At 65.9% G+C, this 56,068-nt stretch carries 50 protein-coding genes (1 of these 50 cut by a window edge); 26 read left to right on the top strand and 24 right to left on the bottom strand.

Annotated elements, in window-relative coordinates; genetic code table 11:
- Positions 1–475, bottom strand: the start of a protein-coding gene (locus E3U47_RS15400) for a diguanylate cyclase (protein ID WP_134692512.1). Its footprint begins 1,142 nt before the window's first position; the window shows 475 of its 1,617 coding nt (coding positions 1–475); it begins with the start codon at positions 473–475; the stop codon falls past the left edge of the window.
- 249 nt (positions 476–724) lie between these two features.
- Between E3U47_RS15400 and E3U47_RS15395 the strand changes: the two genes are divergently transcribed.
- From E3U47_RS15395 to E3U47_RS15375, 5 genes are all read left to right on the top strand, one after another.
- Positions 725–1,792: a DUF2333 family protein gene (locus E3U47_RS15395; protein WP_134692510.1), complete on the top strand. Its 1,068-nt coding sequence runs from the start codon at positions 725–727 to the stop codon at positions 1,790–1,792.
- A 1-nt stretch (position 1,793) separates the two neighbouring features.
- Positions 1,794–2,330, top strand: coding sequence for an NUDIX hydrolase (locus E3U47_RS15390; protein WP_134692508.1), 537 nt, complete (start codon positions 1,794–1,796; stop codon positions 2,328–2,330).
- A 272-nt stretch (positions 2,331–2,602) separates the two neighbouring features.
- Positions 2,603–2,974 (top strand): translation initiation factor Sui1, encoded by a 372-nt coding sequence (locus E3U47_RS15385; protein ID WP_023631654.1) that lies wholly within the window; start codon positions 2,603–2,605, stop codon positions 2,972–2,974.
- 152 nt (positions 2,975–3,126) lie between these two features.
- Positions 3,127–5,040, top strand: coding sequence for an arginine decarboxylase (gene speA / locus E3U47_RS15380; RefSeq protein WP_134692506.1), 1,914 nt, complete (start codon positions 3,127–3,129; stop codon positions 5,038–5,040).
- A gap of 184 nt (positions 5,041–5,224) precedes the next feature.
- A complete protein-coding gene (locus E3U47_RS15375) occupies positions 5,225–5,680 on the top strand; it encodes a transposase (RefSeq protein ID WP_134692504.1) in 456 nt (151 codons plus the stop codon).
- A gap of 116 nt (positions 5,681–5,796) precedes the next feature.
- On the opposite strand, the gene E3U47_RS15370 is transcribed toward E3U47_RS15375, so the two are convergent.
- The gene (locus E3U47_RS15370; RefSeq protein ID WP_134692502.1) at positions 5,797–7,134 is read right to left on the bottom strand and encodes an MATE family efflux transporter; all 1,338 of its coding nucleotides are present in this window, start codon (positions 7,132–7,134) and stop codon (positions 5,797–5,799) included.
- A 190-nt stretch (positions 7,135–7,324) separates the two neighbouring features.
- Between E3U47_RS15370 and E3U47_RS15365 the strand changes: the two genes are divergently transcribed.
- Complete coding sequence (locus E3U47_RS15365) at positions 7,325–12,229, top strand: alpha-2-macroglobulin (RefSeq protein WP_134692500.1); 4,905 nt, start codon at positions 7,325–7,327, stop codon at positions 12,227–12,229.
- A 137-nt stretch (positions 12,230–12,366) separates the two neighbouring features.
- Here E3U47_RS15365 and E3U47_RS15360 read toward each other — a convergent pair whose 3' ends face one another.
- Entirely contained in the window at positions 12,367–12,660 is a 294-nt protein-coding gene (locus E3U47_RS15360) for a hypothetical protein (RefSeq protein WP_134692498.1), read from the bottom strand.
- A gap of 68 nt (positions 12,661–12,728) precedes the next feature.
- On the opposite strand from E3U47_RS15360, the gene pbpC reads away from it, so the two are divergent.
- The 3 genes from pbpC to E3U47_RS15345 all read left to right on the top strand — a co-directional run bounded on the left by pbpC (position 12,729) and on the right by E3U47_RS15345 (position 18,648).
- Positions 12,729–15,062 (top strand): peptidoglycan glycosyltransferase PbpC, encoded by a 2,334-nt coding sequence (gene pbpC / locus E3U47_RS15355; protein ID WP_134692496.1) that lies wholly within the window; start codon positions 12,729–12,731, stop codon positions 15,060–15,062.
- A gap of 282 nt (positions 15,063–15,344) precedes the next feature.
- Entirely contained in the window at positions 15,345–16,892 is a 1,548-nt protein-coding gene (locus E3U47_RS15350) for a collagen-like triple helix repeat-containing protein (protein WP_134692494.1), read from the top strand.
- Between the two features lie 85 nt (positions 16,893–16,977).
- The gene (locus E3U47_RS15345; RefSeq protein WP_134692492.1) at positions 16,978–18,648 is read left to right on the top strand and encodes a ShlB/FhaC/HecB family hemolysin secretion/activation protein; all 1,671 of its coding nucleotides are present in this window, start codon (positions 16,978–16,980) and stop codon (positions 18,646–18,648) included.
- A gap of 44 nt (positions 18,649–18,692) precedes the next feature.
- Here E3U47_RS15345 and E3U47_RS15340 read toward each other — a convergent pair whose 3' ends face one another.
- Together E3U47_RS15340 and E3U47_RS15335 are read right to left on the bottom strand one after the other, a co-directional pair.
- The gene (locus tag E3U47_RS15340) at positions 18,693–19,100 is read right to left on the bottom strand and encodes a response regulator (protein ID WP_134692490.1); all 408 of its coding nucleotides are present in this window, start codon (positions 19,098–19,100) and stop codon (positions 18,693–18,695) included.
- Positions 19,101–19,147: 47 nt separating this feature from the next.
- Positions 19,148–19,333: a Flp family type IVb pilin gene (locus E3U47_RS15335; protein ID WP_134692488.1), complete on the bottom strand. Its 186-nt coding sequence runs from the start codon at positions 19,331–19,333 to the stop codon at positions 19,148–19,150.
- Between the two features lie 290 nt (positions 19,334–19,623).
- Between E3U47_RS15335 and cpaB the strand changes: the two genes are divergently transcribed.
- The 8 genes from cpaB (at position 19,624) to E3U47_RS15295 (ending at position 27,094) form a co-directional block, all read left to right on the top strand.
- Positions 19,624–20,571: a Flp pilus assembly protein CpaB gene (gene cpaB / locus E3U47_RS15330; RefSeq protein WP_134692486.1), complete on the top strand. Its 948-nt coding sequence runs from the start codon at positions 19,624–19,626 to the stop codon at positions 20,569–20,571.
- A gap of 18 nt (positions 20,572–20,589) precedes the next feature.
- The gene (locus tag E3U47_RS15325; RefSeq protein ID WP_134692484.1) at positions 20,590–21,813 is read left to right on the top strand and encodes a type II and III secretion system protein family protein; all 1,224 of its coding nucleotides are present in this window, start codon (positions 20,590–20,592) and stop codon (positions 21,811–21,813) included.
- Positions 21,810–23,000: a pilus assembly protein gene (locus tag E3U47_RS15320; RefSeq protein WP_134692482.1), complete on the top strand. Its 1,191-nt coding sequence runs from the start codon at positions 21,810–21,812 to the stop codon at positions 22,998–23,000. The genes E3U47_RS15325 and E3U47_RS15320 overlap by 4 nt, the downstream gene beginning before the upstream one ends.
- The gene (locus E3U47_RS15315; protein WP_134692480.1) at positions 22,997–24,253 is read left to right on the top strand and encodes a CpaF family protein; all 1,257 of its coding nucleotides are present in this window, start codon (positions 22,997–22,999) and stop codon (positions 24,251–24,253) included. The genes E3U47_RS15320 and E3U47_RS15315 overlap by 4 nt, the downstream gene beginning before the upstream one ends.
- Entirely contained in the window at positions 24,250–25,131 is an 882-nt protein-coding gene (locus E3U47_RS15310) for a type II secretion system F family protein (protein WP_134692478.1), read from the top strand. Before E3U47_RS15315 ends, E3U47_RS15310 begins: the two co-directional genes overlap by 4 nt.
- 2 nt (positions 25,132–25,133) lie before the next feature.
- Positions 25,134–26,021: a type II secretion system F family protein gene (locus E3U47_RS15305; protein WP_134692476.1), complete on the top strand. Its 888-nt coding sequence runs from the start codon at positions 25,134–25,136 to the stop codon at positions 26,019–26,021.
- 89 nt (positions 26,022–26,110) lie between these two features.
- Complete coding sequence (locus E3U47_RS15300; protein WP_134692474.1) at positions 26,111–26,815, top strand: tetratricopeptide repeat protein; 705 nt, start codon at positions 26,111–26,113, stop codon at positions 26,813–26,815.
- Between the two features lie 12 nt (positions 26,816–26,827).
- A complete protein-coding gene (locus tag E3U47_RS15295; RefSeq protein WP_134692472.1) occupies positions 26,828–27,094 on the top strand; it encodes a DUF3613 domain-containing protein in 267 nt (88 codons plus the stop codon).
- A 53-nt stretch (positions 27,095–27,147) separates the two neighbouring features.
- Here E3U47_RS15295 and E3U47_RS15290 read toward each other — a convergent pair whose 3' ends face one another.
- Together E3U47_RS15290 and E3U47_RS15285 are read right to left on the bottom strand one after the other, a co-directional pair.
- Positions 27,148–27,930, bottom strand: coding sequence for a response regulator transcription factor (locus tag E3U47_RS15290; protein WP_372239511.1), 783 nt, complete (start codon positions 27,928–27,930; stop codon positions 27,148–27,150).
- Positions 27,931–28,042: 112 nt separating this feature from the next.
- Entirely contained in the window at positions 28,043–28,513 is a 471-nt protein-coding gene (locus tag E3U47_RS15285; RefSeq protein ID WP_134692468.1) for a prepilin peptidase, read from the bottom strand.
- Between the two features lie 75 nt (positions 28,514–28,588).
- Here E3U47_RS15285 and E3U47_RS15280 point away from each other — a divergent pair, with 75 nt between their 5' ends.
- Both E3U47_RS15280 and E3U47_RS15275 read left to right on the top strand, forming a co-directional pair.
- Positions 28,589–29,032, top strand: coding sequence for a TadE/TadG family type IV pilus assembly protein (locus E3U47_RS15280; RefSeq protein WP_134692466.1), 444 nt, complete (start codon positions 28,589–28,591; stop codon positions 29,030–29,032).
- A gap of 8 nt (positions 29,033–29,040) precedes the next feature.
- Positions 29,041–31,665 (top strand): PAS domain-containing sensor histidine kinase, encoded by a 2,625-nt coding sequence (locus E3U47_RS15275; protein WP_256660289.1) that lies wholly within the window; start codon positions 29,041–29,043, stop codon positions 31,663–31,665.
- Here E3U47_RS15275 and E3U47_RS15270 read toward each other — a convergent pair.
- The 7 genes from E3U47_RS15270 to E3U47_RS15240 all read right to left on the bottom strand — a co-directional run bounded on the left by E3U47_RS15270 (position 31,650) and on the right by E3U47_RS15240 (position 38,341).
- Positions 31,650–33,689, bottom strand: a complete 2,040-nt coding sequence (locus tag E3U47_RS15270) for a pilus assembly protein TadG-related protein (RefSeq protein ID WP_256660288.1) — start codon at positions 33,687–33,689, stop codon at positions 31,650–31,652. The two genes, E3U47_RS15275 and E3U47_RS15270, sit on opposite strands and share 16 nt — an antisense overlap.
- A 63-nt stretch (positions 33,690–33,752) precedes the next feature.
- Entirely contained in the window at positions 33,753–34,313 is a 561-nt protein-coding gene (locus E3U47_RS15265) for a DUF4136 domain-containing protein (protein ID WP_134692462.1), read from the bottom strand.
- Between the two features lie 20 nt (positions 34,314–34,333).
- Positions 34,334–34,960 (bottom strand): DUF4136 domain-containing protein, encoded by a 627-nt coding sequence (locus E3U47_RS15260; protein ID WP_134692460.1) that lies wholly within the window; start codon positions 34,958–34,960, stop codon positions 34,334–34,336.
- Positions 34,961–34,980: 20 nt separating this feature from the next.
- A complete protein-coding gene (locus E3U47_RS15255) occupies positions 34,981–35,730 on the bottom strand; it encodes a methyltransferase domain-containing protein (protein WP_134692458.1) in 750 nt (249 codons plus the stop codon).
- Entirely contained in the window at positions 35,727–36,032 is a 306-nt protein-coding gene (locus E3U47_RS15250; RefSeq protein WP_134692456.1) for a MazG-like family protein, read from the bottom strand. Before E3U47_RS15250 ends, E3U47_RS15255 begins: the two co-directional genes overlap by 4 nt.
- A gap of 102 nt (positions 36,033–36,134) precedes the next feature.
- Positions 36,135–36,986, bottom strand: a complete 852-nt coding sequence (locus E3U47_RS15245) for a MaoC/PaaZ C-terminal domain-containing protein (protein ID WP_134692454.1) — start codon at positions 36,984–36,986, stop codon at positions 36,135–36,137.
- Positions 36,987–36,988: 2 nt separating this feature from the next.
- The gene (locus tag E3U47_RS15240; RefSeq protein ID WP_134692452.1) at positions 36,989–38,341 is read right to left on the bottom strand and encodes a 3-oxoacyl-ACP reductase; all 1,353 of its coding nucleotides are present in this window, start codon (positions 38,339–38,341) and stop codon (positions 36,989–36,991) included.
- Between the two features lie 115 nt (positions 38,342–38,456).
- On the opposite strand from E3U47_RS15240, the gene E3U47_RS15235 reads away from it, so the two are divergent.
- Positions 38,457–39,734, top strand: coding sequence for an acetyl-CoA C-acetyltransferase (locus E3U47_RS15235; protein ID WP_134692450.1), 1,278 nt, complete (start codon positions 38,457–38,459; stop codon positions 39,732–39,734).
- Between the two features lie 108 nt (positions 39,735–39,842).
- Positions 39,843–40,619: a helix-turn-helix transcriptional regulator gene (locus tag E3U47_RS15230; protein WP_134692448.1), complete on the top strand. Its 777-nt coding sequence runs from the start codon at positions 39,843–39,845 to the stop codon at positions 40,617–40,619.
- 25 nt (positions 40,620–40,644) lie between these two features.
- Here the strand turns inward: E3U47_RS15230 and cueR are convergent, their stop codons facing one another.
- Genes cueR through E3U47_RS15215 form a run of 3 tightly spaced genes read right to left on the bottom strand, consistent with a single transcriptional unit; the run spans position 40,645 to position 43,886 of the window.
- Entirely contained in the window at positions 40,645–41,049 is a 405-nt protein-coding gene (gene cueR, locus E3U47_RS15225) for a Cu(I)-responsive transcriptional regulator (protein ID WP_134692446.1), read from the bottom strand.
- The gene (locus E3U47_RS15220; protein ID WP_134692444.1) at positions 41,046–43,445 is read right to left on the bottom strand and encodes a heavy metal translocating P-type ATPase; all 2,400 of its coding nucleotides are present in this window, start codon (positions 43,443–43,445) and stop codon (positions 41,046–41,048) included. The genes cueR and E3U47_RS15220 overlap by 4 nt, the downstream gene beginning before the upstream one ends.
- A gap of 54 nt (positions 43,446–43,499) precedes the next feature.
- Positions 43,500–43,886, bottom strand: a complete 387-nt coding sequence (locus E3U47_RS15215; RefSeq protein ID WP_134692442.1) for a hypothetical protein — start codon at positions 43,884–43,886, stop codon at positions 43,500–43,502.
- A gap of 146 nt (positions 43,887–44,032) precedes the next feature.
- Here E3U47_RS15215 and E3U47_RS15210 point away from each other — a divergent pair, with 146 nt between their 5' ends.
- Together E3U47_RS15210 and E3U47_RS15205 are read left to right on the top strand one after the other, a co-directional pair.
- Positions 44,033–44,230, top strand: a complete 198-nt coding sequence (locus E3U47_RS15210) for a heavy-metal-associated domain-containing protein (protein WP_134692440.1) — start codon at positions 44,033–44,035, stop codon at positions 44,228–44,230.
- A 210-nt stretch (positions 44,231–44,440) separates the two neighbouring features.
- A complete protein-coding gene (locus tag E3U47_RS15205) occupies positions 44,441–45,622 on the top strand; it encodes a multidrug effflux MFS transporter (protein WP_134692438.1) in 1,182 nt (393 codons plus the stop codon).
- Here E3U47_RS15205 and E3U47_RS25240 read toward each other — a convergent pair.
- Positions 45,573–45,770, bottom strand: coding sequence for a hypothetical protein (locus E3U47_RS25240; protein ID WP_134692435.1), 198 nt, complete (start codon positions 45,768–45,770; stop codon positions 45,573–45,575). The two genes, E3U47_RS15205 and E3U47_RS25240, sit on opposite strands and share 50 nt — an antisense overlap.
- Before the next feature lie 376 nt (positions 45,771–46,146).
- Between E3U47_RS25240 and E3U47_RS15195 the strand changes: the two genes are divergently transcribed.
- On the top strand, positions 46,147–46,857 hold the full coding sequence (locus E3U47_RS15195) for a helix-turn-helix transcriptional regulator (RefSeq protein WP_134692433.1): 711 nt from the start codon (positions 46,147–46,149) through the stop codon (positions 46,855–46,857).
- On the opposite strand, the gene E3U47_RS15190 is transcribed toward E3U47_RS15195, so the two are convergent.
- From E3U47_RS15190 to E3U47_RS15165, 6 genes are all read right to left on the bottom strand, one after another.
- The gene (locus E3U47_RS15190) at positions 46,854–47,804 is read right to left on the bottom strand and encodes an adenosine deaminase (protein WP_134692431.1); all 951 of its coding nucleotides are present in this window, start codon (positions 47,802–47,804) and stop codon (positions 46,854–46,856) included. The genes E3U47_RS15195 and E3U47_RS15190 overlap by 4 nt on opposite strands.
- 81 nt (positions 47,805–47,885) lie before the next feature.
- Positions 47,886–49,241 carry an 8-oxoguanine deaminase gene (locus tag E3U47_RS15185; RefSeq protein ID WP_134692429.1) on the bottom strand — a complete coding sequence of 452 codons (1,356 nt, stop codon included), beginning with the start codon at positions 49,239–49,241 and terminating at the stop codon, positions 47,886–47,888.
- A 120-nt stretch (positions 49,242–49,361) separates the two neighbouring features.
- On the bottom strand, positions 49,362–50,048 hold the full coding sequence (locus E3U47_RS15180) for an SDR family oxidoreductase (protein ID WP_134692427.1): 687 nt from the start codon (positions 50,046–50,048) through the stop codon (positions 49,362–49,364).
- Between the two features lie 372 nt (positions 50,049–50,420).
- Entirely contained in the window at positions 50,421–51,005 is a 585-nt protein-coding gene (locus E3U47_RS15175; RefSeq protein WP_134692425.1) for a YigZ family protein, read from the bottom strand.
- A 9-nt stretch (positions 51,006–51,014) separates the two neighbouring features.
- Entirely contained in the window at positions 51,015–51,677 is a 663-nt protein-coding gene (locus E3U47_RS15170; RefSeq protein WP_134692423.1) for a TetR/AcrR family transcriptional regulator, read from the bottom strand.
- An 85-nt stretch (positions 51,678–51,762) separates the two neighbouring features.
- Complete coding sequence (locus E3U47_RS15165) at positions 51,763–52,680, bottom strand: LysR family transcriptional regulator (protein WP_134692421.1); 918 nt, start codon at positions 52,678–52,680, stop codon at positions 51,763–51,765.
- A gap of 119 nt (positions 52,681–52,799) precedes the next feature.
- On the opposite strand from E3U47_RS15165, the gene E3U47_RS15160 reads away from it, so the two are divergent.
- Both E3U47_RS15160 and E3U47_RS15155 read left to right on the top strand, forming a co-directional pair.
- Positions 52,800–54,146, top strand: coding sequence for an aspartate aminotransferase family protein (locus tag E3U47_RS15160; protein ID WP_134692419.1), 1,347 nt, complete (start codon positions 52,800–52,802; stop codon positions 54,144–54,146).
- Positions 54,147–54,215: 69 nt separating this feature from the next.
- On the top strand, positions 54,216–55,709 hold the full coding sequence (locus tag E3U47_RS15155) for a CoA-acylating methylmalonate-semialdehyde dehydrogenase (protein ID WP_134692417.1): 1,494 nt from the start codon (positions 54,216–54,218) through the stop codon (positions 55,707–55,709).
- The last annotated feature ends 359 nt before the right edge of the window (positions 55,710–56,068 follow it).

Below are 56,068 nucleotides of genomic sequence, written 5' to 3'. Positions count from 1 at the left end.
GGAACGCCTCGGCGCTGCACAGCGCCTGCACGCTCAGGCCAAAGAACTCCAGCTGCTGGGCCAGGCGCTCGGCGCGCTCGTGGTCCTGCAGGACGATATACACCGGCTTGCGCAGCGGTGGCAGGGGCACGTTGTCGAGCTGGTCGCCCTTGCGCAGGCCGGTGCGCGACAGGCGCTGCATCAGGCGGTTGAGTTCGCTGATCAGCTCCGAGTTGAGCCGCGCGCTGTTGGCTTCGATGGCGCGCAGGGTCTGGCCGATGGCCAGCGACAGGCTGCCGTGCTCGGGCTGTTCGAAGCGTTCGGCGTAGCGTTGCAGGCGCAGGTTGGCCTCGCACAGCTCGCCCAGGCCGCCGCTGGACCACTCGCCACGTTGCAGGCGCTGCCAGATTTCCAGGATCTGCCGGGCCTGGTGGATCACCCGCTGGGCAAAATGCTGCTTGAGGCGTTCGTGGCTGGGCTCGGCTGGCTGGGTCATGTCCTGACTACTTATAGGGGGGAGGGTGCAGGTTCGATGATGGCTCTATGCTAGCACTGCTTTCTGGCAAGCGAGTGCCTGGGGTCAACAAAGTGTTTACGGAATTATTATTCAGTTGCTGACCTGATGGTCGCTTATACGAATGGCGACGTCTGCTTTATAGTGCTTCCACGCGGGCTTGCCGTGGCACCCTGGCGTACGCCTGTGGTCCAAGCCCCTAACCGTCGTGATTGATCAAGGACAATTGCCATGCTGGATTGGAAAAACCGCGAGGCCAAGGCCGAACCCCGTGAGCGGGTCGACACCCGTGGCGCCGCCACCCGCAGCTATCTGGGCGGCCTGTGGAGCCGTGCCCTGGGTACGTTGATCGGCCTGTACCTGCTGGTGTGCATCGGCCTGGGTTGGTACTGGAGCCAGGAGCCGGCGCTGTTCCCGGTGCAGAACAACGCCCAGGCCGCCGCCGAACGCAACGGCCAGCAGATGGTGATTGGCTATACCACCGTCGAGACCCTCAAGACCGTGGCCAGCACCCTGCTCGACAAGCCTGGTGGCTATATTTCCAACGACCGTTTCCCGCCGGGCCTGTGGATGGACAACATGCCGAGCTGGGAGTATGGCGTGCTGGTCCAGGTGCGCGACCTGTCTCGTGCCCTGCGCAAGGACTTCGCCCGTTCGCAGTCGCAGTCCACCGAGGACGCCGACCTGGCCAAGGCCGAGCCGCGCTTCAACTTCGACAACAAGAGCTGGATCCTGCCCTCGAGCGAGTCGGAGTTCGAAGAAGGCATCAAATCGCTGACCCGCTACCAGACTCGCCTGGCCAAGGGCGACCAGGGCGCGATCTTCTATACTCGCGCCGACAACCTGAACAACTGGCTGGGTGACGTCGCCACTCGCCTGGGCTCGCTGTCGCAGCGCCTGTCGGCCAGCGTCGGCCGGGTCAAGCTGAACAACACCCTCAAGACCGAGTCCGTGGCCCCGGGCCAGGCGCCGCAGGTCGACGAGGAAGTGGTCGAGACTCCATGGCTGCAGATCGACAACGTGTTCTACGAGGCCCGTGGCCAGGCCTGGGCGCTGTCGCATCTGCTGCGCGCCATCGAGGTGGACTTCGCCGACGTGCTGGCGAAGAAGAACGCCACGGTCAGCGTGCGGCAGATCATCCGCGAGCTGGAAGCCTCGCAGGAAGCGCTGTGGAGCCCGATGGTGCTCAATGGCAGCGGCTTCGGCATGTGGGCCAACCACTCGCTGGTGATGGCCAACTACATCTCCCGGGCCAACGCCGCGGTCATCGACCTGCGCCAGCTGCTGTCCCAGGGCTGATATGCCGGTCAGTCCCGCCGAGGTCGCGCACCGCGCGGCCTCCGACGCCGAGCTGGTGGCCTGGGTCGATGAGCATGACCAACCACTCGGCGCCCTGCCACGGGCCGAATTGCGCGAGCGCGGCCTGATCGGGCGCTGCACCTTCATCCTGCTGTTCAACAGCGCGGGCGACTTGTGCGTGCACCGGCGCACCCTGAGCAAGGCGCTGTATCCCGGTTACTGGGATGTGGCAGCGGGGGGGATGGTCGGGGTTGGTGAAGGCTATGCCGCCTCCGCCGCCCGCGAGCTCGAGGAGGAGCTGGGCGTGAGCGGCGTCGAGCTGCGTTTCCACGAGACCTTCTACTTCGAGCAACCCGACAACCGGCTGTGGTGCGCGGTGTTCTCGGCCGTGTGGGACGGGCCGTTGTGCTTGCAGCCGGAAGAGGTCAGCGAGGCCAGGTTCATCAGCATGGAGCAGGCCGAGCAGGAGAGCGCGAAGCTTGCGTACTGCCCGGATTCGTTGGCGGCGTTGCAGCGCTACAAGGCCAGCCATGGGTGATGGTGCCCGGCCTGTTCGCCGGCAAGCCGGCTCCTACGGCGCATGATGACCCCGTAGGAGCCGGCTTGCCGGCGAACAATGGCCGCGAGGTCGCAAAACATTGGTAAATTGGCGCATTCCTGTACTTAGCAAGCGCCGGTTTTATCGTTACACTGCGCGCCCTTTTCGGGATGTCGCACAACCTTGCGGCAGTAGCGCCGCCCCTGCCAGAGTGGGGCTTCGCGGTCGGCTCCCGCCGACCAGTTTTTTGTCCTCGGCACAGAGGAACAAAAGTGGCCAAGAAAGCTTCTTCCTTTTCCGCCCTGGGCGGTCTCGTCTTTTCCACCGATGCCGGTCGGCACTGTCCCGACTGCAGCAAACCGGTGGACGACTGTATCTGCAAGCAGCAGGTCATCCCCGAGGGGGATGGCATTGCCCGCGTGCGCCGTGAAAGCAAAGGCCGTGGCGGCAAGACCGTGACCACCATCACGGGCGTCCCCCTGGCCCTGGAACCGCTCAAGGAGCTCGCCAGCACGCTCAAGCGTCGTTGCGGCACCGGCGGCGCGCTCAAGGATGGGGTCATTGAAATCCAGGGCGATCACGTCGAGCTGCTGCTCGCCGAGCTGATCAAGCAGGGTTTCAAGGCGAAGAAATCCGGCGGCTGAGTGTAGCTGCGCGATTTTTTGCCCAGCGCTTTCTAAACTCGTTCCCGTGGGCAGGGTCTATGCCTGACACGGAAGAATCGTCATTTTCAGTATTTACACTGCCAGCGCCCCGAGGTGGGGCAGTGTTTCGACTTTTCATACAGGGGACTTGAATGTCCGTACGACGCACACGCAAAGACGATGGTAGCCAATGGACCGTGGCCGATAGCCGCAGTGTTTACGGCATCCGCCATTGGGGCGCGGGTTATTTCGCCATCAATGAAGCCGGGCGCGTCGAAGTGCGCCCCAACGGACCGGCCAGCGCGCCGATCGACCTCTTCGAGCAGGTCCAGGAGTTGCGCCAGAGCGGCCTGTCGCTGCCGCTGCTGGTGCGTTTTCCGGACATCCTGCAGGACCGCGTGCGCCAGCTGACCGGTGCCTTCGACGCCAACATCGCGCGCCTTGAATACCAGAGCCAGTACACCGCGCTGTACCCGATCAAGGTCAACCAGCAAGAGGCGGTGGTGGAGAACATCATCGCCACCCAGAACGTCTCCATCGGCCTGGAAGCCGGCTCCAAGCCCGAGCTGCTGGCGGTGCTGGCGCTGGCGCCGAAAGGCGGCACCATCGTCTGCAACGGCTACAAGGACCGTGAGTTCATTCGCCTGGCGCTGATGGGCCAGAAGCTCGGCCACAATGTGTTCATCGTCATCGAGAAGGAATCCGAAGTCGCCCTGGTGATCGAGGAAGCCGCTGACCTCAAGGTCAAGCCGCAGGTGGGCCTGCGCGTGCGCCTGTCGTCGCTGGCCTCGAGCAAATGGGCCGACACCGGGGGCGAGAAGTCCAAGTTCGGCTTGTCCGCCGCCCAGCTGATCTCGGTGGTGCAGCGCTTCCGTGACGCGGGCCTGGACCAGGGCATCCGCCTGCTGCACTTCCACATGGGCTCGCAGATCGCCAACCTGGCCGACTACCAGCACGGGTTCAAGGAAGCCATCCGTTACTACGGCGAGCTGCGCGCCCTGGGCCTGCCGGTCGACCATATTGACGTCGGCGGCGGCCTGGGCGTGGACTACGACGGTACCCACTCGCGCAATGCCAGCTCGATCAACTACGACATGGACGACTACGCCGGTGTGGTGGTTGGGATGCTCAAGGAGTTCTGCGATGCGCAGGGCCTGCCGCACCCGCACATCTTCTCCGAGAGTGGCCGCTCGTTGACCGCGCACCATGCCATGCTGGTGATCCAGGTGACCGACGTCGAGAGCCACAACGACGAAGTGCCGACCATCGAAAACAAGGAAAGCCTGCCCGAGACCGTGCAGTGGCTGGCCGACCTGCTCGGCCCGACCGATATCGAGATGGTCACCGAGACCTACTGGCGCGCCACCCACTACATGGGCGACGTGGCCGCGCAGTATGCCGACGGCAAGCTGACCCTGGCCGAGAAGGCCCTGGCCGAGCAGTGCTACTTCGCCGTGTGCCGGCGCCTGCATAACTCGCTGAAGGCCCGCCAGCGCTCGCACCGCCAGGTGCTGGACGAGCTCAACGACAAGCTGGCCGACAAGTACATCTGCAACTTCTCGGTGTTCCAGAGCCTGCCGGACACCTGGGCCATCGGCCAGGTGCTGCCGATCATCCCGCTGCACCGCCTGGACGAAGAACCGATGCGTCGGGCAGTGCTGCAGGACCTGACCTGCGACTCCGACGGCAAGATCAACCAGTACGTCGACGAGCAGAGCATCGAGACCAGCATGCCGGTGCATGCGGTCAAGGAAGGCGAGGACTACCTGCTGGGTGTGTTCCTGGTCGGCGCCTACCAGGAAATCCTCGGCGACATGCACAACCTGTTCGGCGACACCGACTCGGTGAACATCTACCAGAACGCCGATGGCAGCGTGTACCACGCCGGTATCGAGACCCACGACACCATCGAGGACATGCTGCGTTACGTGCACCTGTCGCCGGAGGAGTTGATGACCCACTATCGCGACAAGGTCGCCAGCGCCAAGATCAGCGCGCGCGAGCGTACGCAGTTCCTTGATGCGTTGCGCCTTGGGTTGACTCGGTCTTCGTACCTGTCTTCGTAATCCCCGGGGCCGCTTTGCGGCCCTTTCGCGGCACAAGGCCGCTCCTACAGGGAGAATGCATACCCCTGTAGGAGCGGCCTTGTGCCGCGAAAGGGCCTTAGCAAACTCACAATCTGAAACGCTTTCTTCTAAAGCTGCCCCCCCATGCGGCTACCTTTGAATGCAAGGTTCAAAGGAGTGACGCATGGAGCATCAAGGCAACCACCGCCTGCGCATTGGACGCTTTTCAGAGGCTGGTCGTTCATACCTGCTTACGACCACTACCCGCAATCGCGCGCCACTGTTCGCTCACCTGCGCTTTGCCAGGGCAGTTATCCAGCAACTGCGCTTGAGCGAGCAGGAGGGCACTTGCCAGTCCTTGGCTTGGGTACTCATGCCTGATCACCTGCACTGGCTGGTCGAACTCAGACAAGGCAGTTTGAGCAGTCTGATGCGTGCGTTCAAATCCAGAAGCAGTTGCGCACTCTTTCGTGCCGGAACGGATCGTCAACGTGTCTGGCAGCCCGGTTATCATGATCGGGCTTTGCGTCGAGATGAAGACGTCAAGGCCGCTGCCCGCTACATCATCGCCAATCCTATTCGTGCCGGGCTGGTACGGCGTGCTGGCGAGTATTCACATTGGGATTGTGTTTGGCTGTGAGTCAGCTGGTGAGGGCTGCGCCCTCATTTCGCGACACAAGGCCGCTCCTACAGACGACCGCGATCTCCTGTGGGTACGGTCTTGTGTCGCGAAAGGGCCGCAACGCGCCCCCTGCTTCACCGAACCCAACGATCTCGCTGCTGCAACCGCCACCCGACCCATCCCAGCGTCCCCGCCCGCAACGCCATGAACCCCAGAAACGCCAACCACAACCCATGGTTGCCGAACCCACGCATGACAACCGCCACAGGCAACGCGATCACCACCGACACCAGCATCGCATTGCGCATCTCCCGCGCCCGCGTCGCGCCGATGAACAGCCCATCGAGCAGGTAGCTCCATACCGCCACCAACGGCAGCAGCGCCAGGTAAGGCAGGAAGGGATACGCCGCCGCGCGCACGCTGGCGATGTCGGTCTGCATATCGATGAATACGTGCCCGCCCAGCACGAACAGCACCGCGAACCCCAGGCTTACGATCAGCGACCAGCCACAGGCCACCACTAATGTACGCCGCAACGACTGGCGATCGCGGGCGCCGATGGCATGGCCGCACAGGGCCTCGACCGCATGGGCCAGGCCGTCGAGGGCATAGGCGGTGAGCAGCAGGCCATTGAGCAGCAGGGCGTTGGCCGCCACCGTGGCCTCGCCCAGGCGCGCGCCTTGCACGGTCAGCAGCAGGAACACCAGTTGCAGCGCCAGGCTGCGCAGGAAGATATCGCGGTTGACCGCCAGCAGCGGGCGCCAGGCCTGCCAGCGCTTGAGCGCGGCCCAGGCGGCATGCCCGGGGTAGGCGCGCAGCGCCGGACGGGTGAGGGCCAGGCCGAGCAGCGCGGCGCTCCATTCGGCGATCACCGAGGCCCGCGCCGAACCGACCACGCCCCAATCCAGACCGAGCACGAACCACAGGTTCAAGGCAATGTTCAACAGGTTGGTGGTCAACAGGATGGCCAGCGGCGCCCGGGCGTTCTGGGTGCCGAGGAACCAGCCGACCAGGGCATAGCTGGCCAGCGCCGCCGGCAGGCCGAGCAGGCGGGTGTGGAAAAAGGCTTCGGTCGATGCCTGCAGCGCCTCGCTCGGCTGCATGGCGTGCAGGGCGAGCTGGCTGAAGGGCAGGGCGAGCAGGCCGATCAGCACGGCCAGGCCGAACGCCAGTAGCAGCCCCTGGGCCAGCACCTGGCGCAGCGCGGCGCCATCGGCGCGGCCGGCGGCCTGGGCGGCAAAGCCGGTGGAACCCATACGCAGGAAACCCAGCAGCCCGACCATGAAGGTGAACAGCGTGGCGCCCACCGCCACCGCGCCCAGTTGGTGGGCATGGGGCAAGTGGCCGATCACCGTGCTGTCGACCAGCGCCACCAGTGGCACCGAGATGTTGGACAGGATCATCGGCGCAGCCAGGGCCCAGACCTTGCGGTGGGTGAGGCGGTCGCGCCAGGCGGTGGACAGTGACGACATGCAGGCTCCAGCAGGGTAATCGTGGGGCGTGGGAGCGGGCTTGCCCCGCGATTGCAAAACGATTGTACCGACCCGGCAACCAATCCGCGCGAACAGGGTCTCACTTGCCGCGCATCGCCAGGTAAGCCAGCAGCCGTTGCGCTATAGTTGCCCCTCCTCATGTACACGCTGCCGAAGAGTTCCCACTCAAATGCTCAACAAAGGATTGTTGCTGGCCTGCGCGCTGGCCTTGCTCAGTGCCTGTGATTCCTCCACGCCGGACAAGCCAGCGGCGCCGGCCGACGCCGCCACTGCCGTCGCGCCCGCCGAAACCAAGACCGCCAAGCGCGAAGACCCCGCCGTACTCGCCAAGCGCTACGCCGGTCGCGAGCTGACCGTGCTGGATGTCTCGGAAGTCCAGCTCGACGGAGCCAGCACCCTGTCGGTCAGCGTCTCCGCGCCGCTGGATGCCAACCAGGACTTCGCCGCCAGGCTGCACCTGGTCGATACCGTCAAGGGCAAGGTCGATGGCGCCTGGGAACTCTCCGACAACCAGATGGAACTGCGCCTGCGCCACCTCGAACCGCAGCGCAAGATGGTCCTGACCATCGACAAGGGCCTGCTGTCGGTCAACGGCAACACGCTCGCGGCCGAATCGGTCAGCCGCTTCGAAACCCGTGACATGCAACCTACCGTGGGCTTTGCCAGCCGCGGCTCGTTGCTACCCACGCGCCTGGCCGAAGGCCTGCCGGTGATCGCCCTGAACGTCGATAAGGTCGATGTCGAGTTCTTCCGGGTCAAGCCCGAGATGCTCTCGACCTTCCTGGTCAACTGGGGCCGCAACGCCAGCCTGTACTACTACCAGTCCAGGGAAACCCTGGACATGGCCGAGCTGGTCTACAGCGGCCGCTTCGACCTCAACCCGGCGCGCAACACCCGCGAGACCGTGCTGCTGCCGATCGCCGGGATCAAGCCTTTGCAAGAGCCGGGTGTCTACCTGGCGGTGATGCGTGCATCCGGCACCTATGACTACTCGCAGCCGGCGACCCTGTTCACCCTCAGCGATATCGGCGTGTCCGCCCACCGATACCGCGACCGCCTCGATGTGTTCACGCAGGCCCTCGAGGGCGGCAAGGCGCTCAACGGTGTCAACCTCGAGCTGCATGACGACAAGGGCAAGCTGCTGGCCCAGGCCAAGACCGACGGCGACGGCCACGCGCAGTTGCCGATCACCGCCAAGGCCGACACCCTGATCGCCACCCAGGGCGTGCACACCACCCTGCTGCGCCTGAACACCGCGGCCCTGGACCTGGCCGAGTTCGACATCACCGGGCCGCAGGCCAACCCTTTGCAGTTCTTCATCTTCGGCCCGCGTGACCTGTATCGCCCGGGCGAGACGGTGCTGCTCAACGGCCTGCTGCGCGACCAGGACGGCAAGCCGGTCAAGGCCCAGCCGGTGACCGTGGAAGTACGCCGCCCGGACGAGCAGGTCAGCCGCAAGTTCGTCTGGGAAGCCGACCAGAACGGCCTGTTCCAATACCAGTTGCAACTGGCCACTGAGGCCCCGACCGGCCGCTGGCAACTGCTGCTCGACTTGGGCGGGGGTCGCAAACAGGTCTACGAATTCCTCGTCGAGGACTTCCTCCCCGAGCGCCTGGCGCTGGAGCTCAAGGGCAGCGCCGCGCCGCTGACGCCGGAACAGACCGCCAGCATCCAGGTCAATGGCCGCTACCTCTATGGCGCGCCGGCCGCCGGCAATCGCCTCAGCGGCCAGGCTTACCTGCGTCCGCTGCGCGAAGCGGTGCCGGCGCTGCCGGGTTACCAGTTCGGCGCGGTCACCGAGACCGAGCTGAACCAGGACCTGGAACTCGACGAAATCACCCTCGACCAGAACGGCAAGGCGCGCATCGATATCGAGAGCCGCTGGAGCGAAGCCCGTTCGCCTTTGCAACTGACCGTGCAGGCCAGCCTGCAAGAGTCCGGTGGCCGGCCAATCACCCGCCGCCTGGAACAGCCGATCTGGCCTGCCGACCGTCTGCCAGGCCTGCGCGGCCTGTTCGACGGCGAGGAAACCGACAGTGACGCTCCGGTGCAGTTCGAGTTCCTGGTCGCCGACCGCAACGGCAAGAAGCTCGCCGCCGACAACCTGAAGGTACGGCTGATCCGCGAGCGCCGCGACTACTACTGGAACTACTCGCAGGGCGACGGCTGGAGCTACAACTACAACGAGAAGTTTCTCACCCAGGCTGAAGAAACCATCAGCGTGAAGGCCGGCTCCACCGCCAAGCTGAGCTTCCAGGTCGAGTGGGGCCCGTACCGCGTCGAGGTGGAAGATCCGCAGACCGGACTGGTTTCCAGCGCGCGCTTCTGGGCCGGCTACCGCGCCCAGGACAACGCCGAGGGCGGCGCCGTGCGCCCCGACCAGGTGAAGATCGCCCTGGACAAACCGGCCTACGCCGACGGTGCCACCGCCAAGGTCACCGTCACCCCGCCGGCCGCCGGCACGGGCTACCTGATGGTCGAGTCCGCCGATGGCCCGCTGTGGTGGCAGGAGATCGAGGTGCCCGCCGAGGGCAAGACCTTCGAGGTCGAACTGGACAAGAAGTGGACACGTCACGACCTGTACATCAGCGCCCTGGTGATTCGCCCGGGCGAGCGCAAGGCCAATGCCACGCCCAAGCGCGCCGTGGGCGTGCTGCACCTGCCGCTGAACCGCGCCGAGCGCAAGCTCGCCGTGACCTTGCAGGCGCCGGAGAAGATGCGTCCCAAGCAGCCGCTGACGGTGAAGTTCAAGGCCGCCAACGCCGATGGCAGCGTGCCCAAGCAGATCCACGTGCTGCTGTCCGCCGTGGACGTGGGCATCCTCAATATCACCGACTTCAAGACCCCCGACCCGTTCGCCAGCCTGTTCGGGCGCAAGGCCTATGGCGCTGACCAACTGGACATCTACGGGCAACTGATCGAAGCCGGGCAGGGGCGCCTGGCCAGCCTGGCGTTCGGCGGCGATGCCGCCATGGCCAAGGGTGGCAAGCGCCCCAACACCACGGTGACCATCGTCGCCCAGCAGAGCGTGCCGGTGACCCTGGATGACCAGGGCCAAGGGCAAGCCACAGTCGAGATCCCCGATTTCAACGGCGAACTGCGGCTGATGGCCCAGGCCTGGACCGAGGAACACTTCGGCATGGCCGAGGGCAAGACGGTGGTTGCCGCGCCGTTGATCGCCGAGCTGTCGGCGCCGCGCTTCCTTGCCGGTGGCGACCGCACCAACCTGGCGCTGGACCTGGCCAACCTGTCCGGGCGCGCCCAGCAACTGAGCGTGCAACTGGCTGGCGAAGGCCAGCTGAGCCTGGTCGGTGGCGCGCAGCAGAATGTCACCCTGGCCGAGGGTCAGCGCAGCACCTTGCTGATCCCGGTGCTGGCCCAGGGCGGCCTGGGCCAGGGCAAGGTGCGGGTACGGGTCGATGGCTTGCAACTGCCGGGCGAGCCGGGCACTGCCTTCGAACGTGAATGGACCTTGGGCGTGCGCCCGGCCTATCCGGCCATGCTCAAGCACTATCGCGTGGCCCTGAAGGACCAGCCCTGGAGCCTGCCGGACAGCGACCTGGCCGAGTTCGAGCCGGCCGGCCTCGAGGCCAGCCTGGCGCTGTCGAGCCGCCCGCCACTGAACCTCGCCGAGCAAATTCGTGCCCTCGAGGCCTATCCCTACGGCTGCCTGGAACAGACCACCAGCGGTTTGTACCCATCGCTGTACGCCGATGCCGACAGCCTCAAACGCCTGGGCATCAAGGGCGAACCGGCCGAGGTGCGCAAGCGCAAGATCGAGATGGGCATCGAGCACCTGCTGGGCATGCAGCGCTACAACGGCAGCTTCGGCCTGTGGAGCTCGGACAGCGAGGAAGAGTACTGGCTGAGCGCCTATGTCACCGACTTCCTGCTGCGTGCCCGTGAGCAGGGCTACGGTGTACCGGCCGAAGTCGTGAAGAAGGCCAGCGAGCGCTTGCTGCGCTACGTGCAGGAACGCAACCTGATCGAGGTCGACTACAGCGACAACGCCGAGCATACCCGCTTCGCCGTGCAGGCCTATGCCGGGCTGGTGCTGGCGCGCAGCCAACAGGCGCCGCTGGGTGCCCTGCGCAGCCTGTTCGAACGCCGCGCCGACGCCCGCTCCGGCCTACCGCTGGTGCAACTGGCGGTAGCGCTGGACAAGATGGGCGACAAGACCCGCTCGCAGCAGGCCCTGCAGGCAGGCCTCGCGGTCAGCCGCGGCAAGGGCTGGATGGCCGACTACGGCAGCGCGCTACGCGACCAGGCGCTGATCCTGGCGCTGTTGCAGGAGAACAACCTGGCCGGCAACCAGGTCGATCAGCGCCTGTTCGCCTTGTCCGATGAACTGGCGGCCAACCGCTGGCTGTCGACCCAGGAACGCAACGCGCTGTTCCTCGCCGGCCGTGGCCTGCTGGGCAAGCCGGAAGGCAACTGGAAGGCGCGCCTGGACAGCGCCGGCGAAGTGCGTGAATTCAACAACGGCGATACCGGCATGAAGCTCGAAGGCCCACTGTTGGCCGCGCCGTTGACCGTGCAGAACGAAAGCAGCGAGACCCTGTACCAGCAGCTAACCTTGTCCGGCTACCCGCGCCAGGCCCCGGCCGCCGCTGGCAACGGCATGGAGATCCGCCGCGAGTACCTGGGCATGAACGGCCAGGCCCTGGATGTGCGCAACCTGCGCAGTGGCGACCTGGTGCTGGTGCACCTGGCGCTCAAGGCCCAGGCCCCTGTGCCGGACGCCCTGGTGGTGGACCTGCTGCCGGCGGGCCTGGAGCTGGAGAACCAGAATCTGGCGCAGAGCGCGGCCAGCCTGGACAACGCCAGCAGCGCGGTGAAGCAGTGGCGCGAGTCGATGCAGAACGCCAGCGTGGTGCACCAGGAGTACCGCGACGACCGCTATGTGGCCGCACTCAAGCTCGACAGCTACGGCACTACCCACCTGCTGTACCTGGCACGCGCGGTGACCCCGGGCAGCTATCGCATTCCGCCGCCGCAGGTGGAGTCGATGTACCGGCCCAACCTGCAGGCGATTGGCGAAAGCCAAGGTGAAATGGTGGTGCGCGCTCGCTGAGTTCATGTGCCTTTTGTAGGAGCGGCCTTGTGTCGCGATAGGGCTGCAAAGCAGCCCCGGGGTATCAGCGTCGACGCAGAAATTTGCGGGGCCGCTGCGCGGCCCTATCGCGACGCAAGGCCGCTCCTACAGAGCTTTCAATGCACCACCCAGCTCAACACCCACAAGCCCAGCAGCGCCCAGATGATCCCGAGGATGATCGATGCCCGCATGAACGCGCGGACCGCCGAGTACAGCAGCATCAGGCCAACGATGAGCGCAAGGATGCTGACCAGCGAGGTGTCCATGCCCAGCGTGCGCGCCAGGCCGTCGATGAAATTGCCACCGGCGTTGGCCAGCAGGTTGAACAACCCGCTCAAGCCATCGACGATGAAACGGATCACCGCCCCCAGCGCCTGTCCCAGCCACTCGAAAAAACCTTCTACATGCATAGTCGCTTCCTGATGAACGAATCGGTGATATCCAGCCTTTGGCCATCACCTGGCCCGCTCGGTTCCCGATGCCAAGCTTAGCGCGCCCGCTGCGCCGTGTGGCGATTGCGCTGTTGGCGATCCTGGCTCTGGTATGGCTGGCCGATCGCTTGTGGCCGTTGCCGATGCCCGGCGACGACCTGGCACGGGTGGTCCTGGCCGAGGACGGCACGCCGTTGTGGCGCTTCGCCGATGCCGACGGCGTGTGGCGCTATCCGGTCAGCCCAGACGAAGTCTCGCCGCTGTACCTGGAGGCCTTGCTCGCCTACGAGGACCGCTGGTTCTATCAGCACCCCGGGGTCAACCCCATGGCCCTGGCCCGGGCAGCCTGGCTCAACCTGCGTGGCGGGCGGGTGGTGTCCGGTGGCAGCACGTTGTCGATGCAGGTGGCGCGCTTGCTCGAGCCGCACGACCGCACGCTGCCGGGCAAGCTGCGCCAGCTGTGGCGCACGGCGCAGCTGGAATGGCACCTGTCCAAGCGCGAGATCCTCCAGCTGTACCTCAACCGCGCGCCGTTCGGCGGCACGTTGCAGGGGGTGGCGGCGGCCAGCTGGGCATACCTGGGCAAGTCACCCAGGCACCTGACCCCGGCCGAGGCGGCGTTGCTCGCCGTACTGCCCCAGGCGCCCAGCCGGCTGCGCCCGGACCGCCATCCCGCGCGTGCCCAACGGGCCCGCGACAAGGTGCTGCAGCGCCTGGCCGAGTACCAGGTATGGCCGAGCCAGCGCATCGCCGAAGCCCGTGAAGAACCTTTGTTGCTGGCACCGCGCCAGGAGCCGGCACTGGCGCCGTTGTTGGCGCGGCGGCTGAACACTGCGAGCAGCCCGCCGCTGATTCGCACCACCATCGATGCTGCCCTGCAACGGCGACTTGAGGACCTGCTGCTGGGCTGGCGCGCGCGCCTGCCCGAGCGCACCTCGGCGGCACTGTTGGTGGTGGAAACCCAGAGCATGGCGGTGCGCGCCTACTTGGGCTCGATCGACCTCGGCGATCAACGCCGTTTCGGCCACGTGGACATGATCCATGCCCTGCGCTCGCCCGGCTCGACCCTCAAGCCGTTCCTCTACGCCATGGCCATGGACGATGGCCTGATCCATTCCGAGTCGCTGTTGCAGGATGTGCCGCGGCGCTACGGCGACTATCGCCCCGGCAACTTCTCCATGGGCTTCAGTGGCCCGGTGTCGGCCAGTTCGGCGCTGGCGTTGTCGCTCAACCTGCCCGCGGTGCAACTGCTCGAGGCCTACGGGCCCAAGCGCTTCGCCGCGCAGATGCGCATGGGTGGCATGCCGTTGCTGTTGCCGCCGCTGGCCGAACCGAACCTGTCGTTGATCCTCGGCGGCGCGGGCAGCCGCCTGGAAGACCTGGTCGGCGGCTACGCCGCGTTCGCCCGGGGTGGACACAGCGCGAAGATCCGCCTGCAACCCGAGGACCCGTTGCTCGAGCGCCGCCTGCTGTCGCCGGGCTCGGCGTGGATCACCCGGCGCATCCTCAGCGGCCTGGCCCGCCCGGACCGTGACCCCAATGCCGAGCTGGTGCAGCGCCCGCAACTGGCATGGAAGACCGGCACCAGCTATGGCTTTCGCGATGCCTGGTCGGTGGGCGTCGGTCCGCGCTACCTGATTGGCGTGTGGATCGGTCGCCCCGACGGCACCCCGGTGCCAGGCCAGTTCGGCCTGGCCTCGGCGGCGCCGCTGATGCTGCAGGTGCACGACCTGCTCAGCAACCGCGACAGCCAGCGCGGCATCGAGGTGCCGGTGGCGGCGGTACCGGCCTCGGTGGGGGTGGCGGCGATCTGTTGGCCGCTGGGCCAGCCCATGAACCGCCAGGACGACAACTGCCGGCGGCAGCGTTTTGCCTGGACCCTCGACAACACCACCCCGCCGACCTTGCAGGCGGCCGACCAGCCGTTGGGCTTGGGCCTGCGCGAAACGGTGTGGCTCAACGAGCAGGGGCTGCGTGTAGACGCCGGTTGCCCCGGCGCCAAAGCCCGCGATATCGCCCTGTGGCCAGCAGCGCTGGAGCCCTGGCTGCCGCGCCTGGAGCGGCGTGCCGCGCGCTTGCCGGCGCTGGACCCAAGCTGCCCGCCGCATGTGGCGCCCAGCGCGCCGCCGTTGTCGATTGTCGGTGTGCGCCCCGGCGACAACCTGCGCCGCCCGGCGACCAGCAGCGAGCCGTTGCAATTGCGGGTTTCGGCCTTGGGCGGTGGTGGCCAGCGCTGGTGGTTTGTCAATGGCCAGCCGTTGGGCGAGACCCAGGGGCAGGACAGCCTGCTGGTGCGCTTCGAGCAAGCCGGGCGGATCGAGCTCAGTGCCCTGGATGTCAGCGGCGAAACGGCGCGGGTGGAGTTCCAGGTCAGCGAGTAGGGCGCTGCTGGGCCGGACACCGGCGTTGCCGGTGTTCGCCAGCAAGGCGGGGCTCCCAGGCCTGACGCGGTACTAATGACATGGGTTTATATCCTTGGTGAGCGTTGCCCGAGCGATTTTGCAAGGTTATGAAACTACTGCGCTTTTCGCCGTGTCTGGAGCCCTAACCTGGGTACTAATACCAACTTGTGAGCTACCCCTTTACAACCCTCGGGCCTTCACTGCTGAACGTAGGGCGACGATGCCGTCGACCCAACCACACGAGCAGCAGGAGTCATTCCCATGAACACTCAAGCGTGGAGCAGAACCGCCACGGCGCTGGCGATGATCATGGCGCTGGGCCTGGCAGGTTGCAGCAGTGGCGGCGGTGGACACCACAGCGAGGTCGACGGCTCGTCTGCCGATGGCACTGCGGCGGCCGGTGGCAGTGGCGATGGTTCAGGCGGCTCGGGAGGTACAGGCGGCACCACACCCGGTGATGGGAGTGCCGGTACCGGTGGTGGCACAGCAGGCGGAGCCACGCCCGGCGGTGGAACAGGTGGTGGCACCACACCGGGTGGTGGCGGCGGCGGTACGGGCGGTGGGTCTACCACTGCGCCGCTGGTCACTGGCCAGGTGGTCGATCAACTGGGCAATACCGTCTCCGGTGTCGGTGACGGTGTCAGTAACCTGGGCCAGCTGATTGGCGGCTTGCCCATCGTTGGCAGCACCTCGTTGGGCGCTGGGGTGGGCGCGCTGGTGTCGTCCACCGGCGCTGCCGTGAACAGCGTCGGCAGCGGCCTGAGCGATGGTCTCGGGCAACTGGGTACAGGCAACAATGCCGTCGGCACCACGGTGGGCGTGCTCGGTGCCGCCACGGCGGACTTGGGCACCGGTGTCTCTGGCCTGGGCCAGGGCGTGGCCGGGCTTGCCAGCAGCGGGCCGGTCGAGCAGGTGCCGCTGGTCAACCAGGTGGTCGCGGGCGCCGGGCAGGGCGTCGACCGGGTCGGCCAGGCGGTGACCATGCTGGGCGACACCCTGACGCCAATCGGCAGCAGTGGCCCGTTGGCGGGCACCAGCCAAGGGCTGAGCGACGCGGTGGTGCCGGTGGTCTCGCTGGTGGAGAACACGGCAGCGAATGCCACCCGCCAGACCGGGCTCGCGGCACCGCTGAACCAGACCCTCAACCAGGTGGGCGGGGCATTGACCCAGGCTGGCCAGCAGGTCGCCGGCAACGGCAATCCGTTGGCGGCCAGCGTCGGCCAGCTGGTCGCCAATGCCGGCACCACCGTCAGCACCAGCAGCGGTCTGGCGCCCATTACCGGCGGCCCACGCAGCGGCTTGCTGGAAACCGTCGGCGGCGTGGTGGCCGGTGCCGGTAGCGGCCTGGCCAGCAGCACCGGCAATCCGGCGGTGGCGGCCATCAGCACCAGCACGGTACAAACCGGCAATACCGTCGCCAGCCTGGGAACAGTGCTGGGCGGCAATGGTCTGACCAACACCGCGGCCGGGGCGCCGCTGGCCGCCGTGACCCAGCAAGTGGGCACGGGGCTGGCGCCGGTGGTTTCCGGGGTGGCCAGCGTGACGCAGCAGGTCGGCACCAGTACCGGTGCAGGCGCCCCGGTGGCGGGGTTGTTGAATCAGGTCGGCGGCGCTGTCGGCACGCTCGGCACGCAACTGGCCGGCGCATCGGCCAATCCTGTGGTGAGTCAGCTCGGCACCACGGTCACTGCCGTTGGTGGCACGCTCGGCCAGGCCGGCAGCCTGGTCAATGGCGGCGCAGGGCAACCCAGCGGGCTGGGCGGCGCACTCAATGGCGTGACCGGCGCCCTGGCTGGCGGGCAACGCTGAGGCGACGGGCTACGCTCTAGGTGAGGTGCCTGGGCGGCAGGGTCGTCCAGGCACCGTTGCCAACACAGGATCATGGAGTGTCCCGATGCGTCTATTGCTGGTGACGATGTTGGCGCTGAGCTGGGCCGGCCTGGCCGGCGCCGAACCGCTGCCGAGTTTCCTCAACAGCAACGACACCGAACGCCGCCTGCCCACTCCCAACCTGCCGTTGGACGCCTATCGCCCAGGCGCTGGCGCCGCGCAACTGCCGCAGACGCAGCCGAGCGCCCAGCAGCCCTTGTTGATGAGCACCCGGGTCGCGGTACGCAAGGTGCGCTTCGAAGGGGGGACGGTGTATCCGCTGAGCGAGCTGCGCGAGCATTACCAGCCGCTGATTGGCCGCGAGGTTGCCCTGGCCGAACTGATCGACGTCACCCGCCGCCTCACCCAGCGCTACCAGCAGGATGGCTACCTGCTGTCCTATGCCTACTTGCCGCCCCAGGACTTCGCCGATGGCCGGGTGCGCGTGGTGCTGGTGGAAGGCTATATCCGCGATGTCCAGATCGACGGCGAGATCGGCGGGGCACGAGCTTATCTCGAGCAGTTGCTCGACAAGCTCAAGGCCGAACGCCCGCTGAGCCGGCAGAGCTTCGAGCGCTACACCAGCCTGGCCGGGCGCATCCCCGGCGTGACTTTCCAGGCCCAGGTGCCGCCGCCCGGCACCACCGATGGCGCGACCCGGCTGGTCGCCCAGGTTTCACGCCAGCCGTTCACCACCAGCATGAACCTCAACGATGGCAGCCGCGACGACCTGCAGGCGTTGCTCGGCGCCAGTAGCAATGCGCAGACCCGTTTCGGCGAGCAATTGGGTGCCAGCGTGCTGCTGCCGCCCGGCGAAGACAAGGAACACTACTACCGCCTCGACTACAGTCAGTTCCTCGACGCCGAGGGCTCGCGCCTGCTGCTGTCGGCTTCGCGCTATCGCAGCGATCCCAAGGCGCGCATCCGCCTGGACAACGGCATCGACCTGACCCAGCACCGGGAGAACGAACGCTATTCGGTCGGGCTCAGCCAGTCGCTGATTGCTTCGCCCAGCGAATGGCTGGAGGTGGTGGGGCGCTTCTACGTGGTCAACGACCGCATCGACTACCAGGTCGTGGGTTTTCCACTGCGGTTGGACAGCCGCACCGACCTGCGCGCGCTGTCCTTCGAGGGCGACTGGCGCAAGGCCGAGGCGCGGCGGCTGCGGATCATCAGCGCCGGTGTGTACCAGGGGTTGGACTACTTCGGTGCGCGGAGCAACGCTGACTATGACCTGGACTTCCTGCGCCTGCGCTTGTCCGGGGTGCAGAGCGACGATTTTGGCGACCACTGGCAAGGCGTGATCTCGGCGGCGGGTTACTGGAGCAACGACAGCCTGCCCGACAGTGAGCGCGCGGTGTTTGGCGGGCAGAACTTCGGGCGCGGCTACCCCAGCGACCAGGGCTCCGGCGACAAGGGTTGGGGGCTGGCCTACGAGGTCAACTACAGCTTCAAGCGCGAGGGCGCCTGGCTCAAGGTCGTGCAGCCCTATATCGCGCTGGATGCAGCGCGGGCCTGGTTCAATGAGCTCGAGGTACGGAAGGCGAAAATGTCATCGGCGGCCCTGGGGCTGCGCTTTGGCGATGCGCGCTATTACAACGTCGCGGTGGAGGTGGCCAAGCCGATGTCGGATATCGCCTTGGACAGCCTCAACCGACGACCACGGTTGAACCTGAGTTTCAGTTATCAGTTGTAGAAGGCTACGCACTTCTTTGTGGGAGCGGCCTAGTGTAGTCCCAGCTATTTAACGGCCTGCATCAACGGCTTGGGGAACAGATTGTCCAGCGTTTCCAGCAGGCGCGCGTGATAGATCGGTTTGCGAAACAGGTCCAGCACCTGCAAGCGCAGCAGGTCGCTGACATCGTCCATGTCGGCATGCCCGGACATCACGATCACGGGCAGGTGCTGGCGTGCGGTGTGCTCGCGCAAGCGCCGAACCAGGCCGATGCCGCTTTCCTCTGGCATGCGCAAGTCGGTGATCACCAGCGCCACGTCCGGGTGTCGGGTCAGTTGCTGCAGGGCCGCTTTCACCGAGGCGGCCGTGTGGCAATTGAACCCTTCGTTCTCCAGCAACTCGGCCAGCTCCAGCAACGCCTCTTCCTCGTCGTCTACCAGCAGGATCTGTTGCCGCAAGGAAGAGGTGGGCATGGTCGGCTCCTGTTCAGGGGACTACAGGTCATGCTGGCTTCAGCTGATCAGGGGGTGATCGCGTCCTTGATGGTGTTCATGATCGTTTTGACCTGGGTCGAGATGGGGTCGACGAAACCGGCCAGCACCACCGCCACCATGGCAGCGATCACGGCGTACTCGATGCCGGATGCGCCTTCCTTGCTCTGCAGGAAGACCTTGCAATGGATGAACAGCTTCTGAAGCAGCAGCATGGCATTTCTCCTCGCGCTCGTTGGGCGCCGGTAATCGGGGCTTGTTGAGTGATACCCCTTTGCCATCAGAGCATCGCCAAGCCGTGGCAGGCTGCAAATGTAAGAAGGTGATAACTCGAAAGTATTGGTACGGATCAGGCAATCCAAGTGCCTGTTTTGGCAGCGCGTCAATTTCATGGCTCGAAAAAAACGGCACAGGTAATGGCGAAAGATTACGGCTCAGCTACCGTCCAATAGCGAAATAGTTTCCTTTTGCCATCATTGGTTGCGGGCATGGAGGGAGAGCGGAAATGAGTAGTCGCCTGACCCTGATCCTCGCCGGCCTGTTCCTCCTGGCAGCCTTGCTCGCCGGTTATTGGGGCCTGCGCCTGAGCCGCCCGAGCGAGTTGCCGCCCGCGCCGGCCGTGGCCCCCAGCGAGGCCGCCGTTCCAGCCCCGGTGGTAGCTGCCGCGCCCCCCGAGCCTGCGCGTTCGCCTATTGTCGTTGTGCGCCGGTCGGTACCGGCCAATATCCCGCTGACCGAAGAGGATGTACTGGTAGACCGACTGCAAGTGGTGCCTGCCGGGGCCTTCCAGCGCTTAGATCAGGTGCTTGGGCGCAGCAGTACGCGGCCGCTTTCGGCAGGGAGTTGGCTGGATGAATCGAGCTTCCAGGCCGGTGGCCCGTTGGCGCGGATGATTCGCCCCCATGAGCGCGCGGTGGCGGTGGCCGTGGATGACGTGATTGGCGCCGGCGGCCAGCTACGCCCAGGTGACTTCGTCGATGTGCTGCTGTTCCTGCGTGAAGAGAACAACAACCCGCAGTCCTCCGCCCAGGTGGTGCTGCCGGCCCTGCGTGTGCTCAGCGTCGACCAGCAGACCGGGTTGGCCAACGATGGCCGGCCGGCACAGACCGCCGAGGAGCAGAAGGCCCGTCGCGACCAGCAGTCGCTGAACAGCAACGCCACCCGCACGGTTGGCTTGGCGGTGCCCGAAGCCCTGGCCAGCCGCCTGATGCTGGCGGCCCAGGCCGGCACCTTGCGCCTGGCGGTGCGCAGCGCCGATGAACAGCGCTTGGCGGCGTACTGGTCCGGCCAGGCCGCCAGCCCGCAGCTGGACAGCGCCAAGCGCGAGCTCTACCGCTTCAGCCAATTGTCCCAGGTGCCCGCGGCCAGTTCCGCCGCGATGGCTGCTGCCGGCGCGCCGGCCATGCAGATCATCCGTGGCTCGCAGAGCGGCGATAACAACAAGACTCCCTGACCGGCAAGGATGCGATCCATGCGTAGTTCTTTGCGTGTTCTTCCCTGTGCCTGGCTGCTCGGCCTGGCCATGCTGGCACCTTTCGCGCAGGCGGCCAGCGGCTGTGCGGCCTTTGGCCAGTTGCCCTCGGTGATCGAGCTGGACCAGGGCTTGCAGCAGGAGCTGCGCTTGCCAGTGGCGATCACCCGTGCCGCGGTGGGTGAGCCGAAGGTCGCCGATGTGCAGCCCAGCGGCGAGCGCGCGGTGCTGCTGACGGCGGTGGCCCAAGGCAGCACCAGCCTGATGCTGTGGACCGACTGCGCCGCGCAGCCGCACCGCGCCATGCTGTTCGTCAAAGGCCGGGCCAGCGCCGACATGACCGAGACCGCGCAACTACCGTCGGCGCAAGCCGATTTGCCGGTGCAGGTGCAGGCTGACATCCGCTTCGTCGAGGTGCGCCGGCTCAAGTACAAGGAGGCCGGCGCGCGGTTGTTCTTCAAGGGCTCCAATAGCCTGGTCGGTGCGCCCGGCACGGTGCCCGGGGCCACGGTACGTCCGACCGACCTGCCCGGCGTGGGGCTGAACGACAATGTCTTCAACATCGTCCTGGGCGGCAACAATGGGCGCTTCATGGCGATGATCAACGCCTTGGAGAACAGCGGCTTCGCCTACACCCTGGCACGCCCCAGCCTCACCGTGCTCAGCGGCTTGACCGCAAGCTTCCTGGCCGGTGGCGAGATTCCCATTCCGGTGCCCAGCAGCGGCAGCGACAACGTGTCGATCGAGTACAAGGAGTTCGGCGTGCGCCTGGCGCTGACCCCCACGGTGGTCAGCCGTGACCGCATCACCCTGAAGGTGGCCCCCGAGGTCAGTGAGCTCGACTACAACAACGCGGTGGTCATCGCCGGCACCCGGGTGCCGGGGTTGAGCGTGCGGCGCACCGATACCAGCATTTCTCTGGCCGATGGCGAGAGCTTCATCATCAGCGGCCTGATCACCAGCAACGTGCGTTCGGGCGTGGACAAGATGCCGGGGCTGGGCAATTTACCGATCATCGGCGCGTTCTTCCGTCAGTCGGCGCTCAACCGCGAGGAGACCGAACTGCTGATGATCGTGACCCCGCATCTGGTCCAGCCGCTGGCCGCCAACGCGCGCCTGCCCGAGTTGCCCGGCGAGCGCCTGCGTACCTACGACCCTAGCTGGGGTCGCCTGTTCTTCATGGAAAACGGCAACTTCGAAGGCCGTGGCGGGTTGTCCCAATGAGCGAAAGCCTGAATCACACCTACCTGGCCCTGACCCGCAACGAGGAAGACCTGCACTGGTTGCAGGGCGCCCTGGCGCCGCTTGGCCAGGTGATCGGCGCCAGCAGCCCAGGCCTCGACGAATTGCTGGCCTTGGTCGACATGACTTTCAGCAACCTGGTGTTCATCGGCCTGGACCGCGAGCAGTTGATCGGCCAGTGCGCGCTGATCGAGGGCCTGCTGGAGGCCAAGCCAATGCTGGCGATCGTCGCCCTTGGCGATGGCATGGATAACCAGCTGGTGCTGCATGCCATGCGTGCCGGTGCCCGCGACTTCGTCGCCTACGGCTCGCGCGCCAGCGAGGTGGCCGGCCTGGTGCGGCGCCTGGGCAAGCGCCTGCCGACGGTGGCCAGCAACCCCAACCTGGGGGGCCTGAGCGTGCTGTATGGCGCCCAGCACGGCGCCGATGGCGCGTTGCTCACCACTCATCTGGCGCGGGTGGTGCAGGACAGCGGCCAGCAAACCCTGTTGCTCGACCTTGGTCTGCCCCGTGGCGACAGCCTGGCACTGCTGGGGCTGGAGGCCTCGTTCCATTTCGGCGATGCCTTGCGTCACTTGCGCCGCCTTGACGCGACCCTGATCGACAGCGCCTTCAGCCGCGACAAGGGCGGCCTGCGCATCCTCGCCTATGCCGACAACGACGATGCCCTCGGCCAGACCAGCGCCGCCGAGGTGTACATGCTGCTCGGCGCCCTGCGCCAGCACTTCCAGCACATCGTCGTGAACCTCACCGGACAGGGCGACAGCGAGGCGTTGCGCACCATCGTCAGCCACTGCGACAAGCTGATCCTGTACACCGACCAGAACATCCTCGATTGCCGGCGCAACCTCGACCTGCTCGAGCAGTGGCGTGATCGCGGGATCAAGCTCGAGCACGCCAGCTTGCTGGTCGACCGCTACCTGCGCCAGGTGGCGCCGGATGCCGAGACCTTGGCCAAGCGCTACGGCTTGCCGTTGCTCAATGTCATGCCGCATAGCCCGGAGGTGCGTCTGAACGCCAAGAACCAGGGCCTGAGCCTGTTCGAGCTGGCCCCGCGCGAAAGCCTGACCCAGGCCTTGCGCGGCCTCGGTGAGCGCCTGGCGCGTCGCTCGGAAAACCTGGCGCCGCCGGCCCATGCCTGGTTGCGCCGGCTGTGGGGCAACCGATGAGCCTCGAAGAACCCTTTGGCGGACCGCGCCATGCCGCAAGCGATCCGCAGGTGCTCAAGCGCGCCTTGCATCGGCACGTCATCGACGCTATCGAGGACAGCGGCCGCAACCTGCTCGAAGGCCCGCGCCCGGCACTGGCACAGTTCGTCCTCGAACAGGTCGGCGACTATGTCGCCCGGCTGCGCCTGGCGCTTTCGCGCTACGAGATGGAGCGTCTGGCCGAGGAGATCGTCGACGAGTTGACCGGCTACGGGCCGCTGGAAGTGCTGCTGCGCGACCCGAGCGTCACCGAGATCCTGGTCAACGGCCCTTACCGGGTGTTCGTCGAGCGCGCCGGTTTGTTGCAGCAGACCGACCTGCGCTTCATCGATGCGCACCATGTCGAGCGGGTGATGCAGCGCATCCTCGCGCCGCTGGGCCGGCGCCTGGACGAGTCGTCGCCGATGGTCGACGCGCGCATGCCCGACGGCAGCCGGGTCAACGCGATCATTCCACCGGTGGCGCTGGACGGGCCGTGCCTGTCGATCCGCAAGTTCCGCCAGGACATGCTCAAGAGCGCCGACCTGCTGGCCACGCGGGCCATCGACCAGGCCATCTACGACTTTCTCGAACGGGCCGTGGCCCGACGTTGCAATATCCTGGTCAGCGGCGGCACCGGCACCGGCAAGACCACGCTGCTGAACATCCTCAGCCAGATGATCGCGCCCCAGGAGCGCCTGGTGACCATCGAGGACGTGGCCGAACTGCAACTGCACCACCCCCACGTGGTGCGCCTGGAGACCCGCCCGCCGAATGCCGAGGGCCATGGCGAGATCAAGGCCAGCGAGCTGATCCGCAATGCCCTGCGCATGCGCCCCGACCGCATCATCCTCGGCGAGATTCGCGGCGCCGAGGTGCTCGATGTGATGACCGCGATGAACACCGGCCACGACGGGTCGATGAGCACCGTGCATGCCAACACCGCCCAGGATGCCTTGCTGCGCCTGGAGACCCTGGTCGGCCTGACGGGGCGCCAGGTTGCCGAGAAGACCTTGCGGCAGATGATCTGCGCGGCCTTGGACGTGGTGATCCAGCTGACTCGCCTGGCCGATGGCCGGCGCTGCGTGAGCGAGGTGCTGGAAGTGGTAGGCGTGCGCGACGACGTATATGTCACCAATACCTTGTTCCGTCTCGACCGGCGCAGCGGCGACGGCTTTTTGCGCGAGGCGCCGAACCCGGCGGGCAGCAAGCTGCGCCACGAGGGGGTGTTGTGATGGGGCCGCTGCTGCTGGCGTTGTCGCCGTTGCTGCTGGGCATGGCGCTGCTGCTGTTGCGTCTGGGCCTGTACAAGCGTGGCGAGGAGCGCATCCTCCAGCGCCTTGGCCGGGCCTATCGCGCAGTGCGTAATGCCAATGCCCGGCGCGACTGGCTCGATCCGCTGTTGCAACGCGCGGGCTTGGCGCATGCCGACTTCTCGCCGCGTCCGTGGCTGGCGGCCTGGCTGGCGTTGACGCTGCTGGCAGGCCTGGTCGCCGGCTGGGTGGCGGCATTGATGACGCTGTTGGGCCTGCCATTGCTCGGGCATTTCTACCTGAGCTGGCGCTGCCGCCATCGCCTGCAGCGAATCATTCAGCAACTGCCGGGGCTGCTCGACTACAGCGTGCGCAGCCTCAAGGCCGGGCGCACCCTTAGCGAAGCGGTACTGGGTGGCGTCGACAGCACGCGCGAGCCGCTGCGTTCGGCGATGCTGCGAGTACGGCGCAACGTGCAGTTGGGCGTGCCGCTGGAGGACGCAGTCAGCGAACTGGCCGAACTGTATGGCCAGGCCGAGCTGCGCATGTTCGCCCTGGGGCTGCGCATCAACCAGCGCCATGGCGGTAACGCCAGCGAACTGCTGGAGAACCTGATCAAGTTGATTCGCGAGCACGAGCAGGGCGACCGCCAACTGCGCGCGATGACCGGTGAAACGCGGGTCACCGCGTGGATCCTTGGCGCGCTGCCGCTGACCATGGTCGGTTACTTCCTGATCGCCAACCCCGGCTATTTACTGGCCATGTGGCGCGACAGTCACGGGCAGATGATGCTGCTGTTCGCCTTTGCCTTGCAGGCGGTTGGCTGCCTGGTGCTATGGCGCATGATGAGGAGTTTGTGACCATGGCCCTGATGCTCAGCGCCCTGTGTTTGTTCGTCGCTTTTTCCTTGCTGGCCTGGCAGGGCGCCCGGCAGGTGCAGGCCCGACAACGCGTGCTGCGACGCCTGCAGGGACGGTTGGGGCGGGACGAGCGCTTGGGCGACTGGTTGCAATGGCTGGGCAGCAGTCCTTTGGGGCGGCGCCTGCAACGGCTCGACGGCGAGACCCAGGCGCTGCTCGACCGGGTCGGTTGGCGTCGCAGCCGGCAACGCGCGCTGTTCGCCGCGGTGCAGCTGGGGTTACCGCTGTTGGCGGTAGGCGTGGTGCTGTTGCTGGCGCACGGCGTGCCGGGGGAAAACCGCGGGCATTGGGGCGTGCTGGTGCTGTGCGGCCTGGGCGTGGGGTATCTGTTGCCCAAGCGCTTGCTGGTGATCGCGGCGGCGCGCCGGCAGCGACAGATTGCCGAGGAAGTCAGTTTGTTGATTCCGCTGTTGCGCATTCTGTTCGAGACCGGCCTGGCAGTGGAGCAGGCCTTGCGGGTGCTGGCCCACGAGGGGCGCAGCCTGGTGCCGAACATCAGTGATGAACTGCGCCTGGTGTTGCAACGGGTCGACTCTGGCTTGGCCCTGGGGCCGGAACTGGAAAAGAGCGCGCGGTTGCTGGCGGTGGACGAGCTGATCGACACCTGCGTGATCCTCCAGCAGTTGCTGGTGCAGGGTAGCGGCTCGATGAAGTCGCTGCTGGCGCTCAAGGACCTGCTCGACGATCGGCGCCTGACCGGCTTGCAGGAGCGGGTCTCGAAGATGTCGGCGAAGATGTCGGCGGTGATGATGGTATTCCTGTTCCCGGCCTTGCTCATAGTCCTGGCCGGGCCGGGCTTTTCTGCGCTGGCGCGGGCGCTGGGGTCGTGAATGGCGACCGCCCAGGCCGTTGCCGTCAAGTCCAGTGCAGAGGTTTTGATCCGCGAGAGAAGGATGTTTTCGTTCAGGGGAGAGACGCGATGAAAGCGATCCTGTTGTTCAGCAGCCTGTTGCTGCTCGCCGGTTGCGCCGGTCAGCAGCCCGAGGGCCTGGCCCGCCTGCTCGGTGGCGGCAGTTGCGGCAAGCCCGACACCGACCAGCAACTGAGCCTGGACATGGCCGACCAGATGATCAACGAAGGCCGCCCCCATGCCGGGTTGGCCCACCTCGAGCAATTACCCGACACCCTCGACCAGGTGCGCCTGCGCAAGGCCAAGGTGCTGCGCGTGCTGGGACGCAGCGAAGCCGAGCCGCTGTACCGCAGCCTGCTCGGCGGTTGCCTGGCGGCCGAGGGCGAGCACGGCCTGGGGCAACTGGCCGCCGCCCGTGGCGACGACGCTCAGGCCCTGCGCAACCTGCAACGGGCCGTGCGCCTGGCGCCGACCGACGAGAACGTGCGCAACGACCTGGGTGTGGTGCAGATGAACCTGGGCAACCACGAGCAGGCGCGCTTCGAGTTCCTCACCGCTCTTGAGCTCAGGGACGACAACCCGTTACCGGCGGTGAACCTGGTGACCTTGTCGCTGCTGCAGGACCACTGGGACCAGGCCGAGGACCTGGTCAAGCGCCTGCACGTGCAACCTGAGCAGTTCGCCGAGGCCCGGGCCCGGGCGCAACGTATCCGTGCCAGTGGGCGCGGGCCGCTTGCGGCGAGCGGGGCTTCGGCCCCCGCGCTGCTCAACTGACTGGAGGTGAGTATGTTCAAGCACTGCATCGCTGTCGGCTGTCTGCTCATGCCCTTGCTGGCGGCGGCCGAGGATCCCGCGCGTCCACCGCGGGCGCCAACCGCCACGGAAACCTTGCTGCAGCTGCAGGCAAGCAATCGCCAGGCCTCCCCGGTGCGCCAGGTGCAGACGGACAAGGAGCGCGACCAGTCCATGCAGCGCTGGCTGGACAGCTACAAGTACGCGATCCCGGATTTTTACCGGTGGACCAAGATCAATTCGTCGAACAACGGCGGCTGATGCGATCGTGGCCGGTAGTCCTCGCGCTCCCACGTCGGTTGGTCGAGATCGAGTCAATGCGTGGTAAAGCGCTGATGCACCGGCGACGAGCGTGGGGTCAGTGCCAGCGCCAGCTGGGTGCGGTTGTGCATGTGGGTCAGGCGCAGCACCTGCGACACATACAGCTTCACGGTGTTCTCGGTGATGCCCAGCTCGCAGGCAATCTGGTAGTTGGTCTTGCCCTTGCTCACCAGCCGGGCGACCTCCAGTTGCCGCGGCGACAGCTTCTCGAACGCCGCGGGTAGCTCCGGTTCGCCTTCCTCGGCATCGCTGGCGCGCCGGTGGGCGCCCTGGCCACGGGCTTTCTCCAGGTCTTGATAAAGGTCGTCGATGGACTCGGCCAGCTCTTGCAGGCGCTGATTGAGGCTGCCCAGCTCGCGGAAGTTGCGACGCCGCTCCAGCAGCGCGGCTTCTTGCCGACGCACGCCCTCGAGCAGTTCGTCGAGGTCCATGGGCTTCTGGTAGTAGTCGGCGAACCCCTCGCGCAGGGCGCGAATCACGTCCTGCTTGTCGGCGCGCCCAGTCAGCATGATGGCTTCGAACAGGCGTTGTTGCCCGGCAACCTGTTTCAGCGCGCGGACCAGCTCGATGCCATCGCGCTCGGGCATGTGCAGGTCGCAAAGTACCAGGCCGATGGCTTCGTCGGCTTTATAGCAGTCAATGGCCTGGCCCGTTGAGTGCGCCGGGATACAGCGGTAACCCTCGCTTTCGAGGAACTCGCATAACTCTTCGACGATCAGCGGCTGGTCGTCGACAACCAGAATCTTCACCTCACTGACGGACTTGTTCACGATCAACTCCCTGTTGTATCGGCCCTGCTCCCGGGCCAGACGCTCTGGCAGGTAGAAAAGTAGTCGCACTTTGCAATTATGTACATTGGCCTCGCGCCTTATTCGACCGTACGGTCGTCTATTGGATCCAAACGGCTGTCAGCAGGAAGCCGGCCAGTACGTACGGGGCGAACGGCTGCTTGTCACCGACCTGTTCGGCCAGCGCTTGCATGCGCTTTTTCACCTTGGGGTTGAGCAGGGTCCACAGGCGGCGGCGACCGAATAGCCAGGCCAGCACCGTGACCCCGGCGCCGATGAAGGTGCCGAGCACGTACTGCGGGCTGGTGGCCAGGGCCAGGGCGCCCATCAACTTGACGTCGCCGGCGCCGAAGCGGCCGAGCATGTAGCCGGGCAGGGTGAGCAGCATGACGATGGCCAGTGCCCAGCCCGCCTCGCTGGCCTCGGCGCCGATCCAGCTGCGCCCGGTGGCGAACAGCCAGACCAGGGCACAGGCAGCGACTCCGAGGGTGAGGGTGTTGGAGATTTGTCGTTCACGGACATCTTGTTCGGTGCACAAGGCAAGCCACATCAGAAGAACAATGCTGTGCATTGGCAAATGGCCATCCCTATTCGTTGAACGGATCTATGCTTTTATCCAAGTCTCAGACTCAGGGTAGACGCGATCATGCAAGCAAGCCCGGCGCGGCAGCAAAAAGGCGCGGCAGCCATCGAGTTTGTCGCGGTATTCATGGTGTTTTTCGCGGTGTTCTACGGTTTGGTCAGCTACGCCTTGCCGATGCTGATGCTGCAATCGTTCAACCAGGCCAGCAGCGAGGCGGTGCGCCGCTGCGTGGCGGTGGACCCGAGCAGCCAGACCTACGCCCTGGATGTGCAGGGCCTGGCCCGCCAGGTGATCGCCCAGCAGTTGGCGTGGATGCCCAATGCCCTGGGCTTTAGCGTGATCACCGACACCCGGGTCAGCGTTGGCGCCGACAAGGTGCTGACGGTGGTCATCGACTACCCGCGCGACCGGCTCACACGAGTCTTGCCGACCCTGGTGCTGCCCCTGGTCGGCGAGGTGCCTAAGCTGCCCGCGCGCTTGCAGGCCCAGGCGAGCCTGCAACTGTGAGTGGCGGCTTGTTCGATCGCTGGCGCACGGCGCCCACCCCGCTGCCCGAACCGCAGGTGCCGCCAGCGGTCGGCCTGCAACTGTGGCTCGACGACCAGGCCCGGGTGCAGCGCCTGGCCGGCCCGCTGCGGACCTTGCTGGCGCTGCCCGGGCAGGCCGGTGGGCGGGTGCACGATTACCTGCTCAGGCACAGCTGGGTGGTGCTCGAAGGCGAGCCCGCCGACTGGCAGGGACAGCCGCTGGACCTGGATTTCCACACGGTTGTCGGCCAGGCCCTGCACACCCGTGGCTGGCTGCTGCGCCAGGCCCAGGGTTGGCTGTTGCAGCTGTTCGATATCGGCGACCTGCTGCGCGAGCAGCGCTGGGACCGGCAGCGGCCATTGCTCGGCGAGATCGGCCATGCCCTGCGTGAGTGCGGCGCGGCGCGCCTGGTGCAGACCACCGAGGAGCAGTTGCAACGGCTTGCCGAGCACTGGCAGGCCCGCTCGTTGCGTTTGCTGCTGCGCGAGGCCGATGGCTGGCGACACTACGCCAGCAGCGAGGGCGCCTGGCCCTGGCCCGCTGACCGCGCCTTGCAGGCGCGGCTGCAGGCATGGCCGGCCCAGGGCCTGGTCGAGGCCAATGACGACCTGGAGCTGCTGGCGCTGTGCGGTGGGGTGTCGTTGTTCCTGGTGCCTTGCCGTCTGGGCCAGGATGCCGAGGCGTGGTTGCTGTGCGCTGGCGCCCCCCAGGTGCCGCCGGCCGACATGGCGCTGGCATTGCTGCGGACCCTGGCCGAGCCGTTGCTGGTGCGCCATCGCCGCCAGCAGTTGCACGAGCAGGCCGCCCACCTCGACGATTTGCAGCAGCAGTTGGGCGCGGGCTGGTGGCAATGGCCGGCGCAAGGTGACTTGCAACTGGACCCGAGCCTGGCCGCCGCTCTCGAGCTGCCGCGCCGTGCCAGCGAGCAGCAGTGGCTGGCATGCCTGCACCCCGCCGACCGTGAGCCGGCGCAACTGGCCCTGGCCCAGGCCCGTGACGGGCATGCACTGAGCCTGAATGTGCGGGTGCTGGGCAGCGACGTGCAGGCGCCGTCGCGCTGGCTGCATTGGGCCGGCCATGGGCGGGACGGGCAGGTGCGTGGTTTTTTGCTCGATATCAGCGCGCTCAAGGCCCAGGAGCAACAAGCCGGCGCTGCGCGCGCCCGGCTGGAAAACCTGATCGCCAGCTCGCCGGCGGTGATCTACGTGCAACGCTATGCCGAGGGCGCGTTGCACAGTGAGTTCTTCAGCGCCAGCCTGGCGCCTCTGCTGGGTTGGGCGCCGGACAGCGAGCAGGCACGTCAGCCCGGCCTGGCGGTGCATCCGCAGGACCGTGCGCTGTGGCTGGAACGTACCCGCAGCTTGATGCGCGAGGGCCAGGTGCGGTGCCGCTACCGTCTGCGCGACCAGCTGGGGGGCTATCACTGGATGCTCGATGAGGCGCGCTTGCTGCGTGACGATCTTGGCCAGCCGCTGGAAGTGGTCGGCCTATGGCTGGATGTCAGCGAGGCCACCGAAGCCGCCGAGCGCATGCGCCAGAGCGAGGAGCGCTACCGGGTACTGGTCGAGGACTCACCGGCGATGATCTGCCGTTACCGTCCAGACCTGACCTTGCTGTTCGGCAACCGGCCCCTGGCCGACTACCTGGGCTGCGCGCCTGCGCAGCTCGAGGGCGCGGACCTGGGGCAGTGGCTGTCCGAAGAGCAGCGCGAAGCGTTCCTGCTGCGTCTGCGCGCGCTCACGCCCGAGCACCCGGTGAGTAGCGCGCAAATCTGCCTGCAACTGCCAGGGCGCGAGCATGCCTGGTGGGTGTGGGCCGACCGCGGGCTGTTCGATGAGCAGGGCCGTCTGCTCGAAGTCCAGGCCGTTGGCCGCGACAATACCGAGGTGCGGCGCAGCCAGCAGCAGCTGTTGCAAGGCGCCAAGATGGCCACCCTGGGCGAGTTGGCCACCGGCCTGGTGCACGAGATCAACCAGCCGCTCAACGTGATGCGCATGGCCGTGGCCAACACGCTCAAGCGCCTGGACAACGGCGCCGCCGACCCGGCTTACCTTGCGGACAAGCTGCGCCGCATCGAAGCCCAGGTCGAGCGTGCCGCGCGGCTGGTGGAGCACATGCGCGTGTATGGCCGGCGCTCGGCGCTCGAGCATGCGCCGTTCACCGCCTGGGCCGCCGTGGAGGGCGCGCGGGCGTTGCTGGAAGAAGGCTTGCGCGGCAAGGGTGTGGTGCTGCAGATCGAATGCCCCGGCGAGCAGCCGTGGGTACTCGGGCACCAGGACCAGTTGGAGCAGGTGTTGATCAACCTGATGGTCAATGCCCGCGATGCCTTGCTCGAGCAGGGCCAGGAGCACCCTTGGATTCGCGTGCGCCAAGTGCTGGAGCGCGGGCGCCTGTGCCTGCTGGTGGACGACAACGCTGGCGGCATCGACCCGCTTCTGCACGAGCGCATCTTCGAGCCGTTCTTCACCACCAAGCCGGCTGGGGTCGGCACCGGGTTGGGGCTGTCGGTGAGCCACGGGATCGTCGCGCACATGGGCGGCAGCCTGACGGTGGCCAACGCTGGCGAAGGGGCGTGCTTTCGGGTCGAGTTGCCGCTTCACATCACCAGTTGAGCGTGGCCGCTGGAGCAACTGAGGTTGGCGCCCACTTCGGCGCTGGCGAGGTCGATGCCAAGCACTTTGAGCAGCACATTGAGCAGCGGATCAAGCAAGGGACTGAGCAGGTTTTTGATCAAGGGTTCGAGGATGGCTTTGACCGAGCTGAGCGTACCAGCCACCAAGGCCATGACGTCAGAGAAGACGTTGCCAACAGCGGGTTTGTAGGCTTCGATCTGTACGCCTGCGAGCGTGCTGGAGAGGCTGCCGACGACATCTTGCGTGCTCATGCGTAGATAGTCGGGCGTTTTGCCGATATCGGGTGGGGTGACGAACAGCAATGCCGTCGTTTCGCTGCGCAGAATCGGTGCACTGGCCTTCAGGCCAATGCCACCGCCTGCAAAGGCTACCCGAGTGCAGGCGGCGCCCAGTGGGCCGCATGTCTTGATACCAATATCGACAAGCGGCAAAGGCGTGAAGGCTGCCGCGCTATCCTTGAAGAACGCCGCCGAGTCCTTGGCCTTGCCGATCGAGACAACTGCCGCCGCGCTTTGCGTCGCCACCGTCAGGCTCTTTTGTGCTCCACATCGGTGATCGGTAACCAAGCTCTGTGCCCTGGCCACGTCGACTCCGATATCCAAGGACAACTTGTCCGGTACCGGTAGGACATCCAAGTATTTGCATTGACTGAGCCCAAGCGAGCAGGTCAAACCTTGCAGGACATCCACCAGATTAAGGTGCAGAAGGCTGTTGAGCACGGAGGTCAAGGGCGCGGCTAGGCCAAGCACGGTGTTCAGCAAACCGAGGACGCCGTTGAGCAGTGGCAGGTCCAGCGAAACCAGCGCCTGGACTTGGGCGGTGTGCACTTCGATCCGGTCGGTCGCCGGATTGCCCACTGCTGAAAATTGTTCCGGTTGGATCACCTTCATCTGGATGCGGCCATTGACCAGCCCGAGCACACTGATGGGCAGATCAACGGTGGCGGCGCTATTGCTGACAGCCAACTGAATCATGCCCTGGACCAGTTGCAGTAGTTGGATGCTGGTATCCAGCCCAGCCTGTGCTGTGCCGTTCTGTATTGCCAGAATGTCTCCCAGGTTCAGGAGCGTGCCGTTTGCTGTACCAAGCGCGAGCTTACCCAGGTTGGTGGCGACGTCGGCGGCGGCACCACTTTGTTGCAGGACGCGCACGGCGGCATCGAGCAGTTTGCTGAGGGTGGCATCCGTGCTGAGCAGCTTGTCGTAATCGCCGACCTTCACTCCCAGGTCGATGGCTAGCTGGTCGGCGTACTTGAGCAGATTGATCTGTGTGGCGGCGATACCCTGCCAGCTAGCCAGGTCGAGCTGAAGGTTGCCACCGAGGCTGCGCACGAGGGCATTGAGCAAGGCCGAGTGACGTGAGTCCAGGCTCACCAGGCTACTGCGAATGCTCAACATCGCCTGGGGCGGCCCTGGACTGGCCGCTACCGCGCTAGCGCGCAAGGTGGTGGTGGGCGCCAATGCGCCGCCCTGTACCAGGGCATAGATCCCTCCGGCCACGCTGGTGACCACGATATTGCTGACCTCGACCTTGATCGCTTCGTTGCGCGTGGCATCGGCGGTGAACACGCGCAGGTTGTCATTGCCGGTGCGCAGGTAGCCACAGCTGGCGATCAGTGGATTGAGCGGGGCGTGGCCATTGCGGGTGGCAGCGGTCCGCGCCAATGCGCTGGCCTGGGGGCCGTTGCCGCCGCACTGGCCGCCATGTTCGGCGGCCTCGAGCGCGGCCATGTCGGCGATGCGCTGCAGCTTGCGTTGCTCAAGATACAGCCGCCCGCCGTCGACCGTCAGCAGCATGAACATCAGCGCCAGGCCCAGGGTCATTACGGCCATCAGACCGATCGCGCCGCGTTGGCGCACAGCGGAACGGGTAACCACAGGCACTCCTTTGCCGGCCAGAGGCCCGGCAGCACGGCGGCGGTGCAGGGAGTGTAGCCAAGGTGATGGCGATTTGCCTTGTTTTAGTCCGGCACTGGAAGTGCCGGCCTTGTCGGTGCCATCCATCGCGTCGCCTGGTTCGCCAGCAAGCTGGCTCCTACAGGCAGGCGCGGTCTGGCGTTGCGCACCTCAATGCGGCGGATAGTTGCTCAACACCTGGGTCACGGTCTTGTGGATCGCCGCGTTGCGCTCCTGCGGGCTGGGTGGGTAGTTGTTCATGATCTGCTCGGCGCTGCCGCGCCACACCAGCTTGCCGTCGCGGCCATCGAACAGGTCGACCTGGATAGTCGCCACCTTGTAGTCGACGCTGCGGGTCTCGTTGTACATCGGTCCGCCCCAGTAGCCCCCCCAGTAACCGCCCCAGGCACCACCATAGTTGGTGGTGATCTGCTGCTGGCGTTCTTCGACGATCAGGTAGGCGCGCACTTTCACATCGGGTCGGGCATTGCCCTGCGCCGGGCGCAGGCCGCGCTGGTCGAGCTGTCCGGTCACGGCCTGGCGGATACGCTGTTCGGTCAGGTCGCTCTTGATGCGTGGGTCGTCCGGGCGGTATTGCAGGGCCGGCTCCTGCCAGGCCCAACTGCGATAGGCGGCGAAGTCGCGGCTGGCATCGAAGTCCTGTTGCACGTTGTTGCTCGAACAGGCCGCCAGCAACAGGGCGAGTGACAGTGGAACGAGACGGCGCAACATGATGGTTCTCCGGTTCAAGGTTAACTGGGAGGATAGCCGCTGAGCGCCTTGCCCACCGATTCACGCAGGGCGCTTTCGCGTTCACGCGGCGAGTCCTTGTCGCTGCCACTTTCGGCGCTGGCGCTCCAGACCGGCTGGCCGTCGCGGGCGTCGAACAGGTCGATGCGCACCACCATCACCTCGACCTCGTAGGTACGCACGATCGGCACGCTGGCATAGCCGCCGTAACCGTTGCGATAGCCGCCGTAGCCGATGCCGCCGTAGGGGCCGTAGTAGGGATCGTAGTCGTAGTCCCGCACCTGGCGCAGGCGCCGCTCCAGGCGCACTTTGGCGCTTACCAGCAGGTCGGCGGCGGCGCCTCGGGCCGGGCGCAGGCCGTGCTGGTCGAGCGCGTTGCTGACCGCGTCCGCCAACTGCCCGGGGGCCGCGTTCAGCGGGCCCTGCGGCAACTGGTCGTCGCGCCAGCGCCAGCTGCGATAGCGGCCATAGTCGCGCGCCGGCGCCGGGTAGGCGCTGCTGTCGAAGGTGGTGGCGGCCTGGGGCGGTGCCGGCGGCAGCGGCTTGCTGCTGGCGACATAAGGGTTGCTGCCCTGGCAGGCGGCCAGGGCGAAGGGCAACAGGGCCAGACACAACAGGCGGTACGCCATGAGTCCTCCTGGCGGATGCTTCAGTGAGGCCGGCAGATCCAGTGCAGGTAGCGGCCGAGTCCAGCGAAACTGGGGTGGCGGCGGTGCGCCAGTTCCATCTCCAGCAAGTCGAGCAGCTCGGCCTGGGCCTGGAATTCCTTGGGCATGTAGTCGTGGAACACCCTCACGCCGCTTTCGCTTTCGACCTGCCAGTAAGGCCCAAGTTGCGCCTTGAGCTCACGGGGATCAAGCGGTTTCTGTGGGGTCAGGCTCTGCTTTTCTCCGGCCAGGCGGTTGCTGCGCAGCTTGCGGAAATGGCCCTTGAGCAGGTTGCGGTAGACCAGCGCGTCGCGGTTGTAGAACGCCAGTGAAAGCCAGCCACCCGGGGCGGTCAGCTGGTGCAGCACCGGCAGGATACTCTCGGGCTCGGCCAGCCATTCGAGCACGGCATGGCACAGCACCAGGTCGTAGGGCTCGGTGAGCTGGCCGAGCAGGTCCTGCCATGGCGCCTGGATGAAGGTCGCCGTCGCGCCGGCTTCGGTGAAGCGCGCGCGGGCACCGTCGAGCATCGGCGCGGCGGGTTCGGCCAGGGTCAGGTGGTGCCCGCGCTGGGCCAGCCACAGCGCCATATGGCCAAGGCCGGCACCGATGTCGAGCACGCGCAGGGGGCGGTCGGGCAAGGTTTCGGCCAGGTCGGCCTGAAGCACGGCCAGGCGGATCGCACCCTTGGCACCGCCGTAGATTTTCTCGGCGAAGCGGCTGGCCAGTTCATCGAAGTGACGGTCGTTCATTTGGCGAAGCGCCTCTCGCTGTCGGCCAGCTTGGCCCGTACCACGGCGTCCATGTCCAGCCCCAGCTCGCTGCACAGCAGCAACAGGTAGAGGACGATATCGCCGACTTCCTGGCCGGCGTGGGCGAGCTGGTCGGCGGGCAGTTGGCGCGACTGCTCCTCGGTCAGCCACTGGAAGATTTCCACCAGTTCGGCCATTTCGACGCTGGCGGCCATGGCCAGGTTCTTGGGGCTGTGGAAACCGCGCCAGTCGTTGTTGTCGCGGATGCGATGCAGGCGTTCGGTCAGTTCTTGCAGGTTCATTGGGCTCTCCTCGTGGCGCATAGCTTCCGGCGAGGCCCGTTGCAAAGCAAGCCGGTTTATCCGGCAACCAGGTGGCAAGCCAACTTCCACAAGGCCCGAGGTTCAGAGTGAATGCCAGCCTCCGAGCATATGCACCAGGCCGCCATGGCCGTCGAGCCTGAGCACGCCGCTGGGGCCGGCCTCGCTGGCGCTGAGCAGCACTTCCGAGGGCAGGCGCACCGGCTTGAGAAAGTCGACCTCGAACGCATAGCTCGCCCTGGGCAGGTGTCCTTGCAGCGCCGCCAAGGCCATGGCCTGGCTCCACATGCCATGGGCGATGGCCCTGGGGAAGCCGAACAGCCGCGCACTCAGGCGGCTTAGGTGGATCGGGTTGTAGTCGCCACAGACCCGCGCATAGCGTCGGCCGATGTCGCTGTCGGCGTACCAGCGGGTAGCCTCCGGCAATGCGTCGGGTTGCGCCTCGGGTGCTTGCTCGACCTGCTGCTCAGGCTTCAGACCGCGCACCAGCATGCGGCTGGTTTCGCGCCACAGCGGGCCTAGCCCGTCCTCGGCCTCGGTGATCAGGTCGAAGGTGCCGCCCTTGGCATGGGCTTGCAGGTTGTCGGCATGTACCGCAAAGCGCAAGCCATCGATGCCGCCCAGCGGGCGCAGGACCTGCAGGCTGTTGCGCAGGTGCACCAGGCCGAGCAACGGAAAAGGGAAGTCATGGGCGCTGAGCAATTGTAATTGCAGGCTGAAGGCCATGACGTGCGGATAAGTGCCAGGCAGGCGTCCGTCATCGGCGAAATGGCAGAGCCGACGATAGGCCGCCAGGTTGTCGTGATCTACCCGTAAATAGCAGCGCAAGCCTTGCGCCGGCAGTTGGCTGCCAGTGATCCGGCGTTTGCCGAGGGCGCGCAGGTACAGGCCCAAGCGGCTGTCGGGGCGGTGCAGGTCGTGCCATGGACGGTTCATGTTCACGCTCCCATCAGGGCCTGGCCGCAGACCCGCAAGGCCTGGCCGTTGATCGCCCCCGAACCCGGCTGGCTGAGCCAGGCGATGGCTTCGGCGACATCCTGCGGCAGGCCGCCCTGGCCCAGTGAACTCAGGCGCCGACCCGCCTCGCGCAGGGCCATGGGCATGGCCGCGGTCATGTGGGTCTCGATGAAGCCCGGCGCCACCGCGTTGATACTGGCGCCCTGGGTAGCCAGGCGTGGCGCCCAGGCCTGGGCGAAGCCGATCAGCCCTGCCTTGCTGGCGGCATAGTTGGCCTGGCCACGGTTGCCGGCAATGCCGCTGACCGATGCCAGCAAGGTAATGCGGGCGTTGTCGTGCAGCATGCCGGCCTCGAATAGCGCCTGGGTCAGCACCTGGGGCGCCTTGAGGTTGACCGCCAGCACCGCGTCCCAGTATTCCGGGGTCATGTTGGCGAGGGTCTTGTCGCGAGTGATGCCGGCATTGTGCACGACGATGTCCAGGCCTTCCGGCAGGGCGTCGATCAGTTGCGCGGCGGCATCGGCGGCGCAGATGTCCAGGCCCAGGGCGCGGCCACCCAGGCGCGCGGCCACAGCATCGAGATCGCGCTGGGCCTGGGGCACGTCGAGCAAGGTGACCTCGGCACCATCGCGTGCCAGGGTTTCGGCGATGGCCGCGCCGATACCGCGGGCGGCACCTGTGACCAGGGCCCGGCGCCCGGCCAGTGGGCGGGTCCAGTCCTCGACCTGGGCGGCGCAGGCTGCCAGGCGCAGCACCTGGCCGCTGACGAACGCACTCTTGGGCGAGAGGAAGAAGCGCAGGGCACCTTCGAGTTGCGTCTGGGCGCCTTCGCCGACATACAGCAGGTTGGCCGTGGCGCCGTTGCGCAGCTCCTTGCCCAGCGAGCGGCTGAAGCCCTCCAGGGCGCCCTGGGCGACGCTGGCCAGCGGATCGGCGAGGTGTTCGGGGGCACGACCAAGGATCAGTACATGGGCACTGGGCGCGAGACTGCGCAGCAGGGGTTGGAAGAACTCACGCAACTGCTTGAGCATGTCGCTGTCGGATAACGCGCTGGCATCGAACACCACCGCCTTGAGCTTCGGCCCAAGGCCGGCTACCCAGGCCGGCGCTGGCAGCAAGTCGCTGTTGAAGCTGTAGCAATCGGCCGTGAGTCGGGGAGCGATGGCGGCGACTTGCGCGGCCAGCGGCCCTCCACCGAGCACCAGCGCGCCCTCGATCGGGCGCAACCGGCCGGCCTGCCAGCGCTCCAGCGGGACTGGGCGCGGCAGGCCCAAAGCATCGACCAACTTGCGGCCAAGAGTGGAGTTGGCAAAGCCCAGATAACGATCGCTCATGTACGGTTCTCCCTGAAGGCAAGCTTGCAAGTGTGGACCAGTTTTACCCAGGGGGCGTTCGAATCGCTGGAAACGGCCTACGCTTACGGATCAAATCGTTTCAGGAGGAACAGGCATGCATTCCATTCGCCGGGTCGCGATCCTGGGCGGCAACCGGATACCTTTCGCCCGCTCCAACGGCGCCTATGCCAAGGCCAGCAACCAGGCGATGCTTACCGCGACCCTCGAAGGGCTGGTCGAGCGCTATCGCTTGCATGGCCTGCGCCTGGGCGAGGTGGTGGCAGGAGCGGTACTCAAGCAATCGCGTGACATGAACCTGACCCGCGAATGCGTGCTGGGCTCGCGGTTGTCGCCGCAAACCCCGGCCTACGATATCCAGCAAGCCTGCGGCACAGGGCTGGAGGCGGCCTTGCTGGTGGCCAACAAGATCGCCCTGGGGCAGATCGACAGTGCGATCGCCGGTGGGGTGGATACCACCTCGGACGCCCCAATCGCGGTCAACGAAGGGCTGCGGCAGATCCTGCTGCAAGCCAACCGCGGTAGAACCCTGGGCGAACGCCTCAAACCGTTTCTGAAACTGCGCCCGCATCATTTGCGGCCCGAATTGCCGCGTAATGGCGAGCCGCGCACCGGGCTGTCGATGGGCGAGCATTGCGAGCGCATGGCGCAAACCTGGCAAATCGAGCGCGGCGACCAGGATGCGCTGGCGCTGCTCAGCCACCAGCACTTGGCGGCGGCCTACGCCGAAGGCTGGCACGACGACCTGCTGACGCCCTACCTTGGCCTGACGCGCGACAATAACCTGCGCGCGGACCTGACGCTGGCGCAACTGGCCAAGCTCAAGCCGGTATTCGACCGCAGCGGCCTGGGCACGCTCACCCCGGGCAACTCCACGCCACTGACCGACGGCGCCTCGTTGGTGCTTCTGGGCAGCGAGGACTGGGCACAGGAGCAGGGCCTTGCGGTGCAGGCGTACCTGGTGGATGGCGAGGCGGCGGCGGTGGACTTCGTCCACGGCCAGGAGGGTTTGCTGATGGCGCCGGTGTACGCGGTGCCGCGGTTGTTGGCGCGTAATGGCCTGAGCTTGCAGGACTTCGACTACTACGAAATCCATGAAGCGTTTGCCGCCCAGGTGTTGTGCACCCTCAAGGCCTGGGAAGACCCGACCTATTGCCAGTCGCGCCTGGGGCTGGACGCAGCGCTGGGCGCCATCGACCGCAGCAAGTTGAACGTGAAGGGCAGCTCGCTGGCGGCAGGCCACCCGTTCGCCGCGACCGGTGGGCGGATCCTGGCGAACATGGCCAAGCTGCTGAAGGCGCGTGGCAAGGGGCGGGGGTTGATTTCCATCTGCGCGGCGGGTGGGCAGGGGGTAACGGCGATCATCGAGCGTTAGCGCAGGTAGCCGCCTGGCTTGTGGGCTTACCCCGCGATGACCAGCGCCAGCCAGCTCGCGGGGCGCGCGGCTGGTATTGTGTCCGTCTCGCATTATTGGGCAGTATCAATGTCTACCACTGGACCACGTGCCATCCCCACCCTGAGCCACTTGCCCAGGCCGCTCTATGCGCGCGCCGAGAGCCTGGACGCCGGCTCGTGGACCACCCGCCATCATCACGACTGGGTGCAGTTCTCCTACGCCATCAGTGGCGTGCTGGGCGTCTACACCAGTACGGGCAGCTATTTCGCCCCACCGCAATGGGGCGTGTGGATCCCGGCAGGCATCGAGCATGAGGTGGTGACCTCGATGCAGGCCGAGATGCGTAGCCTCTATGTGCGTCGCGATGCTTGCCCCTGGGCCGTGGAGCAATGCCGGGTATTGCAGGTCACGCCGCTGGTGCGCGAGTTGATCAAGCAGTTCTGCACCTTCGCCGTGGACTACCCGACTGGAGACAGCGTAGAGGCGCGGCTGGTGGCGGTGCTGCTGGACCAACTGCGCGCCCTGCCAGACGTAGGTTTCTCGCTGCCACTGCCACGTCACCCGGGGTTGTTGGCGCTGTGCAATGGGTTGATCGCCGCGCCCGACCAAGTACAGACCCTCCAGCAATGGGCTGGGCAGTTGGGTGTGTCGGAGAAAACCTTGATGCGCCTGTTCCAGCGCGAGACGGGCCTGAGCTTTCGCAACTGGCGCCAGCGCATGCGCCTGCTGTCATCGCTGGCGCTGCTGGAGGCAGGGGAGAGTGTTACCCAGGCGGCGCTGGGCTGCGGTTATGACTCGACCTCGGCGTTCATCGCCGCTTTCAAGCAGCTGTTTGGGGCGACGCCGGGCGAGCTCCGCCTCTGAGCGCCCCCGGCGGGTCGGCCTTGCCTCAGTGGCAGCAACCGCCGCCATTGGCCAGGTCCTTGAGGATCGGGCAATCCGGCCGATCGTCACCCTGGCAGTGCGCGACCAGTTCGCCCAAGGTGTCGCGCAGGCTTACCAGCTCCTCGATGCGCCGGTTCAGCTCATCGATATGCTGCATCGCCAGGGCCTTCACATCGGCACTGGCGCGCTGGCGATCCTGCCAGAGGGTCAATAGCTTCGCCACTTCCTCCAGGGAGAAGCCCAGGTCGCGCGAGCGCTTGATGAACGCCAGGCTGTGCAGGTCTTCCTGCTGGTACAGGCGATAACCGCTGTCGCTGCGCTGGGCCGGGCGCAGCAAGCCAATGGCCTCGTAGTAGCGGATCATCTTGGCGCTGAGCCCGCTGCGGCGGGCGGCCTGGCCGATGTTCATGGCAGCTCCTGATGGTCGGCGGTGGGTTTCCAGGTCTTCAGCCACAGCGCATTGCTCACCACGCTGACGCTGGACAGGGCCATGGCGGCGCCGGCGAGCACGGGATTGAGATAACCGAGCGCGGCCAGGGGGATGCCGACCAGGTTGTAGATGAAGGCCCAGAACAAGTTCTGGCGAATCTTCGCGTAGGTCTTGCGGCTGATTTCCAGGGCCGCAGGCACCAGGCGTGGGTCGCCGCGCATCAGGGTGATGCCGGCGGCCTGCATGGCCACGTCGGTGCCACCACCCATGGCGATGCCGATATCGGCGGCGGCCAGGGCCGGGGCGTCGTTGATGCCGTCGCCGACCATGGCCACCACGCCATCGCGCTTGAGCGCCGCCACTGTGGCGGCCTTGTCGGCCGGCAGCACTTCGGCATGCACGTCGTCAATCCCCAGGGCCTCGGCCACCACCTTGGCGCTGCCGCGGTTGTCGCCGGTCAGCAGGTGGCTGCTGATGCCACGCCGGTGCAGCGCGGCAATGGCGACGTCGGCGCCGGCCTTGAGGCTGTCGCCGAAGGCGAACAGGCCCAGCACCCGCGGTTGGCTGCCAAGCTCGACCAACCAGGACAAGGTGCGTCCCTCGGCCTCCCAGGCTGTGGCGTTGCTGGTCAGTGCGCCGGGAGACAAGGCGCTTTCGTCGAGCAGGCGGCGATTACCCAGGGCCAGTTCACGGCCGTCCACCTGCCCGGCGATACCCCGGCCGGTGAGCGATTGGCTGGCCACCACCTGCGGCACGTCGATGCCTTGTTCGGCGCAGGCGTCGAGCACGGCCTTGGCCAGCGGATGTTCGCTGCCGCGCTGCAAGGCGCCGGCCAGGCGCAACAGTTCGCCATCGTCAGCTGTCGCGGATTGGCTGTGAACGATGCGCGGGCTGCCCGAGGTCAGGGTGCCGGTCTTGTCGAACACCACGCGATTCACCGCATGGGCGCGCTCCAGGGCTTCGGCGTCCTTGATCAGGATGCCGTGGCGGGCGGCGACGCCGGTTCCGGCCATGATCGCCGCCGGCGTGGCCAGGCCGAGGGCGCAAGGGCAGGCGATCACCAGGACCGCGACGGCGTTGATCAGGGCGGTTTCCAGTGGCGCGCCGGCCAGCCACCAGCCGAGCAAGGTGATCAGCGCCAATACCAGCACCGCCGGAACGAACACCTGGCTGACCCGATCGACCAGTTTCTGGATCGGCGCCTTGGCCGCCTGGGCATCCTCGACCAGGCGGATGATGCGGGCCAGGACGGTCTCGGTGCCGAGCGCCCGGGTTTCCACCAGCAGGCGGCCTTCGCCGTTGATGGCGCCGCCGGTGACGGCGTCACCGGGCTGCTTGGGCACCGGCAGGCTCTCGCCGCTGATCAGCGCTTCGTCGGCGTGGCTGCTGCCTTCGAGCACTTCACCATCGACGGGGAAGCGCTCGCCGGGCTTGACCAGCACCTGGTCGCCCAGGCGCAGTTGGCTGATCGCGACGTCTTCCTCGCGTCCGTCGCGTACCCGTACCGCGCGCTCCGGGCGCAAGGCTTCGAGGGCGCGGATGGCGCTGGCGGTCTGACGTTTGGCGCGGCTCTCCAGGTACTTGCCCAGCAACACCAGGGCAATCACCACCGCCGAGGCTTCGAAGTACAGGTGCGGCTCCATGCCGGCAGCGGCATTGGCCCATTGATACAGGCTCAGGCCGTAACCGGCGCTGGTACCCAGGGCGACCAGCAGGTCCATGTTGCCGGCGCCGGCGCGTACGGCTTTCCAGGCTGCGACATAAAAGCGCGCACCGAGGATGAACTGCACAGGGGTGGCCAGGAGGAACTGCGCCCAGGCCGGCAGCATCCAGTGCAGGCCGAAGGGTTGTACCAGCATCGGCAGTACCAGGGGCAGGGCCAGCAGCAGGGCGGCGCCGACCGCCAGGCGTTCGTTGCGCAAACGCCGCTGTGCCTGGGCTTGGTCGTCCTGGCGGGCGCGTGGCAGGCTGGCGCTGTAGCCGGCCTTTTCGACCGCGCCGATCAGGGTGTCGTCAGCGAGCGCCTCGAGCACTTCCAGGTGGGCGCGTTCGTTGGCCAGGTTGACACTGACCTGCTGCACCCCCGGCAACTTGGCCAGGGCGCGTTCGACACGGCCGACGCAACTGGCGCAGGTCATGCCGCCGATCTGCAGTTCGAGGGTGCGGGTCGGCACGCTGTAACCAGCGTCGCGCACGGCGTCGACCAATGCCGGCAGGCTGTCGGCCGGGGCCTGGACGCGGGCCTGCTCGGTGGCGAGGTTGACGCTGACGTGTTCGGTACCGGTGACCTTGCGCAAGGCGCGTTCGACCCGACCTGCGCAACTGGCGCAGGTCATGCCAGCGATCGGCAGGTCGAAGGTGGTGGATGCGGGCATGGCTCTCTCCTCCGTGGACTGGCCTGCAGCATCAACCTTGCCATGCGGGCAAGGTCAATAGCCCAAGCCGGCTCGCTTCAGCACCAGGCCATTTTGTCCCATCGCAATGCGGTATTTGTTGATCTGGCCCGCCTGCAGGGTGAGTCGCGTGCTGCGTTGGTCCTCGATCCCTGGCGCGCAGCCGGGTACCTGCCCTGGCAGCAGGCGCAGGCGCACGTCCACAGGGCCCGGCGGCAGGTTGAACGAGGTCGCCTGCTCCTGGAACAGACGGCCAGCCAACTGATCGTTGAGGTAGATGCCGATCTCGCAACTGCTGGCCACTTCCAGGCGTTCCCGGGAAATCATCAGCACGCTGTAGTCCGCGTTGCCCTCGGCGCTGGCCGTTGGCACCCCGGCGAGCGCGCCCAGTAGCCCGACAAGGCCCAATGCTGCCCTGATCATGAAGAATCTCCTGCTTGGCAAAAACGTCAAAGGCGCAGCTTGGCCGAGCCGCGCGCGGATTTCCAGCCCGGCCGTTGCCGGCAGAACTTGACCTTGCCCCGATGGCAAGGATGAGACTGGGCAAAACCCACCAGGAGGTAACCTAGATGCAAGTTTTCAATGTACAAGGCATGACCTGCGGCCATTGCGTGAAAGGCGTGACCCGAGCGGTGCAGGAGCAGGATGGCGCGGCGCGGGTGGAAGTGGACCTGGCGGCGCGACAGGTGCGGGTGGAAAGTGCCTTGGCGGCGGAGCAGATCCTGGCCGCGATTCGCCAGGAGGGATATCAGGCCGAAGTGGCCTGATCAGGGTTTGACCCTGTAAACCTCATGCCATAGGTGCCAGCCTTGCTGGCGAACCAGGCGCCTGGCCGGATGGCACCGGCTGTGCCGGTGTTCGCCGGCAAGCCGGCTTCTACGGGGAAAAATCGGCGGCAATTATTACGAAGGTTTTCATCGCCAGGGCACCCAGTACAGGTAGACTTAAGCGCTTGCTTAGCCTGCTATGGATTCTCCATGAACCTGCGAACCCTGCTGATTCTCGGCGCCCTGAGTGCGTTCGGGCCCTTGGCGATCGACTTCTATCTGCCTGCTTTCCCGGCCATGGCGCACGCTTTCGCCACCGATGAAAAGCACGTGCAGACCACCCTGGCTGCCTACTTCCTCGGCCTGTCCCTTGGCCAGTTGGCCTACGGCCCGGTGGCCGACCGTTTCGGCCGGCGCGTCCCGCTGCTGTTCGGCGTCGGCCTGTTCACCCTGGCGTCGCTGGCCTGCGCTTACGCGCCGAACCTCGACAGCCTGATCGTGGCGCGTTTCGTCCAGGCGCTAGGTGGCTGTGCCGGCATGGTGCTGTCGCGGGCGATCGTCAGTGACAAGTGCGACGCAGTGGCTTCGGCCAAGGTGTTCTCGCAATTGATGCTGGTGATGGGCCTGGCGCCGATTCTGGCGCCGATGCTCGGCGGCGTGCTGGTCAACGTGGCCGGCTGGCAGTCGATCTTCCTGGCCTTGAGCCTGTTCAGCGCCGCCTGCCTGGTGGCCGTCGGCCTGGGGCTGCCGGAAAGCCTGCCGACGCATGTGCCGCGCCAGCCGCTATCGGGTGCATTGCGCCAGTACCTGCGCCTGCTCGGTGACCGCGTGTTCGTGGGTCATGCCCTGACTGGCGGGGTCGCCATAGCCGGTATGTTCGCTTACATCGCCGGTTCGCCCTTTGTCTTCATCAAGCTGTACGGCGTGCCTGCCGAACACTATGGCTGGCTGTTCGGCACCAATGCCGCTGGTTTCATCCTGATGGCCCAGGTCAATGCGCGCCTTTTGGCCAAGCGTGGGCCGGCGTTCTTGCTGGCGCGCGCAGTCTGGCTGTACCTGGCCGCGGCGCTGGCGCTGCTGCTGGTGGCGGCGCTGCGTCCCGTGACGCTTTGGCCGTTGCTGGTGCCGCTGTTCGTCTGCATCGCCAGCCTCGGCTGCATCATTCCCAACGCCTCGGCGTGCGCCATGAGTGGCCAGGGGGCCCGGGCAGGCAGTGCTTCGGCATTGATGGGCTGCCTGCAGTTCAGCGTTGCGGCGGCCGCGGCCGCTCTGGTCGGCGTGCTGCATGACGGCAGCGCGGTGCCCATGGCCCTGGTGATCAGTTTGTGTGGGGCCGTGGTGGTCAGTGTCGCAATGTTGACCCGGCGCTTGCAGGCCAGGCGCTCGGTGTAAGGGCATGAGGCGCGTTCAGGCGCGTCTCCAGCAAGGCCACGAAGGCCCGTGCCTCGGCTTCGTTGCGGAAACTTACCACGTGCTGGTCCAACTGGACCTGCCAAGGGCAAGCAGGGTTTCGGTTCGACGCACTGACGACAATCTTCATCGCGATTCACCTCCAGTGAGCGAGAGCGGATGAAGTTTAGCGCCAGTCCAGGCAATCGGCATGACCAGGATCAGTACCCTGACTGACGGTCATGGCGGGTTTGGAGAGGGGAGCTTTCTGCATCGCGCCTGGTAATTGTTGAGCGCATCTATAGGACTTTTTGACGACTCCGGTAAGGCGACTTGGCCCTGTGCTGCCATAGCGGCGGAATCACAGGCTAACAGCCGATTTGGCCTGCGTTCGCAAGGGAGGGGACAGGGCGGTCGGGAGCTGTCCTACAGGGCTCGGCAAGTCAACCACGAGTGGTTTTATACTGCCCCGGCATAGCGCCATTTCCCCGCCTACCAGCCGAGATACATCAGGGAGCGTCAGGTTCATGAACGAAGTCTGCAGCATCAGCCAGGTCGCTGGCCTGATGGCCGACCCCAAGCGTAGTGCCATGTTATGGGCGCTGATCGATGGCACGCCGCGGGCGGCGGATGAACTGGCGCTGCTCACCGGCCTCAGTACGTCGTCAGCCTGTGCACATCTTTCGTTGCTGTCAACGGCGGGGCTACTGCGCTTCGAGCCTCGTGGGCGCAAGCGCTATTTCCGCTTGGCCACCCCCGAGGTGGGTGCGGCAGTGGAGGCGCTTGCCAGCGTGCAATTGCAGGTGCGTGACGCTGGGCGCAAAGCGGATGCCTTGCAGATCCCGCTGTCCATGCGCAAGGCGCGTCTATGTGGCGACCACCTGGGCGGCGAGGTGGCGGCCGACCTGTTCCAGCGCATGCTCGCCGACGGCTGGCTCGAGGGCAGCGAGCAGCAGTTGTGCGTGAGTGTCGCAGGCAAAGCGCGATTGGCAGCCCTGGGGGTCTTCATCGACGCCTTGGTGCCTGATGGCAAGCGCGGTTGCATCATTTGCCATTGCACCGAGTGGAGCGACCAAAGACCGCATCTGGGGGGGCGCCTGGGGCAGGCGCTGTTGCGGTTGTTCCAGCAGTCGGGTTGGGTGCGTGAGCTGGAAGGCAACCGGGCGGTACAGCTTACGCCGCCCGGGTTGCAGCACATCAACGCTATCGCGCGGCTGCCGACACGACAGGTGGGTTAGCGCACCAGACGTGCGTCGAGGCTGTTCTGTGCCAGGCGACGGGCCTGGTCCTGGGTCATGCCCAGGTGCTCGTGCAGGGCGTGGAAGTTCTCGGTGACGTAGCCGCCGAAGTAGGCTGGGTCATCGGAGTTGACCGTGACCTTCACGCCGCGCTCGAGCATGTCGAGGATGTTGTGCTGGCTCATGTGGTCGAACACGCACAGCTTGGTGTTGGACAGCGGGCAGACGGTCAGCGGGATCTGCTCGTCGATGATGCGCTGCATCAGCCGCTCGTCCTCGATGGCGCGCACGCCATGGTCAATACGCTGGATCTTCAGCAGGTCAAGTGCTTCCCAGATGTATTCGGGCGGGCCTTCCTCGCCGGCATGGGCAACGGTCAGCAAGCCCTCGCTGCGGGCGCGGTCGAACACGCGCTGGAACTTGCTTGGCGGGTGGCCTCTTTCCGAGCTGTCCAGGCCTACGGCGACGAAGGCGTCACGGAACGGCAGGGCCTGGTCGAGGGTTCTCTGGGCTTCATCTTCGCTCAGGTGGCGCAGGAAACTGAGGATCAGGCCGCTGCCGATCCCCAGTTGTTCACGGCCATCCTTGAGCGCCTGGTTGATGCCGTTCAGCACTACTTCAAAAGGGATGCCACGGTCGGTGTGGGTCTGTGGATCGAAGAACGGCTCGGTATGAATCACGTTCTGCGCCTTGCAGCGTTGCAGGTAGGCCCAGGTCAGGTCGTAGAAGTCCTGCTCGGTGCGCAAGACATCGGCGCCTTGGTAATAAAGATCGAGGAATTCCTGCAGGTTGTTGAAGGCGTAGGCGCCGCGCAGGGTTTCCACATCGGCCCAGGGCAGGGCGACTTTGTTGCGTTCGGCCAGGGCGAACAGCAGTTCGGGCTCCAGGGAACCCTCCAGGTGCATGTGCAGTTCCGCCTTGGGCAAGGCGTTCAGCCAGTCATACATGTGTGCAATCTCGATCAGGTACGGTTGGCCGCCATTCTACAGAGCCTGGCCGGGCAATGCGCCCGCCCAGGCCTTGGTTCATCAACCGGCGATCAGTTGGGCGGCGGCCTGGCGATGGTTGGCGATCAGGCCCTGCACGTCCAGGCCCTCGATCTGGCCGTCGATGACCCGCCACTGGCCGCCGACCATCACCCGGTCGGCACGGTCGGCGCCACACAGCAGCAGGGCTGAAAGTGGGTCGTGGCTGCCGGAGAAACGCAGTTCATCGAGCTTGAACAGCGCAAGGTCGGCCTGCTTGCCCAGGGCCAGTTCGCCGATATCTCCGCGCCCCAGCAACTTGGCCGAGCCGCGGGTCGCCCAGCCCAGCGCGCGTTCCGGCGTGATCCGTTCGGCGCCGTAGCGCAAGCGCTGCAGGTACAGGGCCTGGCGCGCCTCGAGGATCATGTTCGAGGCGTCGTTGGAGGCCGAACCGTCCACCCCCAGGCCAACCGTCGCACCCGCGGCATCCAGCTCCACGGTCGGGCAGATGCCCGAAGCCAGGCGCATGTTCGAGCTGGGGCAGTGGCAGATGCCGGTCCCGGCAGCGCCGAGGCGGGTGATCTCGTCGGGGTTGAAGTGGATGCCGTGGGCCAGCCAGGTGCGTGGGCCGAGCCAGCCGACGCTGTCGAGGTAGTCGACGGTGCGCAGGCCAAAGCGCTGCAGGCAGAAGTCTTCTTCATCGAGGGTTTCGGCCAGGTGGGTGTGCAGACGCACGTCCAGTTCCTCGGCAAGCTCGGCGCTGGCCCGCATGATCTCTGGGGTGACCGAGAACGGTGAGCAGGGCGCCAGGGCAATCTGGATGCGCGCGCCGTCGCCACGCTCGTGGTAGCTGTGGATAAGCCGCTGACTGTCGGCGAGGATCACCTCGCCTTGTTGCACGGTCTGTTGCGGCGGCAGGCCGCCGTCCTTCTCGCCCAGGCTCATCGAGCCGCGGGTGAGCATGGCGCGCATGCCCAGCTTGCGAACGGCCTCGACCTGCACGTCGATGGCGTTGTCCAGGCCTTCGGGGAACAGGTAGTGGTGGTCGGCGGCAGTGGTGCAGCCAGACAACAGTAGTTCGGCCAGTGCTACCTGGCTGGCCAGCTCGAGCTTGGCCGGGGTCAGGCGCGCCCACACCGGGTAAAGGGTTTTCAGCCAAGGGAACAACGGCTGGTTGACCACCGGCGCCCAGGCGCGGGTAAGTGTTTGGTAGAAGTGATGATGGGTGTTGATCAGGCCAGGCAGCACTACATGTTCACGGGCATCGAACACTTGATCACAGGGTGTGCTGGGCGTTTGGCCGGCGGCCAGCAGCTCGGTGATGCGGCCGTCTTCGATCACCAGGCCAGCGCTGGCATCGGCGTCGTTGGCAGTGAAGATGGCAAGGGGGGATTTCAACCAGGTACGGGTCGCAGGCATGGTGCCGGCTCCTCTGAAAGTGGGTTCAGGTAAGCCAGCTCAGTGTTGCCCTGTCTGCTGATCCAGGTTCGCCGCGGGGGCGAGGCTTGAAGTCTACTGCCTCGCCACGCGGCTTTCAATTCACCAGGTCAGCGCCTCGCCCTGGTAGTTGATGAAGCGCAGACCACCTTTGCCGCTTTGCGCCTTGATCTGCGCGAGCATGCCGCGGGTGCTGGTGAGCACGTCGATCTCGGCGTTGTCGCCACCCATGTCGGTCTTCACCCAGCCCGGGTGCATGGCCAGCACGCACAGGTCGGGGCGCTGCAGTTCGACCACGAAGCTGTTGATCATCGAGTTGAGCGCGGCCTTGCTGGCCTTGTACAGGCAGATCTCGCCACCGTCGGGAATGGTCACGCTGCCCAGGATCGAGCTCATGAACGCCAGTACACCGCTGCCTTGGCGTACCTGGCCGGCCAGGCGGCGGGCGACCCGGATCGGCGCCACGGCGTTGGTCATGAACAGCTCGCCGACTTCCTGCGCCTGGACGCGCTCCAGGTCCTGCGGTAGCGGGCCCATGACTCCGGCGTTGACGAATACCAGGTCGAATACCTCACCTTGCAGGCGTTGCTTGAGGCCGTCAAGCTGCGCGGTGTCGTTCATTTCCAGGCGTTCGATGCGCACACCAGGTACCTCGGCCAGCGCGCCGGGATTTTGCGGATCACGCACGGTGGCGACGACGTTCCAGCCGTCCTCGCGCAGGCGCTGCACCAGGCCGAGGCCCAGGCCACGTGAGGCGCCGATGATCAGGGCGGTTTTCTGTGCGGTCATTGCGGGGCTCCTGAAAAGGTGGGTGCTGGCTCAGGAGCATACTCCAGACCAGGGCTCGATGCCCGGCCTGGTCAGAAAATGATCAGTTCGGCGCAAGCCCCGTGATTACGGGGTCTGGCGCATCGCCGCACGGGTTATCCACAAGCTGCTCCACAGTATCTGTGTGCAAGCGCAACGTCTTGAAACAGCAGGTGGCGGGCGCAGTTCTGCTCAACGCCTGGGGATAACTAACTGATCCCGTTCGGTTTGCACGCCTGTCATACGGCTGTGATCAAAATATGCTCAAAGCCTTGCAGGCCTTGTCGGTAAAGGCCTGCACTAAAATGCCCAAAGCTTATCCACAGGCACGCCCACAGTAGTTGTGGGCAACCTTCAGCGGCGTTCGAGCAGGATCCGCCCACGGCTGAGGTCGGCCAACTGCTGTTGCAGGGTATTGAGGTGTGCGTCCCCCAGGGCGATCTGCAGGTCGACGCCATTGGCGGTGAACCGTTCGTCCAGTACCAGCCCATCCGCCTCGGCCAGGCGCAGCTTGAGCAACGCCAGCTCGCTGAAGCTGCAACTGCAGCTGAATTCGCTGCGTTGCACCAGCAGCCGCTTCGGCGCCTGTTGCAGGCACTTGTTGGCACCACCGCCATAGGCGCGGGCCAGGCCGCCGGTGCCCAACTGAATGCCTCCGTACCAACGGATCACCAGGACGACCACCTGGTCGCAATCCTGGGCCTCGATGGCGGCGAGGATCGGCCGGCCGGCAGTGCCGCCGGGTTCGCCATCGTCACTGCTGCGGTACTGGGCGCCGAGTTTCCAGGCCCAGCAGTTGTGGGTGGCCGCCAGGTCGCTGTGGCGTTCGATGAAGGCCATCGCCTCGGCGGCGCTGCTGATCGGGCCGGCGAGGGTGATGAAGCGGCTCTTGCGAATGTCCTCGCGGAACTCGCAGAGCTCGAGCAGGGTAGAAGGCATAGGTCCGGGTCAGGCGGGCGTGGTGATGCCGCAGCCTTTGAGAATGATGTGGATAAGGTTGTTGCTGGCGTCTTCCATGTCCTGCTTGGTCAGGCGGCTGCGGCCGGTGACCTGGCAGATCTGGGTGGCGAAGTCGGCATAGTGCTGGGTGCTGCCCCAGAGCAGGAAGATCAGGTGCACCGGGTCGACCCGGTCCATCTTGCCGGCGTCGATCCAGGCTTGGAAAACCGCGGCGCGGCCACGGAACCAGTCGCGGTAGTCGGCGCTGAAGTACTCGCTCAGGCACTCGCCGCCGCTGATTACTTCCATGGCGAAGATCCGCGAGGCTTGCGGGTTGCGCCGGGAGAACTCCATCTTGGTGCGAATGTAGTGGCTCAGCGCTTCGGCCGGGTCGTCCTCGACGTTCAAGGCGTTGAAGGTGCTGTCCCACAACTCGATGATGTTGCTCAGCACGGCGATGTACAGGCCCAGCTTGTTGGTGAAGTAGTAGTGCAGGTTGGCCTTGGGCAAGCCGGCCTTGAGCGCGATGGTGTTCATGCTCGTGCCCTTGTAGCCGTGGCGGGCGAACTCGTCTTCGGCGGCCTGGATGATGGCCTGCTCGTTCTTCTGGCGGATGCGGCCGGCGGGCTTGCCCGAGGCGGGGGAGCGATGCGCAGGGACTTCTAGGGTCATGGACGATTCCGGACGGGTCGTTACGAATGTCCGACAGATTACCTGCCTGTGCCGAAGTGACAAGCATTTGCGGCTCAGATGGGTATCAACGCGTCGCAGCCAGGTTTTCCAAAAAGCTTTCCAGCACCAGGTTCGGTCGCCGTCCCTTGCGCGTCACCCAGCTCAGGCCCAGGTCGTAGAAGCGCTGCGCAGGCTTGAGCGCGCGCAGGCGGCCTTGTTGCACCCAGAAGCTGGCGTAGTGGTCGGGCAGGTAGCCAATGTAGCGCCCGGTGAGGATCAGGAAGGCCATGCCTTCACGGTCCGAGGCGCTGGCGGTGCAGTGCAGGGCCTGGTAGTGCGCCTGGATATCGGCGGGCAGGCGGAAGGTTGGGGCGATGGCATCCTGGCTGTTCAGGCGCAGGTCGTCGATTTGTTGGTCGTCGGCGTAGAACAGCGGGTGGCCGACCGCGCAGTAGAGCAGCGAGCGCTCACTGTACAGCGGCTGATACTCAAGTCCCGACAGCGGGCTGGTCTGTGGCACCACGCCGACATGCAGGCTGCCGTCGAGCACGCCCTGCTCTACCTGGCTCGGGGCGATCATGCGGATCTGGATGCGCACGTCCGGGCCGCGGTCCTTCAACTCGGCCAGGGCGTGGGTGATACGCATGTGCGGCAGGGTTACCAGGTTGTCGGTGAGGCCGATGTTCAGTTCACCGCGCAAATGCTGGTGTAGCCCGTTGACCTCGGTGCGAAAGCTTTCCAGGGCGCTGAGCAGTTGCAGGGCCGAGTGGTAAACCTCGCGACCTTCCTCGGTCAGCGAAAACCCCGCGCGCCCGCGCTGGCACAGGCGCAGGCCAAGACGTTGCTCCAGGTCGTTCATCTGCTGGCTGATCGCCGAACGGCCGATGCCCAGAACATTTTCAGCCGCCGAGAAGCCGCCGCATTCCACCACGCTGCGGTAGATTTTCAGCAAGCGGATATCAAAATCGCTGACCTGGGCGAGGGGATCGGGACGTCGGCTCATATGTTTAGCACGCTGCGGAATGAAGGTTAGAAATGTTGGGTTTTCTGGACTTTATCGCCGTGCCAATTTAGCTGCAACAACATCCATCGTTGCCTAATCGTCTTTCGAGGAACCGCCCGATGAACATGCCCGAGACCGCCCATACCGGTATCGCCAGCCAGCTCAAGCTGGACGCCCACTGGATGCCCTACACCGCCAACCGCAACTTCCAGCGCGACCCGCGCCTGATCGTCGCGGCCGAAGGCAATTACCTGGTCGACGACAAGGGCCGCAAGGTGTTCGACGCCCTGTCGGGCCTGTGGACCTGCGGCGCCGGGCACACCCGCAAGGAGATCAGCGAGGCGGTCGCCCGCCAGGTCGCGACCCTGGACTACTCGCCGGCCTTTCAGTTTGGCCACCCGCTGGCGTTCCAGTTGGCTGAGAAAATCGCCAACCTGGTGCCGGGTGACCTCAACCACGTGTTCTTCACCAACTCCGGCTCCGAGTGCGCCGACACCGCGCTGAAGATGGTGCGTGCCTACTGGCGCCTGAAAGGCCAGGCCACCAAGACCAAGATCATCGGCCGTGCCCGCGGCTACCATGGAGTGAACATCGCCGGCACCAGCCTGGGCGGCGTCAACGGCAACCGCAAGCTGTTCGGCCAGCTGCTGGACGTCGATCACCTGCCGCACACCGTGCTGCCGGCCAACGTGTTCAGCAAGGGCATGCCGGAAGAGGGCGGTATCGCCCTGGCTGACGAAATGCTCAAGCTGATCGAGCTGCACGACGCCTCGAACATCGCCGCGGTGATCGTCGAGCCGCTGGCCGGCTCGGCTGGCGTGTTGCCGCCGCCCAAGGGTTACCTCAAGCGCCTGCGTGAAATCTGCACCCAGCACAATATCCTGCTGATCTTCGACGAAGTGATCACCGGCTTTGGCCGCATGGGCGCGATGACCGGCGCTGAAGCCTTCGGCGTGACCCCGGACCTGATGTGCATCGCCAAGCAGGTCACCAACGGCGCCATCCCGATGGGCGCGGTGATCGCCACCGGCGAGATCTACCAGACCTTCATGAACCAGCCGACGCCCGAGTACGCGGTGGAATTCCCCCACGGCTACACCTATTCGGCGCACCCGGTGGCTTGCGCCGCCGGTATCGCCGCGCTGGACTTGCTGCAAAAGGAAAACCTGGTGCAGTCCGCCGCCGAGCTGGCGCCGCACTTCGAGCAGCTGTTGCACGGGCTCAAGGGCAGCAAGAACATCGTCGACATCCGCAACTACGGCCTGGCCGGCGCCATCCAGATCGCCGCGCGCGACGGTGACGCCATCGTGCGCCCATATGAGGCGGCGATGAAACTGTGGCAAGCCGGCTTCTATGTGCGCTACGGCGGCGACACCCTGCAATTCGGGCCGACCTTCAATACCCAGCCGCAGGAGCTGGACCGTCTGTTCGATGCCGTAGGCGAAGCCCTGAACAAGGTCGACTGATCTTTCCGCTTTTGACGTCAGGCGCGTGAATTGCGCGCCTGCTTCTACTTTCTTTATCTGGAGTTCTGCATGAGCATTGTTCAGCACCTGATCCACGGCGAGCTGGTCACCAAGGGCGAGCGCACCGCCGAGGTCTTCAATCCGTCCACCGGGCAGGCCGTGCGCAAGGTCGAACTGGCCAGCCGTGCCACCGTCCAGCAGGCCATCGACTCGGCCAAGGCCGCTTTCCCGGCTTGGCGCAACACTCCGCCGGCCAAGCGCGCCCAGGTGATGTTCCGCTTCAAGCAGCTGCTTGAGCAGAACGAGGCGAAGATATCGCAGATGATCAGCGAGGAGCACGGCAAGACCCTGGAGGACGCCGCCGGCGAGCTCAAGCGTGGTATCGAGAACGTCGAGTTCGCCTGCGCGGCTCCGGAAGTGCTCAAAGGCGAGTACAGCCGTAATGTCGGGCCGAACATCGATGCCTGGTCGGATTTCCAGCCGCTGGGCATCGTTGCCGGTATCACCCCGTTCAACTTCCCGGCCATGGTGCCGCTGTGGATGTACCCGCTGGCGATCGCCTGTGGTAACGCATTTATTCTCAAACCTTCCGAGCGTGACCCAAGCTCTACGCTGTTCATCGCGCAACTGCTGCTCGAAGCTGGCCTGCCGAAGGGCATCCTGAACGTCGTGCATGGCGACAAAGAGGCGGTCGATGCGCTGATCGAGGCGCCGGAGGTCAAGGCGCTGAGCTTCGTCGGTTCGACCCCGATCGCCGAGTACATCTATGCCGAGGGCACCAAGCGCGGCAAGCGTGTGCAGGCCCTGGGCGGCGCGAAGAACCACGCGGTACTGATGCCCGATGCCGACCTGGACAATGCGGTCAGCGCGCTGATGGGCGCTGCCTATGGTTCGTGCGGCGAGCGTTGCATGGCTATCTCGGTGGCGGTCTGCGTGGGCGACCAGGTGGCCGATGCCCTGATCGCCAAGCTGGAACCGCAGATCAAGGCGTTGAAGATTGGTGCCGGTACTTCCTGTGGGTTGGACATGGGGCCGTTGGTGACTGCCGCGGCCCGCGACAAGGTAGTTGGCTACATCGATGAGGGTGTTGCCGCTGGCGCCAAGCTGGTGGTCGATGGTCGTGGCTATCGTGTGGCAGGTAACGAGGATGGCTACTTTGTCGGTGGCACGCTGTTCGACAATGTCACGCCTGAGATGCGCATCTATAAGGAAGAGATCTTCGGCCCGGTGCTGTGTGTTGTTCGTGTGAACAGCCTGGAGCAGGCGATGCAGCTGATCAACGAGCACGAGTACGGTAATGGCACCTGCATCTTTACCCGTGACGGTGAGGCGGCGCGGTTGTTCTGCGATGAGATCGAGGTGGGCATGGTTGGGGTGAACGTACCGCTGCCGGTGCCGGTGGCTTATCACAGCTTTGGTGGGTGGAAGCGGTCGTTGTTCGGTGACTTGCATGCCTATGGTCCGGATGGGGTGCGCTTCTATACCCGGCGCAAGGCGATTACCCAGCGCTGGCCGCAGCGGGCCAGCCATGAGGCGTCGCAGTTTGCGTTTCCTAGCTTGTAAGGGGTAGGGAAGTGGCGACGGGGGCTTGGGGTTGAGAGGTGTCCGTCTGGAAGTTGTGTTTGCGGTGAGAGGTGTCCGCCGTTAGGCATTCAGCGCCTATGAGATCGAGCGCCGCCCGCGCGGCGCTTCGCCGGCAAGCCGGCTCCTACAGGTTTGTTTCGGGCCAGTCTCTTCTGCGCCATCACCTAGTCCGCCTTGTTGGTACCGACTCACGACAAGCACCAAGGCAGGCGCCGATACTTTCACAGGCATAACTGGCCCGAAACAAACTGTAGGAGCCGGCTTGCCGGCGAAGCGCCGCGCGGGCGGCGCTCGATCTGCTAGGCGCTGCAAGGGTTGTGGCAGGCCCCTGGCGGCCC

Source organism: Pseudomonas sp. RIT623 (assembly GCF_004519305.1).
Taxonomy (GTDB): Bacteria; Pseudomonadota; Gammaproteobacteria; order Pseudomonadales; family Pseudomonadaceae; genus Aquipseudomonas.
This window is presented reverse-complemented; position numbering and strand designations above follow the sequence as displayed.

Excerpts from the sequence above, each read along its gene's own strand:
- E3U47_RS15395 (WP_134692510.1), top strand. The coding sequence starts at position 725 with ATGCTGGATTGGAAAAACCGCGAGGCCAAGGCCGAACCCCGTGAGCGG.
- E3U47_RS15390 (WP_134692508.1), top strand. The coding sequence starts at position 1,794 with ATGCCGGTCAGTCCCGCCGAGGTCGCGCACCGCGCGGCCTCCGACGCC.
- speA (WP_134692506.1), top strand. The coding sequence starts at position 3,127 with ATGTCCGTACGACGCACACGCAAAGACGATGGTAGCCAATGGACCGTG.
- E3U47_RS15375 (WP_134692504.1), top strand. The coding sequence starts at position 5,225 with ATGGAGCATCAAGGCAACCACCGCCTGCGCATTGGACGCTTTTCAGAG.
- E3U47_RS15370 (WP_134692502.1), bottom strand. The coding sequence starts at position 7,134 with ATGTCGTCACTGTCCACCGCCTGGCGCGACCGCCTCACCCACCGCAAG.
- E3U47_RS15365 (WP_134692500.1), top strand. The coding sequence starts at position 7,325 with ATGCTCAACAAAGGATTGTTGCTGGCCTGCGCGCTGGCCTTGCTCAGT.
- E3U47_RS15360 (WP_134692498.1), bottom strand. The coding sequence starts at position 12,660 with ATGCATGTAGAAGGTTTTTTCGAGTGGCTGGGACAGGCGCTGGGGGCG.
- pbpC (WP_134692496.1), top strand. The coding sequence starts at position 12,729 with ATGCCAAGCTTAGCGCGCCCGCTGCGCCGTGTGGCGATTGCGCTGTTG.
- E3U47_RS15350 (WP_134692494.1), top strand. The coding sequence starts at position 15,345 with ATGAACACTCAAGCGTGGAGCAGAACCGCCACGGCGCTGGCGATGATC.
- E3U47_RS15345 (WP_134692492.1), top strand. The coding sequence starts at position 16,978 with ATGCGTCTATTGCTGGTGACGATGTTGGCGCTGAGCTGGGCCGGCCTG.
- E3U47_RS15340 (WP_134692490.1), bottom strand. The coding sequence starts at position 19,100 with ATGCCCACCTCTTCCTTGCGGCAACAGATCCTGCTGGTAGACGACGAG.
- E3U47_RS15335 (WP_134692488.1), bottom strand. The coding sequence starts at position 19,333 with ATGCTGCTGCTTCAGAAGCTGTTCATCCATTGCAAGGTCTTCCTGCAG.
- cpaB (WP_134692486.1), top strand. The coding sequence starts at position 19,624 with ATGAGTAGTCGCCTGACCCTGATCCTCGCCGGCCTGTTCCTCCTGGCA.
- E3U47_RS15325 (WP_134692484.1), top strand. The coding sequence starts at position 20,590 with ATGCGTAGTTCTTTGCGTGTTCTTCCCTGTGCCTGGCTGCTCGGCCTG.
- E3U47_RS15320 (WP_134692482.1), top strand. The coding sequence starts at position 21,810 with ATGAGCGAAAGCCTGAATCACACCTACCTGGCCCTGACCCGCAACGAG.
- E3U47_RS15315 (WP_134692480.1), top strand. The coding sequence starts at position 22,997 with ATGAGCCTCGAAGAACCCTTTGGCGGACCGCGCCATGCCGCAAGCGAT.
- E3U47_RS15305 (WP_134692476.1), top strand. The coding sequence starts at position 25,134 with ATGGCCCTGATGCTCAGCGCCCTGTGTTTGTTCGTCGCTTTTTCCTTG.
- E3U47_RS15300 (WP_134692474.1), top strand. The coding sequence starts at position 26,111 with ATGAAAGCGATCCTGTTGTTCAGCAGCCTGTTGCTGCTCGCCGGTTGC.
- E3U47_RS15295 (WP_134692472.1), top strand. The coding sequence starts at position 26,828 with ATGTTCAAGCACTGCATCGCTGTCGGCTGTCTGCTCATGCCCTTGCTG.
- E3U47_RS15285 (WP_134692468.1), bottom strand. The coding sequence starts at position 28,513 with ATGCACAGCATTGTTCTTCTGATGTGGCTTGCCTTGTGCACCGAACAA.
- E3U47_RS15280 (WP_134692466.1), top strand. The coding sequence starts at position 28,589 with ATGCAAGCAAGCCCGGCGCGGCAGCAAAAAGGCGCGGCAGCCATCGAG.
- E3U47_RS15270 (WP_256660288.1), bottom strand. The coding sequence starts at position 33,689 with ATGGATGGCACCGACAAGGCCGGCACTTCCAGTGCCGGACTAAAACAA.
- E3U47_RS15265 (WP_134692462.1), bottom strand. The coding sequence starts at position 34,313 with ATGTTGCGCCGTCTCGTTCCACTGTCACTCGCCCTGTTGCTGGCGGCC.
- E3U47_RS15260 (WP_134692460.1), bottom strand. The coding sequence starts at position 34,960 with ATGGCGTACCGCCTGTTGTGTCTGGCCCTGTTGCCCTTCGCCCTGGCC.
- E3U47_RS15255 (WP_134692458.1), bottom strand. The coding sequence starts at position 35,730 with ATGAACGACCGTCACTTCGATGAACTGGCCAGCCGCTTCGCCGAGAAA.
- E3U47_RS15250 (WP_134692456.1), bottom strand. The coding sequence starts at position 36,032 with ATGAACCTGCAAGAACTGACCGAACGCCTGCATCGCATCCGCGACAAC.
- E3U47_RS15245 (WP_134692454.1), bottom strand. The coding sequence starts at position 36,986 with ATGAACCGTCCATGGCACGACCTGCACCGCCCCGACAGCCGCTTGGGC.
- E3U47_RS15240 (WP_134692452.1), bottom strand. The coding sequence starts at position 38,341 with ATGAGCGATCGTTATCTGGGCTTTGCCAACTCCACTCTTGGCCGCAAG.
- E3U47_RS15235 (WP_134692450.1), top strand. The coding sequence starts at position 38,457 with ATGCATTCCATTCGCCGGGTCGCGATCCTGGGCGGCAACCGGATACCT.
- E3U47_RS15230 (WP_134692448.1), top strand. The coding sequence starts at position 39,843 with ATGTCTACCACTGGACCACGTGCCATCCCCACCCTGAGCCACTTGCCC.
- cueR (WP_134692446.1), bottom strand. The coding sequence starts at position 41,049 with ATGAACATCGGCCAGGCCGCCCGCCGCAGCGGGCTCAGCGCCAAGATG.
- E3U47_RS15220 (WP_134692444.1), bottom strand. The coding sequence starts at position 43,445 with ATGCCCGCATCCACCACCTTCGACCTGCCGATCGCTGGCATGACCTGC.
- E3U47_RS15215 (WP_134692442.1), bottom strand. The coding sequence starts at position 43,886 with ATGATCAGGGCAGCATTGGGCCTTGTCGGGCTACTGGGCGCGCTCGCC.
- E3U47_RS15210 (WP_134692440.1), top strand. The coding sequence starts at position 44,033 with ATGCAAGTTTTCAATGTACAAGGCATGACCTGCGGCCATTGCGTGAAA.
- E3U47_RS15205 (WP_134692438.1), top strand. The coding sequence starts at position 44,441 with ATGAACCTGCGAACCCTGCTGATTCTCGGCGCCCTGAGTGCGTTCGGG.
- E3U47_RS25240 (WP_134692435.1), bottom strand. The coding sequence starts at position 45,770 with ATGAAGATTGTCGTCAGTGCGTCGAACCGAAACCCTGCTTGCCCTTGG.
- E3U47_RS15195 (WP_134692433.1), top strand. The coding sequence starts at position 46,147 with ATGAACGAAGTCTGCAGCATCAGCCAGGTCGCTGGCCTGATGGCCGAC.
- E3U47_RS15190 (WP_134692431.1), bottom strand. The coding sequence starts at position 47,804 with ATGTATGACTGGCTGAACGCCTTGCCCAAGGCGGAACTGCACATGCAC.
- E3U47_RS15185 (WP_134692429.1), bottom strand. The coding sequence starts at position 49,241 with ATGCCTGCGACCCGTACCTGGTTGAAATCCCCCCTTGCCATCTTCACT.
- E3U47_RS15180 (WP_134692427.1), bottom strand. The coding sequence starts at position 50,048 with ATGACCGCACAGAAAACCGCCCTGATCATCGGCGCCTCACGTGGCCTG.
- E3U47_RS15175 (WP_134692425.1), bottom strand. The coding sequence starts at position 51,005 with ATGCCTTCTACCCTGCTCGAGCTCTGCGAGTTCCGCGAGGACATTCGC.
- E3U47_RS15170 (WP_134692423.1), bottom strand. The coding sequence starts at position 51,677 with ATGACCCTAGAAGTCCCTGCGCATCGCTCCCCCGCCTCGGGCAAGCCC.
- E3U47_RS15165 (WP_134692421.1), bottom strand. The coding sequence starts at position 52,680 with ATGAGCCGACGTCCCGATCCCCTCGCCCAGGTCAGCGATTTTGATATC.
- E3U47_RS15160 (WP_134692419.1), top strand. The coding sequence starts at position 52,800 with ATGAACATGCCCGAGACCGCCCATACCGGTATCGCCAGCCAGCTCAAG.
- E3U47_RS15155 (WP_134692417.1), top strand. The coding sequence starts at position 54,216 with ATGAGCATTGTTCAGCACCTGATCCACGGCGAGCTGGTCACCAAGGGC.